Annotated in this window: 49 protein-coding genes, 9 tRNA genes and 1 riboswitch (2 of these 59 running past the window's edge); of the genes, 30 read left to right on the plus strand and 28 right to left on the minus strand. The window is 70.2% G+C overall.

Features of this window, described 5'->3' with window-relative positions:
* The 3 genes from ABZ880_RS39880 to ABZ880_RS39890 form a co-directional block, all read left to right on the plus strand.
* Positions 1 to 926: the 3' portion of a hypothetical protein gene (locus tag ABZ880_RS39880; protein ID WP_361273955.1), read on the plus strand. 901 nt of this gene lie to the left of the window's left edge; 926 of the gene's 1827 nt are visible here — the last part of the coding sequence; its start codon lies beyond the left edge, outside the window; it ends in the stop codon at positions 924 to 926.
* Positions 927 to 1155: 229 nt separating this feature from the next.
* Positions 1156 to 2658, plus strand: coding sequence for a N,N-dimethylformamidase beta subunit family domain-containing protein (locus ABZ880_RS39885; protein WP_361273801.1), 1503 nt, complete (start codon positions 1156 to 1158; stop codon positions 2656 to 2658).
* A gap of 109 nt (positions 2659 to 2767) precedes the next feature.
* Positions 2768 to 3667, plus strand: coding sequence for a phosphoribosylaminoimidazolesuccinocarboxamide synthase (locus ABZ880_RS39890; RefSeq protein WP_361273804.1), 900 nt, complete (start codon positions 2768 to 2770; stop codon positions 3665 to 3667).
* 42 nt (positions 3668 to 3709) lie between these two features.
* Here ABZ880_RS39890 and ABZ880_RS39895 read toward each other — a convergent pair.
* From ABZ880_RS39895 to ABZ880_RS39930, 8 genes are all read right to left on the minus strand, one after another.
* Positions 3710 to 3785: transfer RNA gene (locus tag ABZ880_RS39895), tRNA-Gly, on the minus strand.
* A gap of 23 nt (positions 3786 to 3808) precedes the next feature.
* Positions 3809 to 4423: a response regulator transcription factor gene (locus ABZ880_RS39900; protein ID WP_361273807.1), complete on the minus strand. Its 615-nt coding sequence runs from the start codon at positions 4421 to 4423 to the stop codon at positions 3809 to 3811.
* Entirely contained in the window at positions 4420 to 5688 is a 1269-nt protein-coding gene (locus ABZ880_RS39905) for a histidine kinase (RefSeq protein WP_361273810.1), read from the minus strand. Before ABZ880_RS39905 ends, ABZ880_RS39900 begins: the two co-directional genes overlap by 4 nt.
* Positions 5670 to 6449 (minus strand): ABC transporter permease, encoded by a 780-nt coding sequence (locus tag ABZ880_RS39910; RefSeq protein WP_361273813.1) that lies wholly within the window; start codon positions 6447 to 6449, stop codon positions 5670 to 5672. Before ABZ880_RS39910 ends, ABZ880_RS39905 begins: the two co-directional genes overlap by 19 nt.
* Positions 6446 to 7381, minus strand: a complete 936-nt coding sequence (locus tag ABZ880_RS39915; protein WP_361273816.1) for an ABC transporter ATP-binding protein — start codon at positions 7379 to 7381, stop codon at positions 6446 to 6448. The genes ABZ880_RS39910 and ABZ880_RS39915 overlap by 4 nt, the downstream gene beginning before the upstream one ends.
* 142 nt (positions 7382 to 7523) lie before the next feature.
* Positions 7524 to 7596 (minus strand) — tRNA-Gly (locus tag ABZ880_RS39920).
* Between the two features lie 81 nt (positions 7597 to 7677).
* Positions 7678 to 7749: transfer RNA gene (locus ABZ880_RS39925), tRNA-Gly, on the minus strand.
* 124 nt (positions 7750 to 7873) lie between these two features.
* Positions 7874 to 8191 carry an Lsr2 family protein gene (locus ABZ880_RS39930; RefSeq protein WP_361273819.1) on the minus strand — a complete coding sequence of 106 codons (318 nt, stop codon included), beginning with the start codon at positions 8189 to 8191 and terminating at the stop codon, positions 7874 to 7876.
* Positions 8192 to 8545: 354 nt separating this feature from the next.
* Here ABZ880_RS39930 and purS point away from each other — a divergent pair, with 354 nt between their 5' ends.
* From purS to purL, 3 genes are read left to right on the plus strand one after another with little or no spacing between them, the layout of a single operon-like run.
* Positions 8546 to 8809, plus strand: coding sequence for a phosphoribosylformylglycinamidine synthase subunit PurS (gene purS / locus ABZ880_RS39935; RefSeq protein WP_015659417.1), 264 nt, complete (start codon positions 8546 to 8548; stop codon positions 8807 to 8809).
* Positions 8806 to 9486, plus strand: a complete 681-nt coding sequence (gene purQ / locus ABZ880_RS39940; RefSeq protein ID WP_361273822.1) for a phosphoribosylformylglycinamidine synthase subunit PurQ — start codon at positions 8806 to 8808, stop codon at positions 9484 to 9486. The genes purS and purQ overlap by 4 nt, the downstream gene beginning before the upstream one ends.
* Positions 9483 to 11741, plus strand: coding sequence for a phosphoribosylformylglycinamidine synthase subunit PurL (gene purL, locus ABZ880_RS39945; protein ID WP_361273825.1), 2259 nt, complete (start codon positions 9483 to 9485; stop codon positions 11739 to 11741). The genes purQ and purL overlap by 4 nt, the downstream gene beginning before the upstream one ends.
* 59 nt (positions 11742 to 11800) lie before the next feature.
* On the opposite strand, the gene ABZ880_RS39950 is transcribed toward purL, so the two are convergent.
* Positions 11801 to 13294 (minus strand): MFS transporter, encoded by a 1494-nt coding sequence (locus ABZ880_RS39950; RefSeq protein ID WP_361273828.1) that lies wholly within the window; start codon positions 13292 to 13294, stop codon positions 11801 to 11803.
* 96 nt (positions 13295 to 13390) lie between these two features.
* Here ABZ880_RS39950 and ABZ880_RS39955 point away from each other — a divergent pair, with 96 nt between their 5' ends.
* The 5 genes from ABZ880_RS39955 to purM all read left to right on the plus strand — a co-directional run bounded on the left by ABZ880_RS39955 (position 13391) and on the right by purM (position 18394).
* Entirely contained in the window at positions 13391 to 14032 is a 642-nt protein-coding gene (locus ABZ880_RS39955; protein ID WP_361273831.1) for a helix-turn-helix domain-containing protein, read from the plus strand.
* 19 nt (positions 14033 to 14051) lie between these two features.
* Positions 14052 to 14849 carry a sterol carrier family protein gene (locus ABZ880_RS39960; RefSeq protein ID WP_361273833.1) on the plus strand — a complete coding sequence of 266 codons (798 nt, stop codon included), beginning with the start codon at positions 14052 to 14054 and terminating at the stop codon, positions 14847 to 14849.
* Positions 14850 to 14889: 40 nt separating this feature from the next.
* Positions 14890 to 15693, plus strand: a complete 804-nt coding sequence (locus ABZ880_RS39965) for an META domain-containing protein (protein ID WP_361273836.1) — start codon at positions 14890 to 14892, stop codon at positions 15691 to 15693.
* Positions 15694 to 15754: 61 nt separating this feature from the next.
* On the plus strand, positions 15755 to 17284 hold the full coding sequence (gene purF, locus ABZ880_RS39970) for an amidophosphoribosyltransferase (RefSeq protein ID WP_361273839.1): 1530 nt from the start codon (positions 15755 to 15757) through the stop codon (positions 17282 to 17284).
* 42 nt (positions 17285 to 17326) lie between these two features.
* Complete coding sequence (gene purM, locus ABZ880_RS39975) at positions 17327 to 18394, plus strand: phosphoribosylformylglycinamidine cyclo-ligase (protein WP_361273842.1); 1068 nt, start codon at positions 17327 to 17329, stop codon at positions 18392 to 18394.
* Positions 18395 to 18459: 65 nt separating this feature from the next.
* On the opposite strand, the gene ABZ880_RS39980 is transcribed toward purM, so the two are convergent.
* Positions 18460 to 18717, minus strand: a complete 258-nt coding sequence (locus ABZ880_RS39980; RefSeq protein WP_361273844.1) for a DUF3073 domain-containing protein — start codon at positions 18715 to 18717, stop codon at positions 18460 to 18462.
* 296 nt (positions 18718 to 19013) lie between these two features.
* Entirely contained in the window at positions 19014 to 20111 is a 1098-nt protein-coding gene (locus ABZ880_RS39985) for a Glu/Leu/Phe/Val dehydrogenase dimerization domain-containing protein (protein WP_361273846.1), read from the minus strand.
* A gap of 223 nt (positions 20112 to 20334) precedes the next feature.
* Here ABZ880_RS39985 and ABZ880_RS39990 point away from each other — a divergent pair, with 223 nt between their 5' ends.
* On the plus strand, positions 20335 to 21177 hold the full coding sequence (locus ABZ880_RS39990; RefSeq protein WP_361273849.1) for a hypothetical protein: 843 nt from the start codon (positions 20335 to 20337) through the stop codon (positions 21175 to 21177).
* Between the two features lie 527 nt (positions 21178 to 21704).
* Positions 21705 to 21911, plus strand: a complete 207-nt coding sequence (gene bldC / locus ABZ880_RS39995) for a developmental transcriptional regulator BldC (protein WP_003949541.1) — start codon at positions 21705 to 21707, stop codon at positions 21909 to 21911.
* Positions 21912 to 22371: 460 nt separating this feature from the next.
* Here bldC and ABZ880_RS40000 read toward each other — a convergent pair whose 3' ends face one another.
* The 8 genes from ABZ880_RS40000 to ABZ880_RS40035 form a co-directional block, all read right to left on the minus strand.
* Positions 22372 to 22566, minus strand: a complete 195-nt coding sequence (locus ABZ880_RS40000; protein ID WP_361273851.1) for a DUF6274 family protein — start codon at positions 22564 to 22566, stop codon at positions 22372 to 22374.
* Between the two features lie 304 nt (positions 22567 to 22870).
* A tRNA-Asp gene (locus ABZ880_RS40005) sits at positions 22871 to 22945 on the minus strand.
* Between the two features lie 94 nt (positions 22946 to 23039).
* Entirely contained in the window at positions 23040 to 27017 is a 3978-nt protein-coding gene (gene hrpA, locus ABZ880_RS40010; protein ID WP_361273853.1) for an ATP-dependent RNA helicase HrpA, read from the minus strand.
* A 47-nt stretch (positions 27018 to 27064) separates the two neighbouring features.
* Positions 27065 to 27382, minus strand: coding sequence for a hypothetical protein (locus ABZ880_RS40015; RefSeq protein WP_361273855.1), 318 nt, complete (start codon positions 27380 to 27382; stop codon positions 27065 to 27067).
* 107 nt (positions 27383 to 27489) lie between these two features.
* A tRNA-Phe gene (locus tag ABZ880_RS40020) sits at positions 27490 to 27563 on the minus strand.
* A gap of 24 nt (positions 27564 to 27587) precedes the next feature.
* Positions 27588 to 27662: transfer RNA gene (locus tag ABZ880_RS40025), tRNA-Asp, on the minus strand.
* A gap of 37 nt (positions 27663 to 27699) precedes the next feature.
* Positions 27700 to 27772 (minus strand) — tRNA-Glu (locus ABZ880_RS40030).
* 80 nt (positions 27773 to 27852) lie between these two features.
* Positions 27853 to 29427, minus strand: coding sequence for a metallophosphoesterase (locus ABZ880_RS40035; RefSeq protein WP_361273858.1), 1575 nt, complete (start codon positions 29425 to 29427; stop codon positions 27853 to 27855).
* Between the two features lie 85 nt (positions 29428 to 29512).
* On the opposite strand from ABZ880_RS40035, the gene ABZ880_RS40040 reads away from it, so the two are divergent.
* The 6 genes from ABZ880_RS40040 (at position 29513) to ABZ880_RS40065 (ending at position 36943) form a co-directional block, all read left to right on the plus strand.
* A complete protein-coding gene (locus tag ABZ880_RS40040; protein ID WP_361273861.1) occupies positions 29513 to 29863 on the plus strand; it encodes a metallopeptidase family protein in 351 nt (116 codons plus the stop codon).
* Positions 29864 to 29935: 72 nt separating this feature from the next.
* A complete protein-coding gene (locus ABZ880_RS40045) occupies positions 29936 to 30454 on the plus strand; it encodes a hypothetical protein (protein ID WP_361273864.1) in 519 nt (172 codons plus the stop codon).
* Between the two features lie 228 nt (positions 30455 to 30682).
* On the plus strand, positions 30683 to 32800 hold the full coding sequence (locus ABZ880_RS40050; RefSeq protein ID WP_361273866.1) for a DEAD/DEAH box helicase: 2118 nt from the start codon (positions 30683 to 30685) through the stop codon (positions 32798 to 32800).
* A 230-nt stretch (positions 32801 to 33030) separates the two neighbouring features.
* The gene (locus tag ABZ880_RS40055; RefSeq protein ID WP_361273869.1) at positions 33031 to 35151 is read left to right on the plus strand and encodes a VCBS repeat-containing protein; all 2121 of its coding nucleotides are present in this window, start codon (positions 33031 to 33033) and stop codon (positions 35149 to 35151) included.
* A 63-nt stretch (positions 35152 to 35214) separates the two neighbouring features.
* Positions 35215 to 36771, plus strand: coding sequence for an amino acid permease (locus ABZ880_RS40060; RefSeq protein ID WP_361273871.1), 1557 nt, complete (start codon positions 35215 to 35217; stop codon positions 36769 to 36771).
* Positions 36772 to 36870: 99 nt separating this feature from the next.
* Positions 36871 to 36943, plus strand: a tRNA-Lys gene (locus tag ABZ880_RS40065).
* A gap of 99 nt (positions 36944 to 37042) precedes the next feature.
* Here the strand turns inward: ABZ880_RS40065 and ABZ880_RS40070 are convergent.
* Positions 37043 to 37723, minus strand: coding sequence for a helix-turn-helix domain-containing protein (locus ABZ880_RS40070; RefSeq protein ID WP_361273873.1), 681 nt, complete (start codon positions 37721 to 37723; stop codon positions 37043 to 37045).
* A gap of 94 nt (positions 37724 to 37817) precedes the next feature.
* Here ABZ880_RS40070 and ABZ880_RS40075 point away from each other — a divergent pair, with 94 nt between their 5' ends.
* Together ABZ880_RS40075 and ABZ880_RS40080 are read left to right on the plus strand one after the other, a co-directional pair.
* Entirely contained in the window at positions 37818 to 38879 is a 1062-nt protein-coding gene (locus tag ABZ880_RS40075) for an oxygenase MpaB family protein (protein WP_361273875.1), read from the plus strand.
* A gap of 188 nt (positions 38880 to 39067) precedes the next feature.
* Positions 39068 to 39358, plus strand: coding sequence for a hypothetical protein (locus ABZ880_RS40080; protein ID WP_361273877.1), 291 nt, complete (start codon positions 39068 to 39070; stop codon positions 39356 to 39358).
* A gap of 153 nt (positions 39359 to 39511) precedes the next feature.
* On the opposite strand, the gene ABZ880_RS40085 is transcribed toward ABZ880_RS40080, so the two are convergent.
* Positions 39512 to 39766 carry a hypothetical protein gene (locus tag ABZ880_RS40085; protein ID WP_361273880.1) on the minus strand — a complete coding sequence of 85 codons (255 nt, stop codon included), beginning with the start codon at positions 39764 to 39766 and terminating at the stop codon, positions 39512 to 39514.
* Between the two features lie 248 nt (positions 39767 to 40014).
* Here ABZ880_RS40085 and ABZ880_RS40090 point away from each other — a divergent pair, with 248 nt between their 5' ends.
* The gene (locus ABZ880_RS40090; protein WP_361273883.1) at positions 40015 to 40788 is read left to right on the plus strand and encodes a class II glutamine amidotransferase; all 774 of its coding nucleotides are present in this window, start codon (positions 40015 to 40017) and stop codon (positions 40786 to 40788) included.
* Between the two features lie 21 nt (positions 40789 to 40809).
* Here the strand turns inward: ABZ880_RS40090 and ABZ880_RS40095 are convergent, their stop codons facing one another.
* Complete coding sequence (locus tag ABZ880_RS40095; protein ID WP_361273886.1) at positions 40810 to 41364, minus strand: ribonucleoside-diphosphate reductase; 555 nt, start codon at positions 41362 to 41364, stop codon at positions 40810 to 40812.
* Positions 41365 to 41550: 186 nt separating this feature from the next.
* Between ABZ880_RS40095 and ABZ880_RS40100 the strand changes: the two genes are divergently transcribed.
* Together ABZ880_RS40100 and ABZ880_RS40105 are read left to right on the plus strand one after the other, a co-directional pair.
* Positions 41551 to 42123, plus strand: coding sequence for an NADPH-dependent FMN reductase (locus ABZ880_RS40100; RefSeq protein ID WP_361273888.1), 573 nt, complete (start codon positions 41551 to 41553; stop codon positions 42121 to 42123).
* 231 nt (positions 42124 to 42354) lie between these two features.
* Positions 42355 to 43509: a histidine kinase gene (locus ABZ880_RS40105; protein WP_361273891.1), complete on the plus strand. Its 1155-nt coding sequence runs from the start codon at positions 42355 to 42357 to the stop codon at positions 43507 to 43509.
* Between the two features lie 133 nt (positions 43510 to 43642).
* Here the strand turns inward: ABZ880_RS40105 and ribA are convergent, their stop codons facing one another.
* Both ribA and ABZ880_RS40115 read right to left on the minus strand, forming a co-directional pair.
* Positions 43643 to 44284, minus strand: coding sequence for a GTP cyclohydrolase II (gene ribA / locus ABZ880_RS40110; RefSeq protein ID WP_361273893.1), 642 nt, complete (start codon positions 44282 to 44284; stop codon positions 43643 to 43645).
* A gap of 106 nt (positions 44285 to 44390) precedes the next feature.
* Positions 44391 to 44900, minus strand: a complete 510-nt coding sequence (locus tag ABZ880_RS40115; RefSeq protein WP_361273896.1) for a MarR family transcriptional regulator — start codon at positions 44898 to 44900, stop codon at positions 44391 to 44393.
* Between the two features lie 92 nt (positions 44901 to 44992).
* Between ABZ880_RS40115 and ABZ880_RS40120 the strand changes: the two genes are divergently transcribed.
* From ABZ880_RS40120 to ABZ880_RS40140, 5 genes are all read left to right on the plus strand, one after another.
* Positions 44993 to 46123 carry a dihydrofolate reductase family protein gene (locus ABZ880_RS40120; protein WP_361273899.1) on the plus strand — a complete coding sequence of 377 codons (1131 nt, stop codon included), beginning with the start codon at positions 44993 to 44995 and terminating at the stop codon, positions 46121 to 46123.
* Between the two features lie 104 nt (positions 46124 to 46227).
* Positions 46228 to 46301 (plus strand) — tRNA-Met (locus tag ABZ880_RS40125).
* A gap of 107 nt (positions 46302 to 46408) precedes the next feature.
* Positions 46409 to 47506, plus strand: a complete 1098-nt coding sequence (locus ABZ880_RS40130; RefSeq protein WP_361273902.1) for a PP2C family protein-serine/threonine phosphatase — start codon at positions 46409 to 46411, stop codon at positions 47504 to 47506.
* Positions 47507 to 47730: 224 nt separating this feature from the next.
* A riboswitch (cyclic di-AMP (ydaO/yuaA leader) is annotated at positions 47731 to 47888 on the plus strand.
* 11 nt (positions 47889 to 47899) lie between these two features.
* Entirely contained in the window at positions 47900 to 48916 is a 1017-nt protein-coding gene (locus ABZ880_RS40135) for a M23 family metallopeptidase (protein WP_361273905.1), read from the plus strand.
* Positions 48917 to 48980: 64 nt separating this feature from the next.
* Complete coding sequence (locus tag ABZ880_RS40140) at positions 48981 to 49928, plus strand: aldo/keto reductase (RefSeq protein WP_361273907.1); 948 nt, start codon at positions 48981 to 48983, stop codon at positions 49926 to 49928.
* 39 nt (positions 49929 to 49967) lie between these two features.
* Here the strand turns inward: ABZ880_RS40140 and ABZ880_RS40145 are convergent, their stop codons facing one another.
* The 4 genes from ABZ880_RS40145 to ABZ880_RS40160 all read right to left on the minus strand — a co-directional run bounded on the left by ABZ880_RS40145 (position 49968) and on the right by ABZ880_RS40160 (position 55005).
* Complete coding sequence (locus tag ABZ880_RS40145; protein WP_361273910.1) at positions 49968 to 51287, minus strand: PrsW family intramembrane metalloprotease; 1320 nt, start codon at positions 51285 to 51287, stop codon at positions 49968 to 49970.
* 72 nt (positions 51288 to 51359) lie between these two features.
* A complete protein-coding gene (gene trmB / locus ABZ880_RS40150; RefSeq protein WP_361273913.1) occupies positions 51360 to 52238 on the minus strand; it encodes a tRNA (guanosine(46)-N7)-methyltransferase TrmB in 879 nt (292 codons plus the stop codon).
* 33 nt (positions 52239 to 52271) lie between these two features.
* Entirely contained in the window at positions 52272 to 53489 is a 1218-nt protein-coding gene (lhgO, locus tag ABZ880_RS40155) for an L-2-hydroxyglutarate oxidase (RefSeq protein ID WP_361273916.1), read from the minus strand.
* Between the two features lie 91 nt (positions 53490 to 53580).
* Positions 53581 to 55005, minus strand: coding sequence for an MFS transporter (locus ABZ880_RS40160; RefSeq protein ID WP_361273919.1), 1425 nt, complete (start codon positions 55003 to 55005; stop codon positions 53581 to 53583).
* A 684-nt stretch (positions 55006 to 55689) separates the two neighbouring features.
* On the opposite strand from ABZ880_RS40160, the gene ABZ880_RS40165 reads away from it, so the two are divergent.
* Positions 55690 to 57215: the 5' portion of an asparagine synthase-related protein gene (locus ABZ880_RS40165; protein ID WP_361273921.1), read on the plus strand. The gene runs 574 nt beyond the window's last position; 1526 of the gene's 2100 nt are visible here — the first part of the coding sequence; its start codon is at positions 55690 to 55692; its stop codon lies off the right edge, out of view.

Below are 57215 nucleotides of genomic sequence, written 5' to 3' on the forward strand. Positions count from 1 at the left end.
GCCTGGACGCGGGAGTGGTGGCGGCCCTGACCGAGCTGTCCCGCCGCGACCGCCTGGCCGAGGGCTTCGCCTCCCGCCTGGGCGAGCGCCCCGCCTGCGATCTGCTCGAGGAGCCCGGCACGGTGGACGAGGCGGCCTCGCTCCTCGCCGCCCGCCTCTTCCACGGCGGTCCCGCCGAGCCGGGCCGCGACTGGTCCCCGGTGGACTGGGACGAGTACCCGGAAGAGGTCGTCGACCGCAAATGGCGCACCGACGCGGCCCGCCTCCACCGAGTCCTGGACACCCTGGGCGTGAGCCGCACCGCCGACCGGACGACCCCCACCCCCGACGGCCCGACCCTGTCCCGGATCCTCGACCACCTCTCGGCCGCCGACACGACCGGGCTCGCCCCCGCCACGCCGGAGAGCGAACCCGCAGCCGCCGACGGCGAGGAAGCCGCACAGAGGCCACCCGCATCCGACGACGAAAGCGTCACGGGTGGTGCGGATGCGATCACAATCGATGCCGAAGGCGAAGCCGAGGCGGAGAACGAACGAGTCGGCACCCTCGCCGCAGCCCTCACCACCGCACTCGCCCGCGAGGAACGCGAGGAAGCCGCCGCCACCCCCACCGAGCGACCCGCCCCCGACCCCACCCCCTGGGACGACACGACGCTCCCGCTCTTCCCGCTCCAACCACCCCGCACGGCCCGCGAGTTGCTGACCGACCACGTCACCGCGATGGTCTGCTGCGCCGCCATGGACACCGCAGGCGCAACCCCCGGTCTCGACTGGCTCGACGGCCCGTCCCTCCTCGTCAACGGAGAACGCGCCGCAGACCTGACCCCCCGGATCCTCAGCCTTGTGGAAGACGGAGACCCGGCCCCTCTCCGCACCTGGCTCCGCAAGTCCGGCATACGCCCGGAGAAGCCGGTACGGCTGGTCTGACGGCGCCTCGGACCGCCGTAGCGAAAGCCCCGTACCGAAAGCCCGTACCGCAAACCGTTCCGGAGCCCCTGATTCCACTTTCGGCCAATTCGCAACGAATAGTGACCGGCTGCGTGCGTTATGTGATGTGCTGGGACCGATCGGGCACATGGCAAGGGCTTGCGGCACAAGACAGGCTCGCCGCAGCCGCACGACACGCGACCACAGCGCATGAGGGAGGGGAGCCACCATGGGGTCGGAGCAGATCCGCCGATGGGAATCCGGAGCGCTGGCGCACGCCGTGACCGACCCCTTCGGCCTGGGCCCCGTCCCCTGGCTCCGCGGCAGCGAGACCTACTTCGACGACACCGGCCAGGTCGTCCCCTGGTACGTGGACGCGACCCAGCAGCCGCCCGACGGCGACGCCGCGCACACCCCTCGCATCCCGGCCCCGCGAGCCGCCGGAGGCCCGCGCTCGGCCGACGACGTCGGCCGCCAGATCAAGGGCTTCATCTCCACCGGCGCGGTCGCCCCCGGCCAGGCCGTCGACTTCCACATCACGGTCGACCCGCCCCAGGAATTCAGCGTCGACGTCTACCGCATCGGCCACTACGGCGGCGACGGCGCCGCGAAGATCACCACCAGCCCCCGCCTGTCCGGCATCGTCCAGTCCCCGCCGCTCACCGCGGACCGTACGGTCTCCTGCCACCACTGGTGGCTGTCCTGGCGGCTGCAGATCCCGTCGTACTGGAGCATCGGGGCGTATGTCGCCGTCCTCACCACGGCCGACGGCTACCGCTCCCACATCCCCTTCACGGTCCGCGACAACCACCCCGCGGACCTGCTCCTCCTCCTGCCCGACGTGACCTGGCAGGCGTACAACCTCTACCCGGAGGACGGCCGCATCGGCGCCAGCCTCTACCACGCCTGGGACGAACAGGGCCGCCTGCTGGGCGAGTCGGACGCGGCGACCACGGTCTCCTTCGACCGCCCGTACGCCGGCGCCGGCCTTCCCCTGCACGTCGGCCACGCCTACGACTTCATCCGCTGGGCCGAGCGCTACGGCTACGACCTCGCCTACGCCGACGCCCGCGACCTGCACGCAGGGCACGTGGACCCCACCCGCTACCGCGGCCTGGTCTTCCCGGGGCACGACGAGTACTGGTCGGTCAACATGCGCCGCACCGTCGAGCTCGCCCGTGAGCACGGCACGTCCCTCGTCTTCCTCTCCGCCAACACCATGTACTGGCAGGTGGAGTTGGGCCCGTCCCCGTCCGGCGTCCCCGACCGCCTGCTGACCTGCCGCAAGCGCAAGGGCCCCGGCAAACCCGTTCTGTGGCGCGAAGTCGACCGCCCGGAGCAGCAGTTGGTCGGTATCCAGTACGCGGGCCGGGTACCCGAGCCCCACCCCCTGATCGTCCGCAACGCCGACCACTGGCTCTGGGAGGCCTCCGGCGCCCACGAGGGCGACGAGATCGAGGGCCTGGTCGCGGGCGAGGCGGATCGGTACTTCCCGCGCACCCCGCTGCCCGAGCACGAGGACCGCATCCTGCTCGCGCACTCCCCGTACACCGACTCCGAGGGCGCCCTCCGCCACCAGGAGACGTCCCTGTACCGAGCCCCGTCCGGCGCCCTCGTCTTCGCGTCCGGGACGTTCGCCTGGTCCCCGTCGCTGGACCGTCCGGGCCACGTCGACGCACGCGTGCAGCGCGCCACGGCAAACCTGCTGGACCGCATCTGCAAACGTGACTGAGCTGTCGTACCCGAACAAGATCCACGCAGCTCAAGCCCACCCCCCACCAAGACCGATTCCCGTCATACGGGAGAATCGAGCCACTTGGTCATAACCACGGGGAGGAACCGTGTCCGGATTCGTAGAAAAGCCCGAGCCGATCCAGGTTCCGGGCCTGGTTCATCTCCACACCGGCAAGGTGCGCGAGCTGTACCAGAACGAGGCCGGCGACCTCGTGATGGTCGCCAGCGACCGCATCTCCGCCTTCGACTGGGTGCTGCCGACCGAGATCCCCGACAAGGGCCGCGTCCTCACCCAGCTGTCCCTGTGGTGGTTCGACCAGATCGCCGATCTGATCCCCAACCACGTCCTGAGCACCGACCTGCCCGCCGGCGCCCCCGCCGACTGGGCCGGCCGCACCCTCGTCTGCAAGTCGCTGCAGATGGTCCCGGTGGAGGCGGTGGCCCGCGGCTACCTCACCGGCTCGGGCCTGCTGGAGTACAACGAGTCCCGTACGGTCTGCGGCCTCGCCCTCCCCGAGGGCCTGGTCGACGGCAGCGAACTCCCCGCCCCGATCTTCACCCCGGCGACCAAGGCCGAGGTCGGCGAGCACGACGAGAACGTCTCGTACGAGGAGGTCGCCCGCCAGGTCGGCGCCGACACCGCCGCCCGGCTGCGCCAGTCGACCCTTGCCGTCTACGCGCGGGGCCGTGACATCGCCCGGGACCGCGGCATCATCCTCGCGGACACCAAGTTCGAGTTCGGCTTCGACGGCGAGACCCTGGTCCTCGCGGACGAGATCCTCACCCCGGACTCCTCCCGCTTCTGGCCCGCCGACCAGTGGCAGCCGGGCCGCGCGCAGCCGTCGTACGACAAGCAGTTCGTGCGCGACTGGCTGACCTCGCCGGCCTCCGGCTGGGACCGGAAGAGCGAGCAGCCCCCGCCGCCGCTGCCGCAGCAGGTCGTGGACGCGACCCGGGCGAAGTACGTCGAGGCGTACGAGCGCCTGACGGGCACGAGCTGGAGCTGACCCCCATGACAAAGGCCCCGGTCGATGACCGGGGCCTTGATCTGGAGCGGACGACGAGGCTCGAACTCGCGACCTCAACCTTGGCAAGGTTGCGCTCTACCAACTGAGCTACGTCCGCACTGCGCCGTGGCGCGAGAGCAACTATACCCAACCCCGCTCTCGTGCGAGCCGCACCGCCGTATGACGGTTCTCCGCCCCGAGCTTCGAGACCGCCGAGGACAGATAGTTCCGTACGGTCCCCTGCGACAGGGCGGCCCGCTCGGCGATCTCCGCGACCGGCGCCCCGTCGGCGGCGAGTTCCAGCACCTCGGCCTCCCGTACGGTCAGCGGCGAGTCCCCGGAGGCGATGGCGTCGGCGGCCAACTCCGGGTCGACGTAACGGTTCCCGGCATGCACGGTCCGGATGATCTCCGCGAGCCGCTGTGCGCTGACCGTCTTCGGAACGAACCCGCGCACACCAGCCGCAAGTGCCCGCTTCAGATGCCCGGGCCGCCCGTGACTGGTGACGATCAGCACCTGGCAGCCGGGCAGTTCGGCCCGCAGGGATGTGGCGACCTTCACACCGTCGGCGCCCGGCATCTGAAGATCGAGGACGGCCACATCCGGCTCGTGCGCCCGTGCCATCGCCAGCGCCTCAGGACCGGACGCCGCCTCGGCCACGACCACGAGGTCCTCCTCCAGGGCGAGCAGCGCGGCGAGCGCACCCCGGATCAGATGCTCGTCGTCGGCGAGCAGAAGCCGTACGACGGCTGTCATGCGCTGACCTCCTTCACGCTCAACGGCACCGCGGCCGTCACCCGGAACGCATCCGCCCCGACCCGGCCCGCCTCCAGCGTGCCGCCCACCGCCGACAGCCGCTCCCGCAGCCCGGCCAGTCCGGATCCGCCGCCACCCGCGGGATCCGAGGCCCCGTCGTTCTCCACGGTCAGCACCACGTATGCCTCGTCGGCCCGCAGCGTTATGTCACATCGCACCGCGTCCCCGTGGCGCAGCACATTCGTCGTCGCCTCCCGCACGACCCACCCGAGGACCGACTGAACCCCGGCCTCCAGCCCGCCGACCTCCCCGCTCACCTCGCAGTGGATCCCGGCCGCGCTCAACACGCCCTGCGCACCGGCGAGTTCGACCCCGAGGTCGGCCTCCCGATATCCCCGTACGACATCCCGCACCTCCCGCTGGGACTCCTGCGCGATCCGCTGCACCTCGATCATCTGGTCCACCGCCTCGGCCCGCCCGCGCCGCGCCAGCTGCACGGCCAGCTCGCTCTTCAGGGCGATCACGGCGAGATTCCGCCCCATCACGTCGTGCAGATCCCGCCCGAACCGCAACCGCTCCTCGGCGACGGCGAGGCGGGCCTCTGCCTCCCGGGCCCGCTCCGCCTCCCAGAGCACGGAGAGGGTCCAGGCGCCGCAGCGGCTGGCGAGCAGGGAGAAGGCCACCCCGAAACCGGTCAGTACGCCGACCATGGCGATCCCGGCGGGATCCGGATCGGCCCAGGCGAACGCGGCCATGAGCACCACGGCGAGCACGGCGGACCGGCGCAGGAACACGCGCATGGACGCGACCAGCCCGTACAGCAGCCCGAAGGGCATCAGCGCGGCACCGATGACAAGCCTGATCGTCACCGCGTCGGCCCCGCCCAGCGCGGCAAGGGCCAAAGTCAGGGCCAGCGCGAGGCCGAGCAGGACGGCGGCGGTGCGCAGGGCGCGGACCGGGAGTTCGGAGCGGCCCAGGTAGTGGTCGAGCACGGTCCGGGTGAGCCGGTTGGCCTCCACGCACTGCAGGGCGCTCACCAGGAGAAGCAGGCCCGCGACAACCGTCGGCGCGGGCCGCCGCACGAGCCCGCCCACCAGCGGCAGTGCCAGCCAGGACAGGGAGAAGACCCAGGTGGTGACGTACCAGGTCACCAGAGTCTGCAGCTCGACCCGCTCGGCCTTGCTGCGCTCCCGCCAGTGACGCCGCTGCCACCCCCGTATCAGCCCGAACACCGCTTCCCCGCCCCTCAGCGCCTCGGCTCCCACCGGAACCACCGCCGTACAGCAAACACCGCGAGCACGGTCCAGGCCAGGGCGGTCGCCACGGCGCCCAGTGCCTCGTAAGCGCTCAGCTGCCCGGTCCAGCCGCCCTGGACCAGCCGGATCGCGGGGGAGAGCGGCAGCAGTGCGCACACGGAGGACAGCCGGTCCGGCAGGATCTCCGCGGGGACCGCGATGCCCGAGCCCATCATCGACACGAACACCAGCGGCAGCGCGGTGACCTGGGCGCTCTCCACGGTCCTGGTGAAGGAGGCGGTCAGCGCGCCGAGCGCGGCACACAGCACCAGGCCCGACAGCACGCCGAGGACGGTGAGATACGGCGCCCGGGGCGCCCCCGCGTCGAGCAGCACGGCGCAGCCGACGGAGAGCACGACGGCCTGGGCGAGGCCGACACAGACGGCGGGCAGGGCGGTGCCGGTCAGGATCTCCACGTCGTCGAGTTCGCCGGTGCGCAGCCGCTTGAGGACCAGTTCCTCGCGGCGGGCGACATAGGCGCTCACCAGGGACGTGTACACGGCGAACAGGAAGGAGAACCCGATCGCGGCCGTCAGCATCACGGTGCCGATGCTCAACCCCTCCGCCTTCAGGTCGATCTGGTCGACCGCGGGCCGCACGCTGAACGGCAGCGCGAGCGGCACCAGCAGCGCCGTGACCACCGCTCCGCGATTGCGCCCGAGCAGGGTGAGCTCCGCGCGGGCCAGGGCACGCAGCCGCCGGCCGACGGGAGCCAGGGCGAGGGCGCTCATACCGCCACCTCCTGCTCCCGCGCGATCCCCAGGAACGCCTCCTCCAGCGAGGCCGACCGCACATCGAGTCCCTGCAGCTGCACTCGCGCCCGCTCGGCCCACACCAGCAGCCCGGTGGCCGCCCGCTGCAACTCGCGCGTCCGCAGCCGTACGACGTCCCCGTCCACCTCGTGCCCGCACACCCCCAGCTCACCGAGCGGCGGCAGGTCCCCGAGAAAGTAGCCGTCGGGCAGCCGGAAGGAGATCCGCGAGGGCTGCGCGGCGGTCACCTCGGCCGGCGTCCCGGTCGCCGCGACGCGCCCCTCGTGCAGGATCGCGAGCCGGTCGGCGAGGCCCTCCGCCTCCTCCAGGTAGTGCGTGGTGAGCAGCACCGTCGTGCCCGTGTCGCGCAGCGCCCGCACCAACTCCCAGGTGTCCCGGCGCCCTTCGGCGTCAAGGCCGGTCGTCGGCTCGTCCAGGAACAGCACCTCGGGCTCGCCGAGCAGTGCGAGCGCCAGGTCCAGCCGCCGCCGTTCGCCGCCGGACAACTGCTTCACCCGTACGCCGGCCCGTCGCTCGAGCCCGACGAGGGCCAGCGCCTCGGCCTCGGGCCGCGCCCCGCTGACGCACCCCGCCCACATCCGCGCGGTCTCCGCCACGGTCAGCTCGGACGGAAAGCCGCCCTCCTGCAGCATCACCCCGGTCCTCGGCCGTACGGCGGCCCGGTCCTCGTACGGATCGTGGCCGAGTACCCGTACCCGTCCCCCGGCGGGCCGGGCGAGCCCCTCCAGCAGTTCGACGGTCGAGGTCTTGCCCGCTCCGTTGGTGCCGAGCAGCGCGAAGATCTCGCCGCGGCCCACGGAGAACGTGATGCCACGCACCGCCTCGAACCCGCCCCCGTACACACGCCGCAGGTCAGTGACCTCAATCACGTGTTCGCGTTCGTTGTCCATGACTTCAGCGTCCCGGCGAAGTCGGGCCGGGAGCAGTGCGTGCTGTCATCGCTCGGCATGACAAATGTCAGAGCGTCACCGGCAGTACATGAGGCGGGACATGAAAAAGCCCCCCGGCCGAAGCCGAGGGGCTTGATTCAAGAGCGGACGACGAGGCTCGAACTCGCGACCTCAACCTTGGCAAGGTTGCGCTCTACCAACTGAGCTACGTCCGCATTGCCTCCGACCGGCTCCCACCGATCGGCGCGAGCACCAGCCTACCTGATCCACAAGAGTGGTTCTGACCGGCGGTGCAGAGCGGGTGACAGGAATTGCACACTGCGCCTTCCCCCTGGAAGGGGGATGTTCTACTACTGAACTACACCCGCATGTACTCCGTGGGCCGGGCTTTTCGGCCTTGCCCCTCGGCGTGCTCCAGACTCTAGCTGACCAGGAGGGGTGCAGCGCAAGTCGGTTCTCCCGAGGGGCCGGTGACCGGTCGTCGGCAGCGGCTCACTGCGCCGCGCTGAACGCCTCGTAGACCTTCTTGGGGATCCGGCCGCGAGCCGGGACGTCCATCTTGTTGGCCTGGGCCCAGGCCCGGACGGCGGCCGGGTCGGGGGCGACCTCGGTCTGGCGGTACGCCTTGCCCGACTTGGACCGCTTGCGGCCGGCCTCCACGTAGGGCTCGAGCGCCTTACGCAGTTTCTTGGCATTGGCTTGATTCAGGTCGATCTCGTACGACTTGCCGTCGAGTCCGAAGGCGATCGTTTCCGCCGCTTCCGAGCCGTCGATGTCGTCAAAGAGAGTGACCACGACCTTCTGCGCCACGAATATCGGTCCCTTCGTGCGACACCGCAATCCGCGAAGACGTGGATGACGTGCCACGACGTCGCGGAGATGTCGACTGTCCGCCAGTTAATGGGCAAAGTATCGGCTAATGACAATTCATTTGTACAGTGCCCGGCATTGCAATGTGAAGCCCGACTAAATCTGCCCGCGTGTCTCTCGCGCAATAGCCACGGGGCATCGATCCGGGATCTTTCCCTGAACTTTTCGTGAAGGTCCCCGTCCGATGCCGAATCGTGATGGCGGTCACGTAGTTTCCTACAACTCTACTCGCGTAGAAATTTTGTGCGGGTAGTCTGAAGCCACCTGCTCAGCACCACACCACCGGGAGTGCCCGTGGCACGCGTCGTAGTCGACGTCATGCTCAAGCCGGAGATCCTCGACCCCCAGGGCCAGGCGGTCCAGCGTGCGCTGCCGCGTCTGGGTTTCGAAGGCATCTCCGACGTACGTCAGGGAAAGCGATTCGAACTGGAAGTTGACGGGCCGGTCGACGAGGCCGCGCTCGCCCGCATCCACGATCTTGCGGAATCCTTCCTCGCCAACACCGTGATCGAGGACTTCACCGTCAAGGTGGAGGAAGTCGCGGAGGCCGCGAAGTGACCGCTCGTATTGGCGTCGTCACTTTCCCCGGCAGCCTCGACGACCGGGACACACAGCGCGCGATCCGCCTCGCGGGCGCCGAACCGGTCGCTCTCTGGCACAAGGACAAGGACCTCCACCAGGTCGACGCGGTCGTCCTTCCCGGTGGTTTCTCCTACGGCGACTATCTGCGGGCCGGCGCCATCTCCCGCTTCTCGCCGGTGATGGAGACGGTCATCGAGCAGGCGAAGGCCGGCTTCCCGGTCCTCGGTATCTGCAACGGCTTCCAGATCCTCACCGAGGCGCACCTGCTGCCCGGCGGGATGCTCGGCAACGACCATCTGCACTTCATCTGCCGTGACCAGAAACTGCGGGTGGAGAACGCGGACACCGCCTGGACCGTCGACTACGAGTCCGGCCAGGAGATCCACATCCCGCTGAAGAACATGGACGGCCGCTACGTCGCCGACCAGTACACGCTGGACAAGCTGGAGGCCGAGGGGCGGGTCGCCTTCCGCTACCTGGACTTCAACCCCAACGGTTCGCTCAACGACATCGCCGGCATCACCAACGAGGCCGGGAACGTCGTAGGCCTCATGCCGCACCCGGAGCACGCCGTCGAGCCCCTCATCGGCTCCGGCCGCACCGACGGCCTCCCCTTCTTCACCTCGATCCTCAAGAAGCTGGTCAACGCATGAGCCGGACGCCTCTGGACACGGTCGAGCACGCGGCCGCGACCCCCGACGTCGAGCTGCCCTGGGCCGAACTCGGCCTGAAGAAGGACGAGTACGAGCGGGTGGTGGAGATCCTCGGCCGCCGGCCCACCGGTGCCGAGCTGGCCATGTACTCCGTCATGTGGTCCGAGCACTGCAGCTACAAGAGCAGCAAGGTGCACCTGCGCCAGTTCGGCGAGAAGGCCCCTCAGTCCGATGCGCTGCTCGTGGGCATCGGCGAGAACGCCGGTGTCGTCGACGTCGGCCAGGGCTACGCCGTGACGTTCAAGGTCGAGTCGCACAACCACCCGTCGTACGTCGAGCCCTACCAGGGCGCGGCCACCGGTGTCGGCGGCATCGTCCGCGACATCATCGCGATGGGTGCACGCCCGGTCGCGGTCGTCGACCCGCTGCGGTTCGGTGCCGCCGACCACCCCGACACCAAGCGGGTGCTGCCCGGTGTCGTCGCCGGCATCGGCGGCTACGGCAACTGCCTCGGCCTGCCCAACATCGGCGGCGAGGTCGTCTTCGACTCCTGCTACCAGGGCAACCCGCTGGTCAACGCCGGTGCCATCGGCGTGATGCGGCACGAGGACATCCACCTCGCGAAGGCGTCCGGCGCGGGCAACAAGGTCATCCTGTACGGGGCCCGGACCGGCGGCGACGGCATCGGCGGCGCCTCGATCCTCGCCTCCGAGACCTTCGACGACGCCAAGCCGTCGAAGCGTCCGGCCGTGCAGGTCGGCGACCCCTTCCAGGAGAAGCTGCTCATCGAGTGCACCCTGGAGGCGTTCCAGGAGAAGCTGGTCGTCGGTATCCAGGACCTGGGTGCGGCAGGTCTGTCCTGTGCGACGAGTGAGCTGGCCTCGAACGGCTCCGGCGGCATGCGCGTCACCCTGGACGACGTACCGCTGCGTGACTCGACCCTCTCGCCCGAGGAAATCCTCATGAGCGAGTCGCAGGAGCGCATGTGCGCGGTCGTGGAGCCGGAGAAGGTCGACCGGTTCCTGGAGATCTGCGACAAGTGGGATGTCATCGCCACGGTGATCGGTGAGGTCACGGACGGCGACCGCCTCGAGATCTACTGGCACGGCGGCAAGATCGTCGACGTCGACCCGCGGACGGTCGCGCACGACGGTCCGGTCTACGAGCGGCCGTACGCCCGCCCGTCCTGGCAGGACGAACTGCAGGCCGACGACGCGGGCAGGCTTGCGCGGCCGGCGAGTTCGGCGGAGCTGAAGGACCAGGTCCTGAAGCTGGTGGCCTCTCCCAACCAGGCCTCCAAGAAGTGGATCACCTCGCAGTACGACCACTTCGTGCAGGGCAACACGGTGCTGGCCCAGCCGGAGGACTCCGGCATGATCCGCATCGACGAGGAGTCCGGCCTCGGCGTCGCCATCGCGACGGACGGCAACGGCCGGTACGCGAAGCTCGACCCGTACGCGGGCGCGCAGCTGGCGCTCGCGGAGGCGTACCGCAACGTCGCCACCACCGGCGCCAAGCCCCTCGCCGTCTCCGACTGCCTGAACTTCGGTTCGCCCGAGGACCCGGCGGTGATGTGGCAGTTCGCGGAGGCCATCCGCGGGCTCGCCGACGCCTGCCAGCAGTTGGGCACTCCGGTGACCGGCGGCAACGTGTCGCTCTACAACCAGACGGGCGAGGTCGCCATCCACCCGACCCCGGTCGTCGCGGTCCTGGGTGTCATCGACGACGTCGCCCGCCGCACCCCGGTCGCCTTCCAGGAGGAGGGGCAGCTGCTCTACCTCCTCGGCGACACCCGCGAGGAGTTCGGCGGTTCGGCCTGGTCTCAGGTCGTGCACGACCACCTCGGCGGACTGCCGCCCAAGGTCGACCTGGAGCGTGAGCGCCTGCTCGGCGAGATCCTGATCTCCGCCAGCCGCGACGGCATGATCGACTCCGCGCACGACCTGTCCGACGGCGGTCTGATCCAGGCGGTCGTGGAATCGGCGCTGCTCGGCGGCAGGGGCGCGCGTCTGGTCGTACCGGACGGGCTCGACGCCTTCACCCTCCTCTTCTCCGAGTCGGCGGGACGCGCGGTCGTCGCCGTGCCGCGCTCCGAGGAGGTCCGCTTCAACGACATGTGCGGCGCGCGGGGTCTGCCCGTCACCCGCATCGGTGTCGTGGACGGTGACTCGGTCGAGCTCCAGGGCGAGTTCGAGCTGTCCCTGGAGGAGCTGCGCGAGGCCCACGAGGCGACGATCCCGGCGCTGCTCGCCTGATCCCCTGCGGGAGTACGACGACGAAGGCCCCGCCCGTTTCGAACGGGCGGGGCCTTCCGTCATGCCGGGACCGGCTCGGCCTCCCGGGGCGGGCTCGAAGTCCCCTGCGCCGAGCCGGACTTGGGCAATCGGAACGCCATCACCGAGGCCACCGCCATGATCCCGGCGCCGCACCAGAACACCACGCTCGTCGCGTCGATGAAGGCGTGCACGCCGTGCGTGTGGGCCGTTCCCGTCAGGCGGGACAGCGCGCTCACGTCGCCGCCGCCGGGGCCGTGGGTGGCGTACAGGCGGGTCAGGACGGTGCCGAAGAGGGCGGTGCCCAGGGCGTTGCCGATGTTCTGGAAGTAGCGGATGGAGGTGGTCGCGACGCCCAACTGCGCACGCGGGGCCGCGTCCTGGACGAGCAGGATCAGCTGACCCAACAGCTGCCCGAACCCGGCCCCGACCAGCAGGAGTTCGGCTCGGATCAGCCAGAGCGAGGTGTCCGGGGCGATCGTCGTGGCGAGCAGCACGAAGGCGAGGGCGGTGGTGGCCGTGCCGCTGATCGTGAAGGTGCGGGAGGTCCAGCCGCGGGCGGTGAGCGGGCCGCCGAGCAGGCCGGTGGCCGACATGCCGACTGCCATCGGGACGAGGTAGAGGCCCGCGGAGGAGCTGCTGAGGCCGCGGACGATCTGCAGATAGATGAGCACGTAGTAGATGGCGCCCATCATGGCGGCGCCCATGATCGCCTGGATGGCGAAGCCGAGGCGCAGTTCGCGGATGCGGAACAGGGCCAGCGGCAAGACAGGTTCGGGCGCGCGGAGCTGGCGCCACAGGAACAGGGCGAGCGCGACGGCGGCCGCGGTGAGCAGACCGAGCACCTCCGGCGACGACCATGCGTACTTCTTGCCGCCCCAGTCGGTGACCAGGAGCAGGGCGCTGGAGAAGGCGGCCGCGAGCAGGGCGCCGGTGTAGTCGAGCGGCCGGCGGACGTGGTGTTCCGGGAGCTTCAGGGCGAAGGCGGAGGCGGCGAGGACCGCGAGGCCGACCGGCAGGTTGATGTAGAAGATCCAGCGCCAGCTCGCGTGGTCCGCCAGCAGGCCGCCGATCCAGGGGCCGACCGCCATCGCGCCGCCCGCGACGAGTCCGCCCATGTTGGTGCCCTTGCCGGCGCCCTTCTCCTCCGGGCCCTTGAGGTGGGCGATGACCACCATCGTCACGCTCATCAGGCCGCCGCCGCCCAGGCCCTGCACGGCGCGCGCCGCGATGAGCTGGTCCATCGACCGGGCGGCGCCGCACAGCGCGGAGCCGAGCAGGAAGGTGGCGATCGCGCCGGTGAAGACGCGCTTCGGGCCGAGGACGTCGCACAGCTTGCCGTACAGCGGCAGCAGCGCGGCCGACGCCAGCGCGAACGCGCTGACCAGCCAGGGGATCTTGTCGATGCCGTGGTCGGGGTCGAGGTCCCGGACGATCGGGACGGTGGCCGCGGACACGATCTGCAGGTCCAGGACGGCCAGGACGATCGTGACGAGGCAGACGAGGAAGCCGATCTTGCGCTGGGTCTCGGTCATGGGCACCACCATGCCGTGAGTTTGTGTACCGAGTCAATGTTTTATCTGAGATGAAAGTTCGGCCTGGTTCAAATTTCGCCTTGGTAAGGTGGCAACATGGCTGATCAGGCGATGGGGCTGCGCGAGCGGAAGAAGCTGCAGACGGCGCAGCGGATCTATCGGGCCGCGGTCACGCTGTTCGTCGAGCGCGGCTTCGACAACGTCTCGGTGCAGGAGATCGCCGACGCCGCCGAGGTCTCGAAGATGACCGTCTTCAACTACTTCGGTACGAAGGAAGACCTGGTCTTCATGCCCGTGGAGGACCACTTCGGGGACGCGGCCCGCGCGGTGCGGGAGCGCAAGCCGGGGGAGACGGCCGTGGACGCCGTACGCCGGCAGTTCCTGGAGATGGTCGAGGCCCGCGACCCCGCGCTCGGACTGCACGCCGAACCCTTCGCCCGCCAGGTGCGCCAACTCGTCCGGGACACCCCGGTGTTGATGGAGCGCGCCTTCGTCGGCGCCCAGAAGGGCACCAGGGCACTCGCCGACCTGCTGGCCGAGGAGACGGGCGACCGCACCCTCGCCCTGATCGCCGCCGCCACGCTCAGCGCCGCCCGCAACGCCCTGATCGAGGAGTACGTCGGCCGTATCGCCGCCGGCGAGAGCCCCGAGGCGGTCGCCGCAGCCGCGCCCGCACTGGCCGAGCGGGCCTTCGCGCTCGTGGAGGCGGGGCTGAAGGACTACGCGCGCAAGGCGTGACGCGGACTAGGCTCACGCCATGCCACCGGCCAAGCAGCGCGCCCGTACGTACGACTCCGCCAAGATCCGCAAAGCTCTGACGGCTCAGTTCGGGAACGTGCAGGAGGCCGTGCGCGCCCTGGCTCCGGAGCAGTTGGCGCTTCCCACCCGGCTCGGCGAGTGGACCGTCCGGGACCTGGCCGCGCACGTGACCATGGCCGTGGAGACCGTCACCCGCAACCTCGAGCGCGACGAGCCGCCGAAGCCGGAACTGACCCTCCTGGAGTGGCCGTTCGCCACCGCCACCCGTGCCGCCGACATCGCCGACGGCACCCGCAGCCTCGCCGAGGCCAACCCCGACCTCGACGCTCTCTACTCCCGCACCGCCGAGCGCTTCGCCGCAGCCCTCGCCACCGCCCCCGACACCCGCATCCTCGCCGCCCGCACCGGTGCCATGACCCTCGCCGACTACCTGGTCACCCGCACCGTCGAACTCGTCGTCCACACCGACGACCTGAACGCCGCGGTCCCGGGACTGGAAGTGCCGTACGACCGTCAGGCTCTCGCCGCCTGCACCCGGCTGCTCGCCGACGCCCTGGCCGCCAAGGCGCCCGGCGGCTCCACCGAGGTGCGGATCCCGCCGTACGCCGTCGTGCAGTGCATCGAGGGCCCCCGGCACACCCGCGGCACCCCGCCGAACGTCGTCGAGACCGACCCGCTGACCTGGATCCGGCTCGCGACGGGGAGGGTGGCGTGGAAGGACGCCGTCGAGGGGGCCACGGTCAGCGCCAGTGGGGAACGGGCCGACCTGAGTGCCCTGCTGCCGCTCATGGCGTGAGCCGGCGGAACCGGACTCCCGCCCCTCCCGTCCCATCGGCATGGACAAACAGCGACTCACCCTCGCCGTCCTGACCGTTCTCCCGCTCGTCATGGCGTGCGGCAGCGGCGGGGGCAGCGCCTCCGTCGCGTCGGGGACCTCGGGAGTGCCGGGCGTCCACTGGAAGGTCGACAGCGTCACCGTGGACGGCACCACCCGGCGCGCCCCCGCGGCCGCCGACGTCCGGATCGACGCGGACGGAACCGCCGTGGGCAACTACGGCTGCAACGAGTTCAGCGCGAAGGCCGCCGTCACGGACGACCACGTCAAGCTGACGAACGCCACCCAGACCCTGATGGCCTGCGACGAGCGCCGTATGTCCTTCGAGCGCGCCCTCGCCCGCACCCTCACCGACCACTCCCTCACGGCCCGGACCACGGACGACGGCCTGACGCTCACCACCGGCGACGGCGACCGCATCCACCTGACCAGGGAGAAGGTGACCGAGGAGAAGGACGCCCCTCTGTACGGGACGAAGTGGACGATCACGGCACTCGGTGCCGACGGCACGACGAGCAGCCTGCCGAAGGGGACCTCCGCGCACCTCACCTTCGACAAGGAGTCCGGCAAGGTCACCGGCAGCCTCGGCTGCAACCACGTCACCGCGAAGGCCACGGTCCGCGACGGACGTATCACGCTGGGCGCCGCGTCCACCACGCGAATGATGTGCGACACCTCACTCATGAATACGGAGAAGCAGCTCCTGCGGCTCTTCGACGGCACGGCGACCTATGAGTTGGATCAGCAAACCCTTACGCTGACCAGCGAAAACGGAGAAAGTGCCAAAGCCGTCGCCGAGCGGTGATCCATTAGCGGCACGTATCCCCAATTCGGACCAGTGGTCGATCTCGCCTACACTCGGTGCCGTGCCACGTGGTGACGGTCGACTCAATCATGATCTGCTCCCCGGTGAGAAAGGCCCCCAGGACGCCTGCGGCGTCTTCGGAGTCTGGGCTCCCGGTGAAGAGGTCGCCAAGCTCACTTACTTCGGGCTCTACGCCCTCCAGCATCGGGGCCAGGAATCCGCGGGAATCGCGGTCAGCAACGGCTCCCAGATCCTCGTCTTCAAGGACATGGGCCTCGTGTCCCAGGTCTTCGACGAGACCTCGCTCGGTTCCCTCCAGGGTCATATCGCGGTCGGTCACGCCCGCTACTCGACCACCGGCGCCTCCGTGTGGGAGAACGCCCAGCCGACGTTCCGCGCCACCGCGCACGGCTCCATCGCGCTCGGCCACAACGGCAACCTGGTCAACACGGCGCAGCTCGCCGAGATGGTCGCCGACCTGCCGAAGAAGGAGGGTGGCCGTACCCCGCGCGTGGCGGCCACCAACGACACCGACCTCCTCACGGCCCTGCTCGCCGCGCAGGAGGACGAGGACGGCAAGCCGCTGACCATCGAGGAGGCCGCCCACACGGTCCTTCCGCAGGTCAAGGGCGCCTTCTCCCTCGTCTTCATGGACGAGCACACCCTCTACGCCGCCCGCGACCCGCAGGGCATCCGCCCGCTGGTCCTCGGCCGCCTCGAGCGCGGCTGGGTCGTCGCCTCCGAGTCCGCCGCCCTCGACATCTGCGGCGCGAGCTACGTCCGCGAGATCGAGCCGGGCGAGTTCGTGGCCATCGACGAGAACGGCCTGCGTACCTCTCGATTCGCGGAAGCGAAGCCCAAGGGCTGTGTCTTCGAGTACGTGTACCTGGCCCGCCCCGACACCGACATCGCCGGCCGGAACGTGTACCTCTCCCGCGTGGAGATGGGCCGCAAGCTCGCCAAGGAAGCCCCGGTCGAGGCGGATCTGGTCATAGCGACTCCGGAGTCCGGCACCCCGGCCGCCATCGGCTACGCGGAGGCGTCCGGCATCCCCTTCGGTGCGGGCCTCGTGAAGAACGCGTACGTCGGCCGTACGTTCATCCAGCCCTCGCAGACCATCCGCCAGCTGGGCATCCGCCTCAAGCTGAACCCGCTGAAGGAAGTCATCAAGGGCAAGCGCCTGGTGGTCGTGGACGACTCGATCGTCCGCGGCAACACCCAGCGCGCCCTGGTCCGCATGCTCCGCGAGGCGGGCGCCGCCGAGGTCCACATCCGGATCTCCTCGCCGCCCGTGAAGTGGCCCTGCTTCTTCGGCATCGACTTCGCCACCCGCGCCGAGCTCATCGCCAACGGCATGACGATCGAAGAGATCGGCACCTCGCTCGGCGCCGACTCCCTGGCGTACATCTCCATCGACGGCATGATCGAGGCGACCACCATCGCCAAGCCGAACCTCTGCCGCGCCTGCTTCGACGGCGAGTACCCGATGGAGCTTCCGGACCCCGAGCTGCTCGGCAAGCAGCTGCTGGAGACAGAGCTGGCCGCCGGTCCGGCCGCCACGGCGGCGGCCGAGGCGATCCGTCGCCCGTAAAGCCCGTAATACCTGCAGTACGACACGAAAGTTCTCGCCGTCATGTCTGAGACAACTGGTGCCAGCTACGCAGCCGCGGGCGTCGACATCGAAGCGGGCGACCGCGCCGTCGAGCTGATGAAGGAGTGGGTGAAGAAGACGCAGCGCCCCGAGGTCCTCGGCGGCCTCGGCGGTTTCGCCGGCCTCTTCGACGCCTCCGCCCTCAAGAACTACGAGCGCCCCCTGCTCGCCTCGGCGACCGACGGCGTGGGCACGAAGGTCGACATCGCGCGCCAGCTGGGCGTGTACGACACCATCGGCCACGACCTGGTCGCGATGGTCATGGACGACATCGTGGTGTGCGGCGCCGAGCCGCTGTTCATGACCGACTACATCTGCGTCGGCAAGGTCCACCCCGAGCGCGTGGCCGCGATCGTCAAGGGCATCGCCGAGGGCTGCGTCCTGGCCGGCTGCGCCCTGATCGGCGGCGAGACGGCCGAGCACCCCGGGCTGCTCGGCGAGGACGACTTCGACGTCGCAGGCGCCGGTACGGGCGTCGTGGAGGCCGACCGGCTGCTGGGCCCGGATCGTATCCGTACGGGTGACGCGGTGATCGCCATGGCGGCCTCCGGTCTTCACTCGAACGGGTACTCGCTCGTCCGTCACGTCCTGCTGAACCAGGCCGGCCTGTCGCTCGACACACAGATCGAGGAGCTCGGCCGCACGCTCGGCGAGGAGCTGCTGGAGCCGACCAAGATCTACTCGCTGGACTGCCTGGCGCTCACGCGCACCACGGATGTGCACGCGTTCAGCCATGTCACCGGCGGCGGACTCGCCGCCAACCTGGCCCGAGTGATCCCCGACGGCCTGCACGCGATCGTCGACCGCTCCACCTGGACCCCGGCCCCGATCTTCGACCTCGTCGGCAAGACGGGCCAGGTCGAGCGCCTCGAGCTGGAGAAGACCCTGAACATGGGCGTCGGCATGATCGCGATCGTGCCTGAGGAGTCCACCGACGTGGCGCTGGCGACGCTGGCGGACCGGGGCGTCGAGGCCTGGGTCGCCGGTGGGATCACGGACCGCGGCGATCGCGCGACGGGCGCGGAGCTGGTGGGCGACTACTCCGGCTGAAAGCAGCGCAAAACCCGGTCCGGTGGTGTGGACCACCCCGGACCGGGTCGAGCACAGCTAGTGCGTCAAGCGCCGCGGCGATGTTGAGACGAAGGACCGGACTCGTCGTCCTCGTCCTCATCGTCGTCGTTATAGAGATCCGCGTACTGGGCGTACGGGTCGTCTTCGTCCTCGTCGTCCTCGAACGGCTCGCCGTTCGGCGGCTGGCTCGAAGTCGAAGCGCCCAGCTCGCTGGCCAGACGCGACAGGTCAGTCCCGCCGCTGTTGTACTTCAGCTGGCGGGCGACCTTCGTCTGCTTGGCCTTGGCCCGGCCGCGCCCCATGGCTCGACCCCCTCGGTGACGGGGCTCGACGGCCCCAGAGTCTTGACACGCGTTCATGATCTGGAACGGGCTCTCCGCAGAGAGACCGGTCCGTAGGGCTTCCACGGTACCTGAGCCCGCGCCCATACGGTACGTCGCCCGCAGGACGGTCACGGGTCCAGCACCTGCGGGGCGCCCCGTCCCCGCTGGTCAACCGCGATTTTAACCACTTCTTGGCGGGCGACCCGCCGACGAACGTGAGAGTTCTCTCTAAGTGTGCGCCGACGGGTACCGGCCAAACCTTCGAAGGGCCCCGATCAGTGCGCCCGGCGCCCCTCCGCCATTCGCTGCTCGGCGATCCGGTCGGCCGCCGCGGCCGGCGGAATCCCGTCCGCCTTCGCACGTGCGAATATGGCCAGCGTGGTGTCGAAGATCTTCGCCGCCTTGGCCTTGCACCGGTCGAAGTCGAAGCCGTGGAGCTCGTCGGCGACCTGGATGACACCGCCGGCGTTCACCACGTAGTCCGGCGCGTAGAGGATCCCGCGGTCGGCGAGGTCCTTCTCCACGCCCGGGTGGGCGAGCTGGTTGTTGGCGGCGCCGCAGACGATCTTCGCGGTCAGCGCGGGCACGGTGTCGTCGTTCAGGGCCCCGCCGAGCGCGCACGGGGCGTAGATGTCGAGCCCGTCGACGCGGATCAGGGTCGCGGTGTCGGCGACGGCCGTCACGCCCGTCGAGTGCGCCGCGAGGATCCTTCCCACGGCCTCCTCGCGCACGTCGGTGATCACGACCTCGGCGCCCTCGTCCCGCAGATGCCGGACCAGGTGGTGGCCGACCTTGCCGACGCCCGCGATGCCGACCTTGCGGCCGCGCAGCGACGGGTCGCCCCACAGGTGCTGGGCACTGGCGCGCATGCCCTGGTAGACGCCGAAGGCGGTGAGGACGGAGGAGTCGCCGGCGCCGCCGTTCTCGGGCGAGCGGCCCGTGGTCCAGCGGCACTCGCGGGCGACGACGTCCATGTCGGCGACGTATGTGCCGACGTCGCAGGCGGTGACGTAGCGGCCGCCGAGGGAGGCGACGAACCGGCCGTAGGCCAGCAGCAGCTCCTCGCTCTTGATCCGCTCGGGGTCGCCGATGATCACGGCCTTGCCGCCGCCGTGGTCGAGACCGGCCATGGCGTTCTTGTACGACATCCCGCGCGCGAGGTTGAGCGCGTCGGCGACGGCCTCGGCCTCGTTCGCGTAGGGGTAGAAGCGCGTACCGCCGAGGGCGGGGCCCAGGGCGGTGGAGTGGATGGCGATGACGGCCTTGAGGCCGCTGGCGCGGTCCTGGCAGAGCACGACTTGCTCATGACCTCCCTGATCCGAGTGGAACAGGGTGTGCAGCACATCAGCAGGTGCGCCGGTTACGTCGGTCACTGTGGTGACTCCTGAAGTAAGTAGCGGCGGTTGGAGACCAGCTCCCGTGCGGGTGGCGGGTGCTGTGAGCACGAGATTAAGCCTTGGGGCGCCCACCCACCGCGCAGTGCTCAGGATCACCCACTCCCGGAGTACGTCCGTGCGACGATTTGCATAGATTTCCCGCCCGTTTGTGAGCGGGTTCCGCAGGTTTTCCCGGTGGTGGGCGGGGGAGGGAGCAGGCGTGCCCAAGGTGTCCTCGGTGATCGTCCCGTACGCGACGTATCTGCGCGTGTACGAGCCACTGGCCGCCTTCCCGGAGCCGGAGCGCAGCCACTGGGCTCGCTACGGCCGCCGCCCCGACCGTCCCTCGTACCAGGACGAACTGCGCCGCTCCCTGGCCGACTTGCTGCCCACCCCGCCGATCCCGGTACCGGTGCACGAGAGCAGCGACGCGTTCGTGCTCGAGGTCGACGGGGTGCTGTGCGTGTGCCCCTGGCGGACCCGGCTGCGCGGCTGGCAGGCCCTGCAGGAGCTGCCCGAGGAGCTGCCGAAGCCGGTCCTGGACGCGGTGCTGCCGGAGGTCGTACGACGCCAGGCGGCCCAGGACTACGAGCGATGGCTGGTCCGCAACCCGGACGCCCGCCCCTGGATCCGTACGGCGACCTGGCAGGTGCCGCTGCACTGGTTCGTGCTGGTCTCGGACGAGGAGCGGCGCTTCGACAAGGGCTCCGGCGAGATCCCGCCGATGCTGCGCTACCAGACGCCGATGGTGCAGGCCCGGCGGCGGGTGGCGCGGGCCCTGCGCGCCCTCAAGGACGCCATCGACGACGGGCCGCTCATCGACGGCCTGGTGGACGTGGGCCGCTGGCTGGAGGAGTTCCACCCGCGCTCACTGGTGGAGCTGGACTACGGCGGCCTGGTGCACACCCTGCCGGCCGGCGACCTCGAGGACGACCACTCGGCGGCCGACGTGGCCGAGGGCGTCGAGGCGCTGCGGCACGGCGACGGAGCGGCCGCGGGCGCCGCCTATGCCCGCCTGGTGGAGCGCTGGCGCTCGGTCAGGGACCGGCGCTCGGCGAACTAGCCCATCCCTTGGCCCAGGGCTGACTCCAGGTAACGAACTGGCGTTTGACGAATCGCCCGTTTTGGGGTTTCGTCCTCGCACCGAGGTTCCTGAGGTTTCGTCAACATCGGACGTAGGCCCCGATACGGGCTTATGTGTCGAGCGTGACGGAACGCACGTACCCGGCTCTTGCGTCGCTTGCCCCTCCTCATGCCAAAATAGGACAAGGAGTCCGGGGAGGACTCCGTCCGCATTGCACGCTTTGGGGGGTCTGGTGACTCCTGATCGTCCTGTGACTGATCGTCACAGTGGCGTGACTGTCCGCTATGGCATGGTCCATCGGCTTAGGTCGCTGATGAACACCTGGAGGGGCAATTCCATCGGTTTGGCCGACGCGGCTGGACAGATGGTGTAGTTGTAGTGCCGAGGACAAGCCGTTCGTCCTATAACCGACTCGACTCGCGTCCGCCATTTCGGGCAACGCGGGTCAAGGTGCAGAATTTAGAGGAAAGAACCGAGAAGGTTCGGTTCTCCCGAGGAGGCCGCTCATGACCGCTCGCACCCCTGATGCCGAGCCGCTGCTGACCCCGGCTGAGGTCGCCACCATGTTCCGCGTCGACCCGAAGACGGTCACGCGGTGGGCGAAGGCCGGAAAGCTCACTTCGATCCGTACGCTCGGCGGGCACCGCCGCTACCGCGAGGCGGAGGTCCGTGCTCTGCTCGCGGGCATCCCCCAGCAGCGCAGCGAGGCCTGAACAACTCCATAACCGGGCAAACCGGCAGGTCCCCTAACTTGTCGTGGCGCCCGGGCCCTAGCTACAAGCGACGCGGGTTCTGCCCCAACAGAGCCCACGCCCAAGCCCCTCCGGGCTTCCCAAGCAACAAACAGGGTGCGTCGTCGATCGCGCTGGACTCCGCCGAGTCCAGCGCGATCTTTTTGCGTGCGCGGGAAGTTCGGCCAGCGGCCCTGTGAGCAGCCTGGACGGAGTCTGGGGAGGGGTGTCGGATCTCCTGTGCGGACCCTCGGCGCGGAGGGTGCAATTGCACATATTAAATTGACCCGTTGTAGGTGAGGTGTAAGTACCGCGGTTTCAGAAACTCATGCGGTGACACCCGTCACACGGCTGAGTTCTTGTTGCCTTCGGTGCGCGTGCGCTAGAGGAGGTACGCGCTCCAGCGTCCCACGGCGGAACGGGTGTTGAGGCCGGCCGACGGTCATGCGCCCGCGGGGCTTTCGTCCTCGACCGCGTCGTCCGGCGTGTCGGCCGCGGCTCTCGGCGAGGAGTCCATCGCCAACCGCAGCAGGTGGTGGCAGATCGGGCAGTGGCGGGTCAGATGGCGGTAGGACGAAGCGGCCGACAGATGCGCGCGGAGCAGGGCCCGCGTCTCGTGCCTGACCGACGCCGCCATACGCCACCTCCTGGGGGCCGCACGGGGAACGGCCCTGTCTTCTGGGTACCGAGCGAATGTGACGCCGTCAAGACGGCGTGGGGCTCCGCCGGTGTGGCGTGATTGGCGTGCCGGCTGTTTCCCGGCGCCCGGCGCCGCAGTTGCCGTCCCCTGCGGCCGACGCCTCCAGACCCCCGCTTCGGCCCTGAAGGGGCCTCGTCCTCAAACGCCGGGACGGGCTGGGTGATGCGAGCCGATGTCGGGAGCGGGAGGCATGAGAAAGGGCCCGCGCCCCTTGCTCGGGGTGCGGGCCCTTCGTCTACTGCGGTCCTGACGGGATTTGAACCCGCGGCCTCCACCTTGACAGGGTGGCGAGCACTCCAAACTGCTCCACAGGACCAGGTTTCGCGGCGCCATTTGTGCGTTGCGCTGCGAGAAGAGACTGTACAGGAGGGTGAGCCCGCTGGTCGAACTCACCCTGGGTGCACGGGCGGTTACGGGGCGGCGGCGTCGATCGCCTTCACGATCCGCTTGTCGGAGACCGGATACGCCGTACCGAGCGCGTGGGCGAAGTAGCTGACCCGCAGCTCCTCGATCATCCAGCGGATGTCCAGGACGGACGTGGGGATCGGGCGGCCCTGGGGGAGCTGTTCCAGGAGCCAGGCGTACTCGTCCTGCATCTCGTGGACCTTCTCCATACGGGTCGTGTCCCGCTGGACCCCGGTCGGCATCTGCTGCAGGCGGCGGTCCGCGGCCACCAGGTACCGCATCAGGTCGGGCAGGCGGCGAAGCCCCGTCGCCGTCACGAAGCCAGGCTTCACGAGGGCGTCCAGCTGCCCCCGCACGTCCTGGAGGTTCGACAGCAGCGCAGGGCTCCGTACGGCCTTCAGACGGCGCTCACAGGCCTGCCAGGCGGCCAGCACCTGCTGCACCTGCCCCACCGTACGGACCGTGGTGTCGACGATCTCGGATCGCACCTTGTCGTACAGCTTCCGGTACGACTCCTCGTCCCACGCCGGGCCCCCGAAGTCGCCGATCAGCTTGTCCGCCGCAGCCATGGCGCAGTCGTCGAAGAGCGCCTGGATCGAGCCGTGAGGGTTCGCGGACAGGGCGAGCTTCTGGGGGTTCGTCAGCTTCTCGGATGCGAACTTGGCAGGGTTCACCGGGATGTTGCGCAGGATCAGGCGCCGCGTGCCCTTCCACATCGCCTCCGCCTGCTCCGCCTCCGTGTCGAAGAGGCGTACGGAGACCGTGTCGCCGTCGTCCACCAGCGCCGGGTACGCCTTCACCGGCTGGCCGGCCCGGCGGGTCTCGAAGACGCGGGTGAGGGAGCCGATCGTCCAGTCCGTCAGCCCCTTGCGCTCCAGGGACTCGCCGCCCTGGCGCTCGGCGGTGGCGGCCGCGGCTTGGGAGAGGGCCTGCCTCGCCTTAGGCCTCAGGCGCAGCTTCAGCGTCTCCAGGTCCTTGTCCTCGGCCAGCTTGCGGCGCCGTTCGTCGACGATCCGGAAGGTGATGCGGAGGTGGTCCGGCACCCTCGACCAGTCGAAGTCGTCCGCCTCGAAGGGGACTCCGACCATGCGCTTCAGCTCGCGCGCCATCGTCGTCGTCAACGGCTCCTGGAGCGGTACGGCCGTGTCCAGGAACCGCTGCGCGAAGTTCGGGGCCGGCACGTAGTTGCGGCGGATCGGCTTCGGGAGGGAGCGGATCAGCTCGGTGACGACCTCTTCCCGCAGGCCCGGGATCTGCCAGTCGAAGCCCTCGTCCGTGACCTGGTTGAGGACCTGGAGCGGGACGTGGACGGTCACACCGTCGGCATCCGCGCCCGGCTCGAACTGGTAGGTGACACGGAACTTGAGGTTCCCCTGCCGCCAGGAGTCCGGATAGTCGGCCTTGGTGACCGCCTCCGCCGACTCCCGGATGAGCATCTCCCGCTCGAAGTCGAGGAATTCGGGCTGCTCGTGCCGCTTCCGCTTCCACCAGGAGTCGAAATGGGCGCCGGAGACGACGTGTTCGGGCACCCGGGCGTCGTAGAAGTCGAAGAGCGTCTCGTCGTCGACGACGATGTCGCGCCGCCGGGCGCGGTGCTCCAACTCCTCGACCTCGCTGAGGAGTTTGCGGTTGTCGGCGAAGAACTTGTGGTGGGTGCGCCAGTCGCCCTCGACGAGCGCGTTGCGGATGAACAGCTCGCGGCTGACCTCGGGGTCGATACGGCCGTAGTTCACCTTCCGTTGGGCGACGATCGGGACGCCGTACAGCGTGACCTTCTCGTACGCCATCACGGCCGCCTGGTCCTTCTCCCAGTGCGGTTCGCTGTACGTCCGCTTCAGCAGATGTTCCGCGAGGGGCTCGACCCACTCGGGCTCGATCTTCGCGTTGACCCGGGCCCAGAGGCGCGAAGTCTCCACCAGCTCCGCCGACATCACGAAGCGCGGCGGCTTCTTGAAGAGGGCCGAGCCCGGGAAGACCGCGAACTTGGCGTTCCGCGCGCCCAGATACTCGTTCTTCGCGCCGTCCTTCACGTCCTTCATGCCGATGTGCGAGAGCAGACCGGCGAGCAGGGAGACGTGGATACGGTCGCCGGGGGCGTCCTCCTCGTTGAGATGGATGCCCATCTGCCTGGCGACCGTGCGGAGTTGGGAGTAGATGTCCTGCCATTCGCGAATGCGCAGGAAGTTGAGGTACTCCTGCTTGCACATCCGGCGGAAGGACGACGAGCCGCGCTCCTTCTGCTGCTCGCGGATGTAGCGCCAGAGATTGAGGTAGGCCAGGAAGTCGCTGGTCTCGTCCTTGAAGCGGGCGTGCTGCTGGTCGGCCTGCGCCTGTTTGTCGGCGGGGCGCTCGCGCGGGTCCTGGATGGAGAGCGCGGCGGCTATGACCATGACCTCGCGGACACAGCCGTTCTTGTCGGCCTCCAGGACCATGCGGGCCAGGCGGGGGTCGACCGGCAGTTGGGCGAGCTTGCGGCCGGTCTGGGTGAGCCGCTTGCGTACGTCCTTCTCCTTCGGGTCCAACGCGCCCAGTTCCTGGAGCAGTTGGACGCCGTCGCGGATGTTGCGGTGGTCCGGCGGGTCGATGAACGGGAACTTCTCGATGTCGCCGAGACCGGCCGCGGTCATCTGCAGGATGACGGAGGCGAGGTTCGTGCGCAGGATCTCCGCGTCCGTGAACTCCGGGCGGGCGACGAAGTCGTCCTCGGAGTAGAGGCGGATGCAGATTCCGTCGGACGTACGGCCGCAGCGGCCCTTGCGCTGGTTGGCGCTGGCCTGGGAGATCGGCTCGATGGGCAGCCGCTGCACCTTCGTACGGTGGCTGTAGCGGGAGATGCGGGCGAAGCCCGGGTCGATGACGTACTTGATGCCCGGGACGGTCAGCGAGGTCTCGGCGACGTTCGTGGCCAGAACGATCCTGCGCCCGGTGTGGGGCTGGAAGACGCGGTGCTGCTCGGCGTGCGAGAGGCGGGCGTAGAGGGGCAGCACCTCTGTGCCCTGTCCATTGGCGCCTCCGGCGCGGGGATAGTTCTTCTTGACCAGCGCGTCCGCCGTGTCGCGGATCTCGCGCTCACCGGAGAGGAAGACGAGGATGTCGCCCTTGCCCTCCCCCTGAAGCTCCTCCACGGCGTCGCAGATCGCGGTGATCTGGTCGCGGTCGGAATCGTCGCCGTCCTCTTCGAGGAGCGGGCGGTACCGCACCTCCACCGGATACGTACGGCCGCTGACCTCGACGATCGGGGCGTCGCCGAAGTGCCGCGAGAACCGCTCCGGGTCGATGGTCGCCGAGGTGATGACGACCTTCAGATCGGGCCTGCGCGGCAGCAACTGCGCCAGATACCCCAGCAGGAAGTCGATGTTGAGGGACCGCTCGTGGGCCTCGTCGATGATGATCGTGTCGTAGGCGCGCAGCTCGCGGTCGGTCTGGATCTCGGCGAGCAGGATGCCGTCCGTCATCAGCTTGATGAAGGTCGAGTCCTGGTTCACCTGGTCGGTGAAGCGGACCTTCCAGCCGACGGTCTCGCCGAGGGGCGTGTCCAGCTCCTCCGCGACGCGCTCGGCGACGGTACGGGCGGCGATCCGGCGGGGCTGGGTGTGCCCGATCATTCCCTTGACCCCGCGCCCCAGCTCCACACAGATCTTCGGGATCTGCGTGGTCTTCCCGGACCCGGTCTCGCCGGCGACGATCACGACCTGGTGGTCGCGGATGGCGTCGGCGATCTCGCTCTTCTTCTGGCTGACGGGCAGCTGCTCGGGGTACGTGACGGCGGGCACGCGGCTGAGCCGCTCGCCGATCCGCTCCTCGGCGCGGGCGACCTCCGCCTCGATCTCGGCGAGAACGGCGGCCTGGGCCTCCGGCTTACGGATCTTGCGCGCGCCTTCGAGCCTGCGCCCGAGCCGGTGCGCGTCGCGCAGGGACAGCTCGGTCAGGCGAGGGGCGAGGGTGCCGAAGGCCGGGGTGGCGGGGGCAGGGTGCGTAGACATACGCGATCCAGGATCTCATCCCCGGGAAATTCGTGGCGAACGATTTGTCAGGGGGTCCGCTGCCCCGGAGGCGTCGCGGGCGGCGGCGCCTGGTGTCGCGTGCCGCCCTCGCCCAGCGCGATCGACTTCGCGGTGTTGGAGACGGCCTTGATCCCCAGGTAGGCCGTGGTCAGGCTGCTGACCGCGGTGAACGCGGCGGTCAGCACACCGACGATGACCGCCCGGTCGCCGTCGAGCTGCCACACCCCGAAGATCGCGACGCCGGAGATCGAGAGATTGCTGAGCACGACCGCCAGCAGCCCGTACCGCGCGCGGTCCTTCTCCAGCTCGACATCCCGAATGGCCTTGGCTTCGTCCCTGCTCATCGTCCCCCGCCCCCTGGACCTACGCCGACCAGGCAGAACGTAGCGCCACGGGGGAACGCTGTACAGACGACGAAAGCCCCGTCCGAGGACGGGGCTTTCGCACCTTGTGGCTGGGGCCGGGGTCGAACCGGCGACCTATCGCTTTTCAGGCGATCGCTCGTACCAACTGAGCTACCCAGCCACGAGGCTTCCGAGGAAGCCTCAGCGGTCCTGACGGGATTTGAACCCGCGGCCTCCACCTTGACAGGGTGGCGAGCACTCCAAACTGCTCCACAGGACCAAGCGATGCGTACGACAGTGTCGCACACGATGTTGCGTGCCCCCAACGGGATTCGAACCCGTGCTACCGCCTTGAAAGGGCGGCGTCCTAGGCCGCTAGACGATGAGGGCTATCGGCCCGCCTGGGCGCTTCTCAGCGCGTCGGGGACGTGAGAAGCATATGGGATGCGGGGAGCTATCGCCAAAACGGTTTACGGGGTGGAGGGCGAGGGGGTGGACGGGGTGGGTGAGGTCGAGGTGGCTCCTGGCTGGTTCTCCTTCGGGAGGTGGCGGGTGACCTCCGCCGTCGTCTCGCCCAGGCCGCCCAGCTTGATCGAGTCCCAGGCCTGCAGGCGGCGGCTGTCGCGGTCGAAGTAGAGGATCGAGGCCTCGATCGGGGCGGGGTACTTGTGTTCCAGTGCGCGCAGGCCGCTGCCGCCCGTCGAGCCCTCCATGCGCAGCCGGGTGCCGTACTTGAGGATCTCGTCGCCCTCGTGGTGCAGGTGGCCGCAGAGGACCAGCGGTACCTCGCCGTCGACCTGGCGGGCGGCGGAGGGTTCGTGGACCATCGCCACGTCGACCGGGGTGCCCGCCGTGCGCTGGTCGCTCAGGGCCGAGGCCAGGCGGTCGCCGGCCAGTTCCTCGGAGGCGTCGGCGCCCGGTTTGTTCGAGCGGTCGGGGGTGAACTGCGGGTCGCCCATACCGGCGAAGCGCAGGCCCGCGACGGTCTCCGCGCGGCCGTCGTCCAGGACGTGGACGTTCTTCATGCGCTCCAGATAGCGCTGGGTGGCCGCCTGCGAGTCGTGGTTCCCCCGGACCCAGACGTAGGGCGCGCCCAGGTCGGCGATCGGGTCCAGGAAGCCGTTCTCCGCCGCCGTGCCGTGGTCCATGGTGTCGCCGGTGTCGACGATCACGTTCACCTTGTACTGCTTCACCAGCGACGCGATGATCTTCCAGCTCGCCGGGTTGAGGTGGATGTCCGAGACGTGCAGGACGCGGACGGTGCTCGGGTCCGGCTGGTAGGCGGGCAGGGTGGACGTGACGTCGTAGAGCTTCGTCACGTTGGTCACCAGGCGCGCCAACTCCTTCTGGTAGACGTCGAATTCGGTGACGATGTTGCGCGCGTTGCCGACCAGGGACGGGGCCGAGGAGAGCAGGCCCGAGTACTTGGGTTCGAGGACGGACTCGGGGTTCCAGGTGGCGTACGCCGAGGCGCCGGAGGCCATGAGGAGGGCCAGGGCCGTGCCGCCGGCGGCGAGGGCGCGGCGCGGGCGGCGGTAGACCGCGAGGCCGAGGGCGGTGGCGCCCGAGACGACGGCGACGCAGGAGCGCAGGGCCAGGTCGAGGGTGCCGTGTTCGACGTCGTGGGATACCTCGTCCTGGAGGCCGGAGAGGCGCTCGGGGTGGTCGACCAGGGCCTGGGCGCGGGCCGGGTCGAGCTGGTCGACGTTCACGTCGAGGCGGACGGGTGCGTGGTGGCTGTTCAACTGCAGGGCGCCCAGCGGGGAGATGTTGATCTTGGTGCCGCCGGTGAGGGAGGGGCGCAGGGTCATCGTGGTGTTCATGGGGCCGACCGGGACCCGTACGTTGCCCACGATCAGCAGGCCGAGCCAGGCGCCGAGCAGGACCACGGCGACCAGGCCCAGCGCGCGGGGCCAGGGGTGCGGCTGCCGGACGAGCTCGAGCGTCGGGAGGGGACGCCGGGAGCGGTAGTGGCGGGTGAGGGTGCGCGGGGACTTGCGTATGCGGTTCACGACGGTGGCGGCGATGGCGGGGACGCGGGCCATTGGTCCCGTATGCCCAAGTGCGGGTGTGGATATGCGGGTGGGTTCATGACTCTCGTACGGACGCCCGGTGGCTGACAATGGGCCTGTGCTGGAGATGACGCGCGAGGAGTTCGAGGAACTGGTCGCCGAGGCGCTCGACCGGATCCCGCCGGAGCTGACGCGGCTGATGGACAACGTCGCGGTGTTCGTCGAGGACGAGCCGCCGGCGGACGATCCCGAGCTGCTCGGGCTGTACGAGGGCACGCCGCTGACCGATCGCGGGGAGTGGTACGCGGGGGTGCTGCCGGACCGGATCACGATCTACCGGTGGCCGACGCTGCGGATGTGCGAGACGCGGGAGGACGTGGTCGCGGAGACCGAGGTGACCGTGGTCCACGAGATCGCGCACCACTTCGGGATCGACGACGCGCGGCTGCATGCCCTGGGGTACGGGTAGGCGCCGTGTCCTCTTGTGGGCGGCGGGAGTTGGGCACGTTGACTTCTCCCCCCGCCTCGGAGGTGGCTTCCCGTGCGCCCCTTGTACGTACCCGTCCGTCTGGCCGCCACGGTGATGGCCGTCGCCGCTGCCGCCGGCTGCATGAGCGTGGGTGACGACTCGGGCGGGAGCGGGAGGCCCTCGCACTCCGCCGGGCAGCACGGGGGTGAGGCGCCCGACGGGGGATCGGCGGTCTCCGGCGGGAGCGGCGGGGGTGCGGTCGCGGCCGACGGCAAGCGCGGGAAGAAGAAGGGCGAGGCGGAGTCGGAGGCGTCGGCTTCCGCCTCGGCATCGCCGTCGGCGGGCGCGAGCCGGTCCGCTCCCGCGGCGGGCGGGCCGGGGTCGAGCGAGAAACCGGGAGGCCCCACGCCGACCAGGGCGACGCCGCCTCCGACCCGGACGGTCGAGCCGCAGCCGACGCCCACCGAGCAGCCGCCGTCCGCCTCGCCGACGCCGCCGCCGACCGCCGAGCCGTCCTCGTCGGCGCATGAGCAGACGGCACCGCAGCTGGCGGAACGGGAGCCGGCGCCGACTGCGGGGAGTCCGGCGTAATCGCAGGACAGCGGGTGTGACGTACGTCTACGCGGCTTGGTTTGCCTTCGGGGGTGGTGGGTGCGTATGGTGGTAGATCGTTTGATCCCATTGCCCGGCGCCACTGCAGAGCGCGCCGTGTGGCGCGTACTCTCCCTTGCCGTGGCGGACCGCATAGAGGCGGTCGTGAGCGAATCACGGAGTTGACGGGCGCGTGCCGACCGAGACTCCGGAAGGTTTCGCTTAAGCATGTCCATTTCCAGTACTGATCACGTCGTCATGCCCGAGAACGAGGGCACCGAGGACGCTCCCGAGGTCACCTTCGCGGACCTCGGTCTCCCCGAGGGCGTGGTGCGCAAGCTCGCCCAGAACGGCGTGACCACCCCCTTCCCGATCCAGGCCGCGACCATCCCGGACGCCCTGGCCGGCAAGGACATCCTCGGCCGTGGCCGCACCGGCTCCGGCAAGACCCTCTCCTTCGGCCTGCCGACCCTGGCCCGGCTCGCCGGCGGTCGCACCGAGAAGCACAAGCCGCGCGCCGTCATCCTCACCCCGACCCGTGAGCTCGCCATGCAGGTGGCGGACGCGCTCCAGCCGTACGGCGACGTCGTCGGCCTGAAGATGAAGGTCGTCTGCGGCGGTACGTCGATGGGCAACCAGATCTACGCCCTGGAGCGCGGCGTCGACATCCTCGTCGCCACGCCCGGCCGTCTGCGCGACATCATCAACCGCGGCGCCTGCTCCCTGGAGAACGTCGAGGTCGCCGTTCTCGACGAGGCCGACCAGATGTCCGACCTGGGCTTCCTGCCCGAGGTCACCGAGCTGCTCGACCAGGTCCCGGCCGGCGGTCAGCGCATGCTCTTCTCCGCCACGATGGAGAACGAGATCTCCACGCTGGTCAAGCGCTACCTGGTCGACCCGGTCTCGCACGAGGTCGACGCCGCCCAGGGCGCGGTGACGACCATGTCGCACCACATCCTCATCGTGAAGCCCAAGGACAAGGCGCCGGTCACGGCCGCGATCGCCTCTCGCAAGGGCCGCACCATCATCTTCGTCCGCACCCAGCTGGGCGCCGACCGTATCGCCGAGCAGCTGCGCGAGGCGGGCGTGAAGGCCGACGCGCTGCACGGCGGCATGACGCAGGGCGCCCGGACGCGGACGCTGGCCGACTTCAAGGACGGTTACGTCAACGCGCTCGTCGCGACCGACGTCGCCGCCCGCGGTATCCACGTCGACGGCATCGACCTCGTCCTGAACGTCGACCCCGCCGGTGACCACAAGGACTACCTGCACCGCGCCGGCCGTACCGCCCGCGCGGGCCGCACCGGCACGGTCGTCTCGCTGTCGCTGCCGCACCAGCGCCGCCAGATCTTCCGGCTGATGGAGGACGCGGGCGTCGACGCCGGGCGTCACATCATCAACTCCGGTACGGCCTTCGAGCCCGAGGTCGCCGAGATCACCGGCGCCCGTTCGATGACCGAGGTCCAGTCCGAGTCCGCGGCCAACGCGGCGCAGCAGGCCGAGCGTGAGGTCGCGCACCTCACCAAGCAGCTCGAGCGGGCGCAGCGCCGCGCGAGCGAGCTGCGCGAGGAGGCGGACCGCCTGGTCGCCCGAGTCGCCCGCGAGCGCGGCGAGGACCCGGAGGCCGCGGTGGCCGAGGCGCAGGCCGAAGCTGCCGTCGAGGCGGTCGAGGTGTCCGTGCCCGAGCAGCCGCTGGCGCAGGACGTCGACCGGGCCGAGGCTCCGGCGCCGTACGAGCGTCGTGAGCGTCGGGACAACGACCGTGGCGGCTTCCGTCGCGACGACCGTCGTGACGACCGCGGTGGCCGTTCCTTCGAGCGTCGTGACAACGACCGCGGTGGGTTCAACCGGGACCGTGGCGACCGTGGGTTCGAGCGTCGGGACAACGACCGTGGCGGGTTCCGTCGGGACGACCGTCGTGACGACCGTGGTGGGCGTTCCTTCGAGCGTCGGGACGACCGTGGCGGGCGTGGCTTCGAGCGCCGGGACAACGACCGCGGTGGCTTCCGCCGTGACGACCGTCGTGACGACCGTGGTGGGCGTTCCTTCGAGCGTCGCGACAACGACCGCGGCGGCCGTTCCTTCGAGCGCCGGGACAACGACCGTGGCGGCTTCCGCCGTGACGACCGTCCGGCCGGCCGTTCCTTCGAGCGCCGTGACGACCGCGGCGGTCACCGCGGCAGCGACCGTCCCTTCAACCGGGACCGCCAGGGCGACCGCCCGGGCTTCCGCTCCGGCGGCCACGAGCGCCCGTACGGCCGCCGTGACGACCACCGTGGCACCGGAGGCGGCTCCTCCTCCTTCGGCCGCCGCGACGACAAGCCGCGCTGGAAGCGCAACGGCTGACGCCGAGTGAGCTGAGAGAAGGGCCCGTACGACTTCGGTCGTACGGGCCCTTCCGGCGTTTCGGGCCCGGGTGCGGTGGCGCAGAAACGGCTTTCTCGGGGTCCGAAATCCTCTACCGCAACCCGTGTGAAGGTTGTTAACATCCCATCGCTTGCGTGGCGGATCGTGGCCGAGGGGGATTTCGACGAGGCCTGTCGCCGCGCCTTTTCTGACTCCCTGGGGAGGGACCCTTGACCCGGCATGCCCGGATCGCTCTCACGCTCGTCAGCCTGGCCGCCCTGGGCGCCGGCTCACTGACCACCGCGGGCACGGCGGCCGCGGACACCACCCCGACGCCGATCACCACGGACGGCGTCTGGGGCATCGACTACGCGGGCGGCTTTCTGACCAGCGTGGAGAACACGCCGAGCGGTTATCAGTGGGTGGTCGGGCGGCAGATCTCCGCCGACGGTTCCACGGTGCTGGACAAGACGTCCCGGGGCTACGCCGCGACGTACGCCGACGGCAGCCATGTGCAGCGGGTGTCGTGCGACGCCGGTGCGGAGGGCTGCGTTCCGATGCGTACCTTCGGCAACACCTACCTCGGCACGTTCATGGAGACCGCGTCGGGCAAGCAGGTGGCGGAGATCCATCTGACCGAGAACTCGCTGAGCGGCACGGAGGAGCCGACGGTCACCGGCGGCCGCTTCGTCGACGCCACCGGCCGTTACTACGTCTACCAGGCGTCCTCCACCGGCAAGCAGTACGTCGACGCGGTGTCCGCCTACCGCACCGCCGACGTGCGGCTGACCCGGTCCGTCACGGCCGCCTCCGTGTGGGGTTCGGCGCTGTGGACGCCGGGTTCCGGCAACGGGGTCGTCACGCAGTACGACCTGGAGGGCAAGAAGACCGTCGCGACCGTCTCCACCGGTGCGCCCTGCACGGTCAAGGAGCTTCAGGTCGTGGGCCGTTGGATCTATTGGAACTGCGGTCCGACGGGCGCCGCGGGCGTGTACGACCGTACGGCGAAGAAGAACATCACGGTTCCCTCCGGCCCCGCGCTCGTCGGTGACGGCTATCTCGTCCGGCACGACCGGGCGGCCGGGAAGCTGATGCTGACGGACTACCACTCCGGTACGGCGGCCGCCGCGCGCGAGATCGCCGACCTCCCGGCCGGGAACACCGCCGATCAGCGGCGGCTGACCTGGGCGGTGGACAAGTTCGGCGGCGACATCGCCTACGTCGGTCAGGACCACTCGATCCGGATCGTGCAGAGCGGGGTGCCGGCGCAGTCGCTGGCGAAGATCGAGTCGGACGTGGCCGGCGACTCGGTGGACGTGAAGGGCAACAACGGCGTCGAATACTGGGGCAGCTACTGGCAGTTGAACAAGCCGGCGAACTGGACCTTCACCGTGAAGGACCAGCTGGGGCGCACCGAGCGCACGATCACGGGCAGCGGCGCGCAGGTCGACGTGGACTGGGACCTGAAGTCGGACTCGGGCGCCTACCTCACCAACGGCCCCAAGACCTGGAGTCTGAAGGCCGTCGCCGAGGACGGCGGCGGCACATACAGCACGGGTGGCTCGCTGGGGTACAACGGCGGCCTCCAGGGCTTCCACGACCAGGGCTACTACAGCTACGGCGAGCTGGCCACCCTCAACTCCTCGGGCGCGCTGACCCTGCACTACACCAAGGGCAAGGGCACCTACGACTTCAAGTACTCCGCCTCCGGCTGGCCCTCGGGGACGGTGGCCGTGCCGTTCGGCGACATGGGCAAGGACCGGTGCGCCGAGATGCTGGTGCGGATGCCTGGCGGTGAGCTGCGCCGCTACGCGGGCAAGTGCGGGGCGTCGTACACACCGTCGAGCAGCCACACCTCCCTCGGCACCGGCTGGAACGCGTACAACGTCCTCACCGCACCCGGTGACCTGACCGGCGACGGCCGTACCGATCTGCTGGCCCGCAAGGCCTCGACCGGTGACGTCTACCTGTTCGCCAACGACGGGGCCGGGAAGCTGAAGGCGGGCGTCAGGATCCGCACGTGGTCGACGTACAAGAAGATCGTGGGCGCCGGCGACCTGAACGGCGACGGCTTCGGGGACGTGCTCGCGCTGGACAAGGCCGGAACGCTCTGGCGCTACGACGGCACCGGGACGGGCCAGGTGAAGGAGCGGGTGCAGGTCTTCTCGAACTGGGGGGCCTCGTACAACGCGGTCGTCGGCGTCGGGGACATCACCGGCGACGGCAAGAACGACCTGGTCGCGCGGGACACCGCGGGCAACCTGTACCGCCAGACCGGCAACGGCAACGGGTCGTTCGCCGCGCGGGTGAAAATCGGGACCGGCTGGCAGGGCTACAAGGGCCTTTTCTAGAACGGCACTTTCTGGCCAAGTCGTGATGCATGTCACGCCCCTGGTGAGGGAATCGCTGGGGGCATGACAGATGACGCCATAGCGAGCGGGCAGTCGGGCCTCTCCGACGAAGAACGGCTTGCCCAGCTCGGCTACACGCAGGTCCTGGCCCGCCGCATGTCGGCGTTCTCCAACTACGCGGTCTCCTTCACGATCATCTCGGTCCTGTCGGGCTGCCTCACGCTCTATCTGTTCGGCATGAACACGGGTGGCCCGGCCGTGATCACCTGGGGCTGGGTGGCCGTAGGCCTGATGACGCTGTTCGTCGGCCTGTCGATGGCCGAGATCTGTTCGGCCTACCCGACCTCCGCGGGCCTCTACTTCTGGGCCCACCGCCTCGCGCCCCCACGCTCGGCAGCCGCCTGGGCGTGGTTCACCGGCTGGTTCAACGTCCTGGGCCAGGTGGCCGTGACGGCGGGCATCGACTTCGGCGCCGCGTCCTTCCTCGGCGCGTATCTGAACCTCCAGTTCGACTTCGAGGTGACGCCGGGCCGCACGGTGCTGCTCTTCGCCGGAATCCTCCTCCTGCACGGCCTGCTGAACACCTTCGGCGTCCGCATCGTCGCGCTGCTCAACAGTGTCAGCGTGTGGTGGCACGTGATCGGCGTCGGGGTGATCGTCGGCGCGCTGGCCTTCGTGCCGGACCACCACCAGTCGGCGTCCTTCGTCTTCGGCAAGTTCGTGAACAACACGGGCTGGGGCAGCGGCGTCTACGTGGTGCTGCTCGGCCTGCTGATGGCCCAGTACACCTTCACCGGCTACGACGCCTCCGCCCATATGACGGAGGAGACCCACGACGCCTCGACGGCGGGCCCGAAGGGCATCGTGCAGTCCATCTGGACGTCGTGGATCGCCGGCTTCGTGCTCCTGCTCGGCTTCACGTTCGCGATCCAGTCGTACGACAAGGAGCTCGCGTCTCCGACCGGCGCACCGCCGGCCCAGATCCTGCTGGACGCGCTGGGGGCCACGGCGGGGAAGCTCCTGCTCCTGGTCGTCATCGGGGCGCAGCTGTTCTGCGGGATGGCGTCGGTGACGGCCAACAGCCGCATGATCTACGCCTTCTCACGCGACGGCGCACTGCCGTTCTCGCACGTCTGGCACACGGTGAGCCCGCGCACCCGGACCCCGGTGGCGGCGGTGTGGCTGGCGGCGGTCGGGGCGCTTGTGCTGGGCCTGCCGTACCTGATCAACTACACGGCCTACGCGGCGGTGACGTCCGTCGCCGTCATCGGCCTCTACATCGCGTACGTCATCCCGACGCTGCTGCGGCTCGGCAAGGGCGAGGCCTTCGAGCGCGGACCCTGGCACCTGGGCCGCTGGTCGCGTCTGATCGGCATCGTCTCGGTCGTCTGGGTCGGCGTCATCACGATCCTCTTCATGCTGCCCCAGGTCTCGCCGGTCACCTGGGAGAGCTTCAACTACGCCCCGGTTGCGGTCCTGGTGGTCCTCGGCTTCGCGGCGGCTTGGTGGGGGGCGTCGGCCCGGCACTGGTTCCTCAATCCCGAACACGCCCGCACGATCGCCCGCGAGGCGGCACGCACGGCGCCCTCCGGGGGCACCCCCGAAAAGGTCGATCCGTAACACTCCGGCTCGATCTTCGCCTCCAACACGGCCGCGTCCCCGATACCCGATCGGAGACACGGCCGTGTCCGGCTATGCTCGGGGAGGCAACATCGCCAGGGGCCCTTAGCTCAATTGGCAGAGCAGTGGACTTTTAATCCATTGGTTGTGGGTTCGAGTCCCACAGGGCCTACAGGTTGCAGGTGGGGGACAGCCCCTTCGACCTGCTGTGCGGCGCCCGGGTCGGCTTCGGTCGGCCCGGGTGCCGCTTCGGTTTCGGGCTGACTTGCCGTCAGCGCGTCCTCGGCAGGACGGCGCCGAGGATCACCTGCACCTGGCCGATCAGGCGTGACGGGTCGATCTTCCCGGGGTCGGTGAGGGCGAGGCGGCCGAAGTGTTCGGCGCAGGCGACCAGGGCGTGGGCGAGGATCTGCGGGTCGAGCTGCGGGGCGCGTTTCGGAGCGCTCCGGTCGGTCAGGGTGAGGGAGATCCACTGCTCGACCCGGAGCCGGAAGCGTTCTCTGTCCGTCTCGATGCGGTCGCGGACGAGCGTGGGCATGTTGCCCGGGGGCAGCAGGATCAGCCGCCAGGTGTCCGGGTCCTCGCGAAGCATCGCGGACATCCGGCGCACGGCTTCGGCGGCGAACTCGGCGGGGTCGCGCAGATTCGCGGGGTCGGGAATCGTCGCGAGGAGCCGGGCGAAGGCGCGGGCCTGCTGCCGGTCGAGCAGGGCGGTGAGCAGGGCGTCGAGGTTCTCGAAGGCGCCGTAGACCACCGACCTGGCGACATCGGCCCGCTTGGCGATGGCGTCGATGGAGACCCGGTCGTAGCCGTCGTTCACGATCACGGCGAGGGCCGCGTCGAGCAGTTGCTCGCGACGTTGCTCGATCGGGACGCGCGGGGCGTAGGGGCGCCGCTTGCGCGGCTTGCCTTCCGGGGATGCCGATGAATCCGAGGATGTGGACGCTGACACCTTGGCAGTTTACGACATGCGTGTCTTAATTTAAGACAGCAGTGTCGTAATTGAGGACGGCGGCGCACGCCGCGGATGCACAGGGAGCGGCTCCATGGCGAGGCTGAAGCGTGGCGAGGTCGAACCGCACGAGGACTACGGTTTCTTCGGCCCGGACTCGGTGGTGTGGAAGGTCTGGAGCTATCCCACGGCACCGACGGTGGGGTTCCAGCGGGCCGTGGTCGTGGAGGAGCTCGACCCGCCGCTGGTGGCCGCCGTCCACGCGACCCAGGGCATCTACCAGCGCGCCCGCACTCGCTACGACCGGACCCTGCGGTACTTCGCGATGGTGGCCTTCGCCGGTTCACGGGAGGTGTGCAAGGCCGCGGACGTCCTGGTCAGGGTCCATTCCAAGGCGATCGGCCAACTGCCGTACGGCGGCGGGACCTACGACGCCAACGACCCCGCCTCGCAGCTGTGGATCCAGCTCACCGGCTGGCACTCGATCCTCTACGCGTACGAGAAGTACGGGCCCGGGAAGCTCACGGCGCAGGAGGAGAAGGAGTACTGGGAGGCATGCGCCCTCGCCGCGGAACTGCAGACGTGCTCCCCCGACGACATTCCCCGCAGCCGCGCAGGGGTCCGGGCGTACTTCGAACGGATGCGCCCGCAGCTGTCCGCCAGTCCGATCGCCCGGCAGGCCATGAACCATCTGCTCAGGAGTGAGCTCGTACTGCCGCCGACGCCGCGCTGGGCGAAGCCGGCGAACCTGGCGGTCGCGAAGGTGCAGCGGATCGCCACGATCGCCACCATGCCGCGCTGGATGCGCGAGATGGCGGGGATCCGGCAGTCACGCCTCCTCGACACGCTCATCGTGCCCGTCATGAAGGCGGCCTTCGCGCTCGCCCACCTCAACCCCAGGGTGGAACTGGTCCTGTTGGGAAGGCTCTCGCCCTCGACGGTTGCGGTGGTCGCTCCGGTCAAGCTCGGGATTCCGCCCCGCAAGGAGGAAGTGCTGACGCCCGCGGAGGCACGCGCCCGCTACGGCTACGCCAAGCCCGCCGAAGCCCATCTCGAGTTCCGGGCCCGGCAGTCCGCCCGAGTCTTCGGCGCCGGCGAGGCTCCCAGCGACCAGGGGCTCATCGAGTCCCAGGAGATCCTGGGACCGCTGTCGTAACCGGACGGCGCTATGGGTGCGACTCGCGTTTGCGGGTGAGGGTTTTTGCTGGTAGATCACGACGCTTGGCGCGTCGCTGTCCGTTTTAGGGCAATTCGTATTAATCTCCCGTGGCTGTAAGGAGTCGATCAATCACGGATCGCTTCCTTACCACCTCACCTCACCTCTTCACTCCACCGGAGATCCACATGCACAAGCTTCGCAAGGCTGCCGTCCTGGTGGCCGCCCTCGGGAGCGTCGGGTTCCTGACGGCCGGCGCCGCCCACGCCGACGGGCGTCACGGCGGCGGCGGAGGTTCGGTCGACGTCCTGCAGAGCACCACCTGCCGGTCGCACGACCTGAACGTCAACATCCTCGGCCAGGTCGGGATCCTCAACGGCGTTCTGGGCAACGGCCTCAACGGCGAGAACAACCCGGGCGCGCAGAACACCACCGAGGGCTCGAGCATGGGCTGCAACAACGCAGCGTTCAACAAGTAGGCCAAGCCCTCCCCGGCGCCCCGGCCACTGGTCGGGGCGCCGGGGCTTTTCGTGCCGATCGACGGCAAGCGCGACGGCAGCCCGGTCGCGCTCCCTTGTGGGTTCGTCGCGCGGCCGGGCTGCCGGTGTCGTGCAGAGTGTTGCCGTACGGACTTACTTGCCGTGCGGCGCGTCGAAGATGCCGTTCACCGGCGCGAAGTAATCGGCGTCCGAGCCGCCGTGGCCGCCCTTGCCGTCCGGGTTGTCGTAGTCGGCGACGGCGTTGGCCTGCGAGTTCGCCACCGCGGTGATGTTGTCGACACCGTCGTCGTGGTGGCCGTCGCCGTGGGCGAAGCTGACGCCGGCCCCGAAGGCGGACAGCCCCGCGATCGCTGCGGCTACGACCGCAACGCGCTGCAACTTGCGCATAGTTAGACCCTTTCTTGCTCAGGGCGGTATGCCCTGGCTTGACTACTTAATGTGAGAATATATGCACAAAGAGTAGTTATTTAGGATCTTCGGTCAGCCCGCCGTGTCGCTCAACGCCCGGCGGCGGCGATGCGGGGGCATCGGGCTGACCTTCCCGGTGTTCTGCCATCTCGAATTGCTGCACCAGGCAAAGGTGTTGGGCGAGCATTACCAAGGGTGCTGTCCACCTACCGTGAGGAAGATCAAGAATGTGCCGCCTGCTCGGCGTCGTCACCCGCACTCCCCGGCCCCTGGCCGACGGCCTGGGCGAACTTGCCCTCCCCTTCGCCGAGTTGGGCCGGGAACACCGCGACGGCTGGGGTATCGCCGCCTGGTCCGGACGGGACGTGGGCCCCCGGATCGTCAAGGACACCGAGCCGGCCGCCGCGAGCCCGCTCTGGGACGAGGCCCTCACCGGCACCCGCAGCGACGCCGCCCTGCTGCATCTGCGGCTGGCCGGCCCCGGGCTGCCCGTCGTGCCCGGCAACACGCACCCGTTCAGCGCAGGCACGCTCGCCTTCGCGCACAACGGCTACTTCTCGCCGTACGACGCACTCGACGGTCTCATCGACGCCGATCTGCTCGCCGGGGCGGGCGGCGACACCGACTCCGAGCGGTACTTTCTGCGCGTGCTGACGCTGCTGCGGGACGAGGACCCCGTCGACGCCCTGGCGCACGCGGCCGCCGACATCCGCGCCCGGGCGTCCTTCGCCAGCCTCAACTGCCTGCTGCTGACCGAGCAGGCGCTGCACGCCTACGCCGACGAGGACCCCGGCTCCGAGGTCAGCAGGCGCCGGGGCCCCGACTTCTTCCGGCTGCGCTACCGGACGGAGGGTGACCGGGTGGTCGTCGCCTCCAGCGGTGTCCCGCAGCCGGAGGGGGAGTGGAGCGTGCTGCCGTACCGCCGGGTGCTGGAGATCAGGCGGTCCAGCCTGCGGGTGTCGGTGCACCGGGTGGCGTACGACGGGGTCGGTGCCGCCTGATCCCCCTGCCGGCCCCGCGTCTCAGCCGCGACGCGGCCGGGTCACGACCGGGGCGGACATGGACAGGCCCACCAGGTCGGTCCAGACCGCGTTGCCGACGCCGTCGAGTGTCTCCTTCTCGGCGCGTTCCTCGGCGGTGAGGATGTTGAGGCCGACCCGGACGTGGTACGGGAGGTGGTCCAGGGCGAGGCGGCGGCCGACGTAGTCCATGACGGAGCCGGCCTGCTTGATGTCCGGGTCGTCGGTGAGACCGGAGGGTTCGAAGCGGGTGCCGACGTAGTCGGACACGAGGATCTCGAGCGGTACGCCGTGCTGCAGACCCCGCGTGACCGTCGACGAGAAGGCGTCCATCATCCCGGCGAGCGTGGAGCCCTGCTTGGCCATGCGGACCATCACCTCGGCGACGAGGCCCTCGGGGGTGAGCGCGACGGTCAGGTATCCCTTGCCCTCGCCCACGGTGAACGACCGCGTCGTCGAGCGCATCCGCCGTGCGGGACGCGGTACGGCGGACCGCCGGGCGGCCGCCCGCTCCCTGCCGACTGCTGGTGTCGTACCGTCCCCGAATCGCTCGGCCATGAACGCCCTCACTCCTCGTCGATCTCTGCTCATCGTGGACATCCGTGGTCGAATTCCGGTAGAGCGCACCCTTGTACACAATCTGTGGGCGTCAACTTGCCTGGAACCACAAGATGTTGGGGTTGAAGATAGGCTGGACGAGGCGTGGGACCAACTGCGGCACGCCGGGGGGCGGAGGTTGAGCGAATGACCACGGTGCCGGTGATCCTGCTGCTGTCGGGCAGTCTGCGGGGCGGCTCCACCAACGAGGCCGTGTTGCGGACCGCGCAGGCCGTGGCGCCGTCGGTGCCGGTTCGGACTGTGCTGTACGACGGTCTGGCGGGGCTTCCGCACTTCAACCCCGATGACGATGCGGACCCGTTGCCCGCGCCCGTGGCCGGGTTGCGGGCGGCGATCGAGGAGGCTGCCGGGATTCTGGTCTGCACTCCGGAGTACGCGGGGACCCTGCCGGGGTCGTTCAAGAACCTGCTGGACTGGACGGTCGGCGGTACCGAGATCTGCGACAAGCCGGTCGGCTGGGTCAACGCGGCCGCGCCGGGGCGGGGCCGGGGCGCGGAGGCCACGCTGCGGACGGTGCTCGGTTACACCGGGGCCGACATCGTGGAGGGGGCCTGCGTGCAGCTTCCGGTCGGCCGGGGGGTCGTTGACGGGGACGGCCTTGTCGCCGATACGGAGGTGCGTCGCCAACTCGGTGCGGTGCTCGGGCTGTTGGCGGATCGGGCGAGGGAACGCGCGGTCGACGGGTCGGAGCGGGTGTGACCTGCGGTCGCCGGCCGGTCAGGGGCTCGTTATGAGGGCGCTTCGAGGTCGGGTCGCCGTGAGGACCAGGGCCGCAAGCGGTGCGGGAACCGGGCGAAGAAGACGACCTGGCGCAGCATGCGTTCGCCAGGGGCGGCCGGAGTCTGACAGCTGCCTGACGATCGTCTGACCGGCGCCGATGGTGTAGTCCGCTACACCGCGCCGCGGGGCGGGGTCGCTTAGCGTGGCGGCATGGGCAAAACGGTGAGGCAGGCGGCGCGGGCCACGGTGCATCTCGCCCTGGCCGCGGCGCTGGCCTTCTGCCTCTGGATCTTCATCACGGTGCTGATCATCACCGCTGTCGCCACCCTCGTGGTGGTCGGCGCCTGGATGCTGCCCGAGACGGTACTGATCATCCGGCGGATCGCCGGCGCCAAGCGGAGCATGACGGCCGCGTGGACCGGACAGCGCATCCCGGAGGCGTACCAGCCCCTGACGGGGACGCTGCGCGAGCGGATCCGCACGGCCGTGCGCGACCCCGGCACCCTCACCGACCTGCGCTGGATGGTCGCCGACTACTTCTACGGCGCCCTCCTCGCCCTCGCGCTGCCGCTGTGGCCGCTCGGCCTGGTCGTCGACGGCGTGTGGTGCGGGCTGCTGCGCCGTAATCCCCTCGTCCTGCCGCTGATCGTACGGATCGCGGACCTGGAGGCCGACTGGTCGACCGCCCTCCTCAAGCCGTCCCCGAAGGCGCAACTCGCCGCCCGTGTCGAGGAGTTGGCCGCGACTCGTGCCGACGCCATCGCCGCGCACGGTGCCGAACTGCGCCGTATCGAACGCGATCTGCACGACGGCGCCCAGGCCAACCTGGTCGCCCTGTCGATGCGGATCGGGCTCGCCAAGCGTGCCTACGACCGCGATCCGGAGACCGCCCGCAAGCTGCTGGACGAGGCCCAGGCACAGGCCGAGCAGGCGCTGACCGAACTGCGCCACGTCGTACGCGGCATCCACCCGCCGATCCTGACCGACCGCGGTCTCGTCGGCGCGGTGCGGGCGCTGGCCGCGAGCAGCGGGCTGCAGGTGACGGTGGAGGTGGACCGCCTGGAGGACGACGGCCTGCGGGCACCGGCCGCCGTGGAGGCCGCCGCCTACTTCGTGGTCGCGGAGGCGCTGACCAACGCCGCCAAGTACAGCGGCTCGGCGCGGGCGGCCGTCCAACTCGTGCGGATGAAGCGGGGGTTGCGGGTGCGGGTGGCCGACGAGGGGCACGGCGGCGCCGACGAGAAGAGCGGCTCGGGCCTGCTCGGCATGCGGCGGCGGGTCGCCGCGCTGGACGGGACCGTGGAGATGTCCAGCCCTGTCGGGGGCCCGACCGTGATCGACGTCATGCTGCCGTGCGTGTGGTGAACACCCGCGCAGGCATGGGTGGCGGCGCCCGAAACAGACAGACGGGAAGAACGGGCGCCGCCGTCCCGAACCTAGGGCGGCGGCGAAATGATTGTCAACGATTTAGTTGACTTCTTACCCGGAGAGGCTGGACTCAGCCCGCGTTGAGCTCCGTCAGCTCGCCCAGCGGGAGCGTGTGCTGGGTCTGCAGGACCTTGGCGCGCAGGTAGCGGACGTTGTGGGCGGTGGTGAAGACGCCGGTCGGGACACGGTCGTGGACGTCGATGCCCAGCTCGCGGAGCTGGCCGGCCTTGTCGGGATTGTTGGAGAGCAGGTCCAGCTCGTCGATGCCGAGGGCGCGCAGCATCTGGGCGGCGGCCGTGTAGTCGCGGTCGTCCTCGGGCAGCCCCAGGGCGGCGTTCGCCTCGTACGTGTCCAGGCCCTGGTCCTGGAGGGCGTACGCGTCGAGCTTGTTGTAGAGACCGATGCCGCGCCCCTCCTGGCGGAGGTAGAGCAGCACGCCGCCGCGGGTCGCGATGCGCTCGACCGCCTCGCGCAGCTGGGGACCGCAGTCGCAGCGGGCGGAGCCGAAGACGTCGCCGGTCAGGCACTCGGAGTGCAGGCGCACCAGGGGGACCTGGCCGGGGGCGGGGTCGCCGAGGACGACGGCGAGGTGCTCCTGGCCGTCGGTCAGGCCGTGGAAGGTGACCAGTTCGGCGTCGACGCTGTAGCCGTCCTGGAAGCGCAGCGGCACCCGGACGCGGGAGCGCGGGGTGGCGGCGGGGAAGTCGGGCATGCGGGTCTCCGGGGTCCGTCCCTATCTGCTTCAGTTTTGAAGCAGATCCATGGTCCGGGACCCTACCCCATGCTTTAAAGTTGAAGCAACAGAATTGCGGCGCAGCTCACGAGCACGACGGGGAGGAGCGGCGCCGCCAGGGCACGTCGTCGGAGGCGGGCCGCGCCTCCTGCAGTCCCTCGGCGATCCCCGAACAGATCGCCTCCAGCTGTTCCACCTGCTCCTCGCTGAGCTTGTCGAACAGGAAGGTGCGCACCGTCTCGACATGGCCGGGCGCCGTGCGCTCCAGCACCGCCATCCCCTCCTCGGTGAGCGCGGCGATGCTGCCCCGCTTGTCCCACCGGCAGTTCTCCCGCCGCAGCAGCCCGTCCTTCTCCAGCCGCGCCACCGCGTACGTCAGCCGGCTCCGCGTGATCTGCGTCCGCTCGGCCAGATCCGTCATCCGCAGCCGCCGTTCCGGCTCGTCTGAGAGATTGGCCAGGATGGAGTAGTACAGGTGCGGCATGCCGGCGTCCTGCTGGAGCTGCCGGTCGAGCGCGTCCTCCAGGAGATGCGTCGCGGTGACGTACGCGCGCCAGGCGCGCATCTCCTTCGGGCTGAGCCAGCGAGTCGTCATGGCACCAGTGTAGGTTTGTTTCAAACTTGAACCAAGACCCGCCGTCACACCCCGGCACCCCACCCCGCCCGCCTCGCAGGGAGAGCGCGTCGATGCCCCACCCGTACGTCCTGCTGTCCGCCGCCGTCTCCCTCGACGGCTGTCTCGACGACACCGGCCCCGAGCGCCTGCTGCTGTCCAGCCCGGCCGACTTCGACCGCGTCGACGAGGTGCGGGCGTCCGTCGACGCGATCCTCGTCGGCGCCGGCACCATCCGTGCCGACAACCCGCGCCTGCTGGTCAACTCGCCCGAGCGCCGCGCAGCCCGCGTGGCCGCCGGAAAGCCGGAGTACCCCCTCAAGGTCACGGTCAGCGGCTCCGGCGACCTCGACCCGACGGCGAAGTTCTGGCACACGGGCGGCGAGAAGATCGTCTTTACGACGGACAAGGGCGCCGAGCGGGCCCGCGCCCTCGGCGTCGCAGCCGACATCGCCCCGCTCGGCCCCGACCTCGACTGGCGCCGCCTCCTGACGCACCTGCACGACGTGCGCGGAGTGCGGCGGCTGATGGTCGAGGGAGGTGGCACGATTCACACCCAGCTCCTCCAGCACGGCCTCGCCGACGAACTCCAGCTCGTTCTGGCCCCCCTCTTCGTGGGCGACCCGAAGGCCCCCCGCCTCTTCGGCCCCGGCACCTACCAGGGCGGCCGTCTGCGCCTGGTCGAGACCCGGCGGATCGAGGACGTGGTCCTCATGCGCTACGAGCCCACCGCCCCCGGCACCGGCGCCCTCCCCTCGGCCGCCGACCACCACTGGCTCGCCCTCGCCTGCGAACTGGCGGCCGAGTGCCCGCCCTCCCGCACGGCCTTCAGCGTCGGCGCGGTGATCGTCGCCGCCGACGGCACGGAGCTCGCCCGCGGCCACTCGCGCGAGGGCTACGACCCGGTCGTCCACGCCGAGGAGGCGGCCCTGGCCAAGCTGGACCCGGCCGACCCGCGGCTCGCGTCGGCGACGGTCTACAGCAGCCTGGAACCCTGCGCCCACCGCGCCTCCCGCCCCAAGCCGTGCTCCCGGCTGATCCTCGACGCGGGCGTACGGCGCGTGGTCACCGCCTGGCGGGAGCCGGACACGTTCGTCGAGGACGCCGACGGCAGCGGGCTGCTGGCCGCGCAGGGCGTCGAGGTGGTCGTACTCCCGGAGCACGAGAACCGCGCCAAGGCACCGAACAGCCACCTGCTCGCCTGAGCCGCCGCAGGTCATGACCGGGTCGCGGAAACCGTGCATGACCGGCCCGCGAACAACCCGTGTGCTGACAGCCCCGCGGATGGCGTATGCTGGTGACACACCGACGCGGGGTGGAGCAGCTCGGTAGCTCGCTGGGCTCATAACCCAGAGGTCGCAGGTTCAAATCCTGTCCCCGCTACTCAAGGCTCAGGGCCGGAGTCCAGTCACTGGACTCCGGCCCTGAGTGTTTCCCCCGATCGGCCTCCACGGCTCGCGTCCCGCTCCCGCTCCCGGAAATCTGGAGCCGTGGAGCAGGAGGGGCCGATCTCGTACGCGCGCACCTTCGCCCGCATGCTCCCACCGCTGCTGCTCGTCGGCGGGGCGATCTACGACTACCTCACCCCGTCGGAGTTCACCGCCGGCCCGCTCTTCACCGCCGCGCCCCTGGTCGCCGCCCCGCTCTACTCGCGCCGGGGCACCGTCCTCACCGGCATCGCGTCCGTGCTCCTCGTCGTCGCCATCCATCTCGAGCTCGGCATCCTCTTCCACGTCGACTCGATCACCGAGCTGGCGACCGTGGTGACGGTCGCCGTGCTGGCCGTCCTGATCAACCTCCTCGTCCGCCGCGGCCGCGAGCAGCTCGCCTCGCAGCGCGAGATCGCCGAGGCCGCCCAGCGCGCCGTACTGCCCCAACCCGCCGAGCGGATCGGGGGCTTCGCCATCGCCGCGCGCTACGAGGCGGCGCAGGAGGGCGCCTTCATCGGCGGCGACCTGTACGCGGTGCAGGACAGCCCGCACGGCGTACGGCTGGTCGTGGGCGACGTGCGGGGAAAGGGGATGGGGGCGGTGGCCGCCGTTGCCGTCGTCATCGGGGCGTTCCGCGAGGCCGCCGAGCAGGAGGCCACGCTGGAGGCGGTCGCGCAGCGGCTGGACCGGGCGCTGGCGCGCGAGGCGGTGCGGCGTGAGGGGATCGAGCTGTTCGAGGGGTTCACGACCGCCGTGCTCGCCGAACTCCCGCACGGCGACGGCATCCTGCGGATCGTCACCCGCGGCCACCCGCCCCCGCTGCTGCTGTGTCCCGACGGCACCGTGCACACCCTGCACTCCCGTGAGCCCGCCCTGCCGCTCGGCATGGCCGACCTGGGGGTCTGGCCCGACCGCGCCGAGGAGACCGACTTCGCCGGCGGGACCACGCTGCTGCTCTACACCGACGGGCTGTCCGAGGCGCGGGACGAGCACGGGGTCTTCTTCGACCCCGCGGACCGGCTCACCGGCCGGGTGTTCCACGACCCCGGTGCGCTGCTCGCCCGCCTCGCGGACGAAGTGCGCCGGCACACCGGGGGCGGCACGACCGACGACATGGCGCTGCTCGCCGTACGACGGCCGACTCCTGACCGAATGTGACCGCGTGTGATCGGGCGACCTCCCTCCGCATACCAACTGACATACCGTCAACACCTGTGAGGTTTCTGAGGTGTGGCCAACTCGCCCGATTTTCGCCGCTCCTGGCCCGTACGTCCTGGCCAGAAAGGTTAATGATCAAGTGGAACAGCTTGGAATCGGCACCCCGGGTCTATTAACGTTCGATAACGCAGCGCGGTCGTCCCAGCCGTCACAAGAGGCGGCTCCGTGCGCACGCGCCGAATCCCGCAAGGGAACCGGGGAACCACCACCCTGGGGTGAATCGCGCTGATACCGCCGTGGCAGCACGGCAGGTATACGCGCGTAGGAGACCTTCCTGCTCCGAACCCGTCAGCTAACCCGGTAGGCGAGAAGGAAGGAAAGGAGCACGCCCACGTGGCGTCCAACCCGCCTGCCCCGGCAGCCCCGTTCGTGCCGAGTACCGAGCCCTTCGGCTTTGCCGGCCCCCGCACCGACGAGGGCCCGTGGGAGGAGTGGAACCCCACCGAGGACTCCCTCCGCCCGGTACGCGGTCGGCATCGTGTGGCGAAGCAGCGCGGCGGGGGACTCGCCCGCAGCTCCACCGTTCTCGGCGTCGGCGTCATAGCCGCCGTCGGCGCGGGCGGCATGGCCAGCGCCAACACCGGCAAGCCGCCGGTGTCCATCTCCATGCCCGATCTGCCCTCCGTGTTCGGCGACTCCGCCGACGCTCCCAAGGGCTCCGCCACGGCGCTCAGCGATGTCGCCGTGACCTCCGCGGACACCGCACAGGGCGCCCAGGGTGCCGGTGAGGCGCTGCGCGACCGCATCATGGCGCAGGCCGAGTCGCAGCAGGTGCAGATCGACAGCAAGGCCCAGTCGGCCACCGAGGCGGCCCTCGCCAAGCAGGTCGACGACGCGGCCGCCAAGGCGGAGAAGGAGGCCGCGGCCAAGGCCGAGGCAGCCAAGGAGAAGGCGGAGGCGGAGGCCAAGAAGGCGGCCGAGGCCGCGCGCCTGGCCGAGCTGGCCAAGCAGTTCAAGCTGCCGGTCGTGTCGTACACGATCACCGGCACCTTCGGACAGGCCGGCTCCATGTGGTCCTCCGGTTACCACACGGGCCTCGACTTCGCGGCCCCCACGGGCACGCTCATCAAGGCCATCCACAGCGGCACCATCACCGAGGCCGGCTGGGCCGGCTCGTACGGCTACCGCACGATCCTCACCCTCGACGACGGCACCGAGCTGTGGTTCTGCCACCAGTCGTCGATCAGCGTGAGCGTCGGCCAGAAGGTCAGCACGGGTGATGTCATCGGCCGCATCGGCGCCACCGGCAACGTGACCGGCCCGCACCTCCACCTCGAGGTCCACCCGAACGGCCAGTCCACCGGCATCGACCCGATGACGTGGCTGCGCAGCAAGGGCCTCAACCCCTGACGTTTACGGGATCTTTGCGGGCGTGTCGGAATGGACTGTTCCGGCACGCCCGTTGACGTAGTACATGACTTCTCTTCGCAAGCTCGGCTCCTCCGACCTCGAGGTCTTCCCGCTCTCCCTCGGCGGGAACGTCTTCGGCTGGACCGCCGACGAGGCCACCTCCTTCGCCGTGCTCGACGCCTACGCGGCCGCGGGCGGCAACTTCGTGGACACCGCCGACTCCTACTCGGCGTGGGTCGACGGCAACGTGGGCGGCGAGTCCGAGACCATCATCGGCAAGTGGGTCAAGGCGCGCGGCAACCGCGACGACGTCGTGATCGCCACGAAGGTCAGCCAGCACCCCGACTTCCCTGGCCTCACCGCCGCCAACATCAAGGCCGCCGCCGACGCCTCCCTGCGCCGCCTCGACACCGACCACATCGACCTCTACTACACCCACTTCGACAGGCCCGAAGTGCCGGTCGAGGAGATCATCGGCGCGCTGGACGAGCTGGTGAGCGCGGGCAAGGTGCGCTACATCGCCGTGTCCAACATCTCCGCCGAGCGGCTCGCCGAGTCCCTGGAGTTCTCCGACCGCGAGGGCCTGGCCAAGTACGTGGCCATCCAGCCCCACTACAACCTGGTCTCGCGCGAGACGTACGAGGGCGGACGCCAGGACCTGGCCGCGCGGTACGGCCTGGCCGCCGTCCCGTACTTCGCCCTCGCCTCGGGCTTCCTCACCGGCAAGTACCGCCCCGGGACGACGGTCGAGGGCGCCCGCGCGCAGGCCGGCGCCGGCAAGCACCTGGAGACCGAACGCGGCCGCAAGGTCCTGGCCGCCCTCGACGAGGTCGCCGGCTCCCGTGCGGTCCCGGTCGCGACGGTGGCACTGGCCTGGCTCGCGGCCCAGCCGACGGTGGCCGCCCCGATCGCCTCCGCGCGCACGGTGGAGCAGCTGCCGGCGCTGCTGGGGGTGGGGGAGCTGACGCTCACCGAGGCGGAGGTCGCCCGCCTGACGGCGGCGTCGGCCTGACGCCCGCCTTTCGCGTACTGCGCCCGTTCTTTCCGAGTACTACGACCGGTACGGGTTGTACGCGGGATTCGGCATCGCCGGGTACCCGTACACCCCGTACATCGGCCAGGGCGGCGCCACCACGGGCACCGGGGGCGCCGTGGCCCGCGCCGCGTGGTCCAGCGCGGGCCGCGCCAGTTCGCGCCGGCTCCACAGCTCGTGCAGCAACTCCCGTTCCCGTACGACGAAGTCGGCGCCGGCGCGGCCACGGCGCCCCCGGTGCCGCAGGAACGCCAGGGAGGTCGCGTACGCCTCGTACTGCGCGACCTCCCTGGCCGCGTGCTTGCCGAAGTGGTGGGCGGCGTACTGGCGGGCCAGCCGGCGGGCCCGCATCGAACCGAGGGCGTAGGGCTCGGCCGGGGTGAGCCAGCCGGCGACGGCGTAGGCGGGCAGTTCCTCGCGGACGGTGCGCAGTTCGCGCTGCCGGGTCCAGATGACCAGCCAGGTCAGCAGGCCGAACGCGGGGACCATGAAGGCGGCGTAGACCGCGAAGAAGCCGTACTCGCCGAAGGTCGAGGAGCCGTTCCAGATCGCGTGCATGCTCATCGCGAGCAGCAGGCCGGAGAGCGGGACGATCACGCGGCGCAGGTGCTGGCGTTCCGCGGAGAGCGCCGCCAGGCCGAAGCCGATGCCGGTCAGGACGGTGAAGAGCGGGTGCGCGAACGGGGACATGATGACGCGCACGAAGAACGTCGCGGCGGTCACGGAGGCGATGCCGCGGTCGCCGGTGAGCTGGTCGGTCCCGAAGGCGGTACCGAGGTAGAGGATGTTCTCGGTGAACGCGAAGCCGGTGGCCGTGACCCCTGCTATCACCACCCCGTCGACGATCCCCGTGAAGTCCCGTCTGCGGAACAGGAAGACGAGTAAGACGGCGGCGGCCTTCGCGGACTCCTCGACTATGGGCGCTATGACGGTCGCGCCGAGGGTGTCCGCGCTGGACGGGTCGGCGGTCGCCGTCGCTATCCACTTCGTGGCGAAGCTGTTGGCGACGATCGCTATCAGCGCCGCCGCGCAGGCGCCCCAGGCGAAGGCGAACAGCAGGTTTCTCCAGGGCCCGGGGGCGACGCGGTCGAGCCAGCGGAAGGCGGCCATGAGCAGCGGCACGGGCAGGACGGCGAGCCCCAGCCCGACCAGGAACCCCTCGGTGCCGGTCTGTTCGCGGACCAGGGCGAGGATGACGAGCCCGGAGAGCGCGAGCAGGGTGATGAGCGCGCCGTACCGCACCCATCTGCGCTGCCACCAGTGAGCGTGCCTGAGCGCACCGCCGGCCGGGCCGCCGGGGTGCGGCGGATGCGTCGGGTACGAGGGATAGGTGGCCACGGCATTGACCCTAACGAGGGAGGGCGCCACCCGCGACGGTATGTCCGGCCCACCCGCAGGGGCGAGGGGCTGTCAGGCGCCGGTGGGGGGCTGGTGGTGAGGCGGTACGCGGTGCTGTACGCGACGGAAGAGCAGGTCGTTCACGACATGTCCTTTGTCCAGTCCCTGGCCCTCGAAACGGGTCAGCGGCCGGAAGTCGGGACGCGGCGCGAAACCGCCCTCGGGCTGCGTGTTCTCGAACTCCGGATGCGCCGTCAGCACTTCGAGCATCTGTTCGGCGTACGGCTCCCAGTCGGTCGCGCAGTGCACGATCCCGCCGGGTCTGATCCGGGCGGCGGCGAGGTCGAGGAACTCGGGCTGGATGAGCCGCCGCTTGTGGTGCCGCTTCTTCGGCCAGGGGTCGGGAAAGTAGACGCGCAGCCCGTCGAGGGCGTCCGGAGCGAGCATCTCGCGGAGCAGGATGATGGCGTCCCCGTTGCCCACGCGGACGTTGGACAGCCCGTTCTGGTCGGCGAGATTGAGCAGGTTCCCCTGCCCCGGGGTGTGCACGTCGACGGCGAGGATGTTCGTCCCCTGGTCCGCGGCGGCCATCTGGGCGGTGGCCTCGCCCATCCCGAACCCGATCTCGAGCACGACGGGGTCGCTGTTCCCGAACAGCTCGACGAGGTCGATGGTCCGCTGCCCGTCGATGTCCAGCCCCCACTTGGCCCACAGCCGCTGCAGCGCGTCCGCCTGCCCGGCCGTCACCCGGCTTCGCCGCGGCTGGAAACTGCGGATCCGCCGCTCGAAGTGCGACCCGGCGGGATCGGCCTTCGGTCCATCGGGGAAACGGGGCTCCCCCTTGGTCCGGGTGTGCCGGACGGACACACCGGGGACGTGGCTGTGGTGCCCGCCGCCAGAGCTGGGGTCGGCGGGCCGGGGGGCTTCGGGGACGTTGAGAGAGTCAGACACAGTGGGGTCGATTTTACTGGGACGCCGTCATGATCAGCTTCCTGCGGAGCCCAGCACGGCCAACGCCCTGCGCGCCACCTCCCGCCCGATCGGCAGGGAAGCCGTCGCCGCGGGTGAGGGCGCGTTCAGCACATGCACCGCCCGCGCCCCCTCCTTGATGAGGAAGTCGTCCACCAACGTCCCGTCCCGCAGCACCGCCTGCGCCCGCACTCCGGCCGCCGTCGGCACCAGGTCCCCCTCCTCCACCGCCGGCAACAACCGCCGCACCGCTCCCGTGAACGCCGTCCTGGACACCGACCGCCGCAGCTCACCCGTCCCGTACCGCCAGTGCCGCCCCGCCATCCGCCAGGCGCCGGGCCACGCCAGCGTCCGGGCCACCTCCCGCGGCCGTACGATCCCCCACCCGTACCCCTCGCGGGCCAGCGCCGGCACGGCGTTGGGCCCGATGTGCACGCCTCCGTCGATCCCGCGCGTGAGGTGCACCCCCAGGAAGGGGAACGCCGGATCCGGCACCGGATACACCAGCCCCCGCACCAGCTCGGGCCGCGCCAGCTCGAAGTACTCCCCGCGGAAGGGCACGATCCGCATTTCGGGCTCGTCCCCGGTCAGCCGCGCCACCTCGTCGCAGTACAGCCCGGCGCAGTTCACCAGCACACGCGCGCGTACGACCTCACCGCCCGCCGTCCGGACGGCGACCCCTAGCTCCGGCCGCCGGTCGATCCGCTCGACCCGCGCCCCGTACCGGATCTCCGCGCCCGAGGCCTCCGCCAGCTGCCGGGCGACCCCCACGAAGTCGCACACCCCGGTCGTCCCGACGTGTATGGCCGCGAGGCCGCGCACCTCCGGCTCGTACTCCGCGATCTGGGCCGAGCCCAGTTCCTGTACCGGAATCCCGTTCTCCCGGCCGCGCTGCACCAGCGCGTGCAGGCGCGGCAGCTCCTCCCGCTCCGTCGCGACGATCAGCTTGCCGGTGACGGCGTGCGCGATTCCGTACTCCGCGCAGAACTTGACCATCTCGGCGGCGCCCCGCACCGCGTACTGGGCCTTCAGCGACCCCGGCCGGTAGTAGATCCCGCTGTGGATCACCCCGCTGTTGCGCCCCGTCTGATGCCGCGCCGGGCCGCTCTCCTTCTCCAGCACGGTCACCCGCGTACCGGGCGCGGCGCGCGCGATCGCATACGCGGTGGACAGCCCTACGATCCCACCGCCGATCACGAGCACGTCACAGTCGTAAGCGATCTCCGGCCGCACCTGCACCACCTCCCACTACCGATAGTGCACTGCGCCACTGACAGTCACTTCAAACGCGGGAGGGACTCGGGTTTCCCGGACCGGTCCCGGCTCAGGCGGGGGCCATCAGCAGGGGCCTCGCCCGCTCCCGCAGTTCCACGACCCGCGGCTCGTCCCCGTACGGCTCCAGCCGGTGCAGAAGATCCTTCACGTACTCGGTGGTGCGAGCCGAAGAGATGCGCCCCGCGACCTCCACCGCCCGCACGCCCTGCTCGCACGCCGCATCGAGATTGCCGGACTCGAGCTCGGCGACCGCGGACACGACGAGCCGCAGCCCGTGCGACCGTACGAACTCCTCCGTCGGCTTCGACAGGGCCTGCTCCGTGAACCGCCGTACCTGACGCGGCGCCTTCAGATCCCGGTAGCACTCCGCGGCGTCGGCGGCGAACCGGTCGTAGGAGTAGAAGCCGAGCCAGGACGGGTCGTTGTCACCCTCCCGGGACCGCTCGAGCCAGCCCTCCGCGGCCTTCAGGGCGGCACCCGCCGCCTGCGCGTCACCCGCGCGTGCGTGCGCCCGTGCCTCGACCAGCCGGAAGAAGCTCATGGTGCGGGCGGTCGCCAGCCCCCGGTTGCGCTCGAGAGCGGCCTGCGCGAGGTCGACGCCCTCGTCGCCGAAGCCTCGGTACGTCGCCTGCAAGGACATCGACGCCAGTACGTACCCCCCGAGGGGCACGTCGGCTGCCGCACGCGCGAGCCGGAGCGCCTGGATGTAGTACCTCTGCGCGGCCTCCTGCTGCCCCGTGTCGAAGGCCATCCACCCGGCAAGGCGCGTGAGTTCGGCGGAGGCGCCGAACAGGGCCCGGCCCACCTCGTCCGAGTACGCGCCGAGCAGCAGCGGCGCCGCCTCCACCCGCAAGCACTCGGGCACCATCGACGAACGCCAGTCGCCGCCTCCGTACTTGGAGTCCCAGCGCCTGGCGTCCTCGGCGGCCTCCCGCAGCTTCTGCACATCGCTGTGGCCGACTTTGAGCGGTGCGCCGGAACCCTCGGCGGAGTTCACCTCGCGCGCGACCGAACTGTCGGCCGGGGTTATCAGCCACCGTGAGGCAGGCGTTGCGTATGCGCTTACTGCGAACGATCCGGCCAGCGACTGCCAGATGCCACCGGAGCCGGCCCGGCGCCCGGCGAGGTCGAGACGGTAGAGCTCCGTCGCCGACCTCACCGCCTGTCCTACGTCCCTGGGGAAGGCGAGGCCCACTTCGGGTGCGGGATCCGCGTCCGCCAGTCCGATCTCGTGGAGCGGCACCGGGCGGCCGAGCTTCTGGCCGATCGCGGCGGCGATGAGGTGCGGCGCGGCACCCTGCGGCACCATGCCCTTCGACACCCAGCGCGCCACCGAGGTCTTGTCGTAGCGAAGAGTCAACCCGCGTTGAGCGCCAAGATCGTTGACGCGACGCGCGAGTCCTGCGTTGCTGATTCCCGCGAGGGCGAGAACGGCGCCGAGCTTTTCGTTCGGCCCGCGTTGCTCCCTGGACATGCGCCACCCCTCGACACAGACGGCTGCCGCGCTGGCATAACCACGCGGCATTCGTAAACCCAGCGTAGTTCGCCGCATCCCAAGCGTTAAGGGGCATAGTTCCGGATGGCGGGATTGTGGTCCGTACTGAAGTACGGGCCCGATACGCGCAGTTGCGTCGTGCTCCCGCTGTGTGGCCGTGCGCCCGTCCGTGCGCTCTTCTCCGGCCATCGGGGGAGCGCTTCCATGGTTGATGCGTGGGTCGGCCCGCTGTACTGGATCCAGTGGGCTGGGGGACACCGCCGCCTCCATCCCCGCGGGCGGCGGACCGGTCCGGGAGGTGGACTCCATCTCCCGGGCTGCGCGCGCGGGTCAGCGGTGCGCAGAGCCTGTACGGAGCGTGTCCACACCTGTCCCCGTTTCGCTTATTTGGCCGAAAATCGCCCCCGTACTTCGCGAGCAAATACCGCTCCCACCATGGGACTTGAGGGCGCGAAGGGCGTTTTCGGGGAGCGTTTCGGGGGCGCATTCACGTCGCAGACGCCTTGTCGGGTGCGGGTGTTGCCATCCCCCGCAGGGTGGGCGCCCGGGCGCGTTCCAGGGATCGCAAGCGGCTCCACCGCCCCTCCGCGACGCGTTCTTCATGGCAGCATGGTGAACCAGTTCGTACGGTGCACTGGTTGTCCACAGCCTGTGGAGGCGTCGATGCGGTGGTTGGTGGGGTGGAGCAGCACCTCCGCGGTGGCCGCCGAGATCGGCTCCGCGGGGGCCACGGGAAGCGACGGCGAGACCGTCCACCCGGTGGGTTCCCAACTCCTCTGGGGCGACCCCGATCCGCTGTGGGCGGTCGGGGACTGGCGCCCCGACGAGGTGCGGGTGGTCAAGGCCGACGCCCAGACCCGGATTGCGGTCCTGGGCACGTGCGGGGCCTCCGACGAGCAGTTGAGGGTCGGTCTGTTCGCCGCGCGCGGGGGTGCGTTGCGCCATCTGACGGCGTGGTCGGGCAGCTACACGGCGGTCGTCCAGGTGGGCCGCCGCATCACCGTCTGCGGTGATCTGGCGGGCGCACGCCCGGTGTTCTACACCCCCTGGGCGGGCGGCACGGCCTACGCGACGGCGGCCCTCCCGCTCGCCGACCTCATCGAGGCCAACCTCGACTTCGGTCACCTTGCGGCCCTCCTGGCGGCCCCCGACGTACCGGCCGCGCTGCACGACTCGACGCCCTACGACGGCGTACGGCGCATTCCGCCGGGACATGCGCTGATCCTGCGCGCCGGAGCACGTGAGATCGCCGGGTACGAGCCGGTCGCCTCCCTCGCGGTGGCGGCGCCCTCGGCCGACCCGGACAGTGCGGTCGACGCGGTGCGCGACGCGCTGGTGGAGGCGGTACGCGCGCGTCTGTCGGCGCCGCGGCACGTCCCCGGTGCCGACATAGACCCCGGTCCGGTGCCCGGCATGGGTCCGGCCGAGCGCCGCGCCGCGCGCGGGATGCCGGTCGCGGGCATCGGCGCGGACCTCTCGGGCGGCCCGGCCTCAGGCACGCTGGCCCTCCTCGCCGCAGGCCTCCCCGGCATGCCGGGCACGGTCCTGGGCCATGGCACGGGCGCGGGCGAACGCCTGCTGGCGGTCACCTTCAACGACCTGGCGGTGGGCGGCCGGGAGGCGGAACTGGAACGCGCGGGCACCCTGGCGGCCAACCCCCGCCTGCACCATGTGGTGGTGACCGGCGGCGAAGAAGCCCTCCCCTATGCGGAGTTGGACGGTCCGCTGACGGACGAGCCGGGCCAGTGCCTGGTGACGGCGGCGAGACACCGGGCCCGGCTGGCGTCCGGCAGCGCGGACCACTTCACCGGGTACGGCGCCCGCCAGGTCCTGGACGCCCACCCGGCCCGCCTCGCCGACCTCCTGATGGACCGCAAACGACGCCACCTGGTCCGCCCCGTGGCGGCGCTCGCGAAGGCGGACGGCTCGGTGCTCGTCCCCGCGCGCGTGTACGGCGCGGCCCGCAAGCTCGCCCGCACGCCGTACCGCACGGGCCTGGAAGTCCTCGCAGACCGCCTGCTGCAGCGCCGCTTCGACGAGCCCGGGGGAGCGGTCGGGGCGTCCCTCGCCGCCCTCACCTGGGCCAGACCGGGCCCGGCGGCACGCTGGCTCACGGGCGAGGCGCTAGCTGAAGTATCGGTTCGCCTGCAGGCGTCCACGAACCGCTCGGGGGTCGGCCCGGGCCAACG

This window comes from Streptomyces sp. NPDC047043, assembly GCF_040644055.1.
Lineage (GTDB): Bacteria > Actinomycetota > Actinomycetes > Streptomycetales > Streptomycetaceae > Streptomyces.

What these genes read in the sequence shown, in the direction of transcription:
- ABZ880_RS40105 (WP_361273891.1), top strand. Translation starts at nt 42,355, where the DNA reads ATGGGCAAAACGGTGAGGCAGGCGGCGCGGGCCACGGTGCATCTCGCC.
- bldC (WP_003949541.1), top strand. Translation starts at nt 21,705, where the DNA reads ATGACCGCTCGCACCCCTGATGCCGAGCCGCTGCTGACCCCGGCTGAG.
- ribA (WP_361273893.1), bottom strand. Translation starts at nt 44,284, where the DNA reads ATGCCCGACTTCCCCGCCGCCACCCCGCGCTCCCGCGTCCGGGTGCCG.
- hrpA (WP_361273853.1), bottom strand. Translation starts at nt 27,017, where the DNA reads ATGTCTACGCACCCTGCCCCCGCCACCCCGGCCTTCGGCACCCTCGCC.
- ABZ880_RS39950 (WP_361273828.1), bottom strand. Translation starts at nt 13,294, where the DNA reads ATGACCGAGACCCAGCGCAAGATCGGCTTCCTCGTCTGCCTCGTCACG.
- ABZ880_RS40100 (WP_361273888.1), top strand. Translation starts at nt 41,551, where the DNA reads ATGACCACGGTGCCGGTGATCCTGCTGCTGTCGGGCAGTCTGCGGGGC.
- ABZ880_RS40115 (WP_361273896.1), bottom strand. Translation starts at nt 44,900, where the DNA reads ATGACGACTCGCTGGCTCAGCCCGAAGGAGATGCGCGCCTGGCGCGCG.
- ABZ880_RS40095 (WP_361273886.1), bottom strand. Translation starts at nt 41,364, where the DNA reads ATGGCCGAGCGATTCGGGGACGGTACGACACCAGCAGTCGGCAGGGAG.
- ABZ880_RS39965 (WP_361273836.1), top strand. Translation starts at nt 14,890, where the DNA reads ATGGACAAACAGCGACTCACCCTCGCCGTCCTGACCGTTCTCCCGCTC.
- ABZ880_RS40075 (WP_361273875.1), top strand. Translation starts at nt 37,818, where the DNA reads ATGGCGAGGCTGAAGCGTGGCGAGGTCGAACCGCACGAGGACTACGGT.
- ABZ880_RS40085 (WP_361273880.1), bottom strand. Translation starts at nt 39,766, where the DNA reads ATGCGCAAGTTGCAGCGCGTTGCGGTCGTAGCCGCAGCGATCGCGGGG.
- ABZ880_RS40015 (WP_361273855.1), bottom strand. Translation starts at nt 27,382, where the DNA reads ATGAGCAGGGACGAAGCCAAGGCCATTCGGGATGTCGAGCTGGAGAAG.
- ABZ880_RS40000 (WP_361273851.1), bottom strand. Translation starts at nt 22,566, where the DNA reads ATGGCGGCGTCGGTCAGGCACGAGACGCGGGCCCTGCTCCGCGCGCAT.
- ABZ880_RS40140 (WP_361273907.1), top strand. Translation starts at nt 48,981, where the DNA reads ATGACTTCTCTTCGCAAGCTCGGCTCCTCCGACCTCGAGGTCTTCCCG.
- ABZ880_RS40050 (WP_361273866.1), top strand. Translation starts at nt 30,683, where the DNA reads ATGTCCATTTCCAGTACTGATCACGTCGTCATGCCCGAGAACGAGGGC.
- purL (WP_361273825.1), top strand. Translation starts at nt 9,483, where the DNA reads ATGAGCCGGACGCCTCTGGACACGGTCGAGCACGCGGCCGCGACCCCC.
- ABZ880_RS40035 (WP_361273858.1), bottom strand. Translation starts at nt 29,427, where the DNA reads ATGGCCCGCGTCCCCGCCATCGCCGCCACCGTCGTGAACCGCATACGC.
- ABZ880_RS39960 (WP_361273833.1), top strand. Translation starts at nt 14,052, where the DNA reads ATGCCACCGGCCAAGCAGCGCGCCCGTACGTACGACTCCGCCAAGATC.
- purM (WP_361273842.1), top strand. Translation starts at nt 17,327, where the DNA reads ATGTCTGAGACAACTGGTGCCAGCTACGCAGCCGCGGGCGTCGACATC.
- ABZ880_RS40090 (WP_361273883.1), top strand. Translation starts at nt 40,015, where the DNA reads ATGTGCCGCCTGCTCGGCGTCGTCACCCGCACTCCCCGGCCCCTGGCC.
- ABZ880_RS40060 (WP_361273871.1), top strand. Translation starts at nt 35,215, where the DNA reads ATGACAGATGACGCCATAGCGAGCGGGCAGTCGGGCCTCTCCGACGAA.
- ABZ880_RS40160 (WP_361273919.1), bottom strand. Translation starts at nt 55,005, where the DNA reads ATGTCCAGGGAGCAACGCGGGCCGAACGAAAAGCTCGGCGCCGTTCTC.
- ABZ880_RS40120 (WP_361273899.1), top strand. Translation starts at nt 44,993, where the DNA reads ATGCCCCACCCGTACGTCCTGCTGTCCGCCGCCGTCTCCCTCGACGGC.
- ABZ880_RS39980 (WP_361273844.1), bottom strand. Translation starts at nt 18,717, where the DNA reads ATGGGGCGCGGCCGGGCCAAGGCCAAGCAGACGAAGGTCGCCCGCCAG.
- ABZ880_RS39900 (WP_361273807.1), bottom strand. Translation starts at nt 4,423, where the DNA reads ATGACAGCCGTCGTACGGCTTCTGCTCGCCGACGACGAGCATCTGATC.
- ABZ880_RS39910 (WP_361273813.1), bottom strand. Translation starts at nt 6,449, where the DNA reads ATGAGCGCCCTCGCCCTGGCTCCCGTCGGCCGGCGGCTGCGTGCCCTG.
- ABZ880_RS39915 (WP_361273816.1), bottom strand. Translation starts at nt 7,381, where the DNA reads ATGGACAACGAACGCGAACACGTGATTGAGGTCACTGACCTGCGGCGT.
- ABZ880_RS40080 (WP_361273877.1), top strand. Translation starts at nt 39,068, where the DNA reads ATGCACAAGCTTCGCAAGGCTGCCGTCCTGGTGGCCGCCCTCGGGAGC.
- ABZ880_RS39885 (WP_361273801.1), top strand. Translation starts at nt 1,156, where the DNA reads ATGGGGTCGGAGCAGATCCGCCGATGGGAATCCGGAGCGCTGGCGCAC.
- ABZ880_RS39955 (WP_361273831.1), top strand. Translation starts at nt 13,391, where the DNA reads ATGGCTGATCAGGCGATGGGGCTGCGCGAGCGGAAGAAGCTGCAGACG.